Source organism: Candidatus Kryptonium sp. (assembly GCA_025060635.1).
Taxonomy (GTDB): Bacteria; Bacteroidota; Ignavibacteria; order Kryptoniales; family Kryptoniaceae; genus Kryptonium.
The window spans coordinates 115,343-161,742 of the sequence record JANXBN010000005.1 but is presented as its reverse complement, the minus strand read 5'-3'; the positions used below and the strand labels follow the sequence as shown (position 1 = coordinate 161,742).

Here is a 46,400-nt window from a genome sequence, read left to right as displayed (position 1 = left end):
TGTGAAATTAACCCACTCCGAACTCCGCGAAAACAAAATACCTGAAACTAAAATCAAGGCAAAAAATAACTTTGTTGACTTTTTATATCTTTTTTGCGTTTTTACAAATTACCCTTTAATTCAAACACTCATCACAAAACAAATCAAAAAACACATTACCCAAATTTCCCAATGAACGAAATCCAGCAAGCAGCACAGATAAAATCGTCCTTGTCAAGTAATTGCCACATTTCAAATAATTAAAAATTTCACTTCACCAGCATCATCCTCTTCACATCAACAACTTCCCTATCCTCATAACACAATAATAAACTTCACTTGACAATCCTACGCCAACTGAATATAATCAGAAAAATCATCTTTGTCAAGTGTTCTTATCTAACTTTCAAACCAAAATTAAAAACCTCACTTCACCAACATCACCTTTTTCACATTCACGAACCTTCCAGCCCTCATAACACAATAATAAACACCACTTGACAACCCTACTTAACACATCGTAAACCTCTATGTTAACCTTTGTCCTCTCTGCAACCTCAAAACTCAATGGTTGTAATCCAGTTGAACGGATTCAGATAGTTCTGATGCAATGCAAACTCTCTCGGTATCGTATCTTGTTTCTTTTGAACATTAATTATCACCTCACCCCTCACATTCCCAACTTTGAGATATCACCAAATCAAAAAGAAATAACAACAGAAAAACTAAAAAACTTAAAATTTTAAACCTGCGCATGCTCGCAAATCATCAATTTGTTTTTGATAAAAATTTTTAATCCAGAATTAAAAATCATCTCTTTACATCTTAATCCTCAAACTCACAACTGGAACAACCCCAACATCCTTGTATAATCTAAAACCAACCGCAACCTCATCATCTTCTAATTCTTCGTAAATCTCGTCAAAACTTACTTTTCTTAACATATTGTAAACAGTTAACCCCGCAAATACTGCACTAACCCCAATCGCTATATTCCTTTGAGTTATAACTTTCTTATAATCATTTCTATACTTTCTTATCTTCTCAATTTCAGTTGCGCTTTGATACTTGCTGTAAATGTCTTCGGATTTTATATGAAGTGCAAGCGCAATTCCAACAGAAGCTATAGTAAAACCTACCCCAGCATATGTCAAATTGTTTTTAGTATTCAACCTTGACCTATAAATTCTCAATGCCTTTGTCTCTCTCGTTTCCTCAAGTTTTATCTTTTTACTTATCACCTCACTTCTCTTAACATCAACTTTCACGCTTTGGCTTTTATACCCAGACTTAAGCAATTGAATCTCGTAACTTCCATAAGGCAACTCAAAACTAACTGGTGTAACTCCAACCTTGTTCCCACCAACAAGAACAATCGCTTCTGATGGCTCCGTCTCTATTTTAATTATTGATTTAATCGGCTTCAAATTAAACTCAAAACTTAACCCGTCTCTATCAACGACAGCCTCCCTTTCCAATATCTCATAACCTTCCCTATCCACCATAAAATTAACTTTACCTGCTTGAATTTCAGTTGTAAATGAACCTACACCGATTAATTTTCCGTTCGCGTAAACTTTTGCATCAGATGGCGTTGTTTTTATGTTAACTGGAAAAACTACCTTCACAAGGTCAAATGTAAGAGTTTTTATATCACCGGCTGAAATGTTAACCTCTTGAGATTTAGAAGCATACTTCTCATGCCTCACTTCAATAGTATACTTCCCAACTTTTAAATCAACCGAAAACTTTTTCTCTTTAATTTTCCCAGCAAATCTCCCATTAATGTAAACATCCGCAGTATCAACATTTGACAAGATTGTTAATTTACCCGGAAGCAAAGAAACATCTACAAAGACAGAATATTCTTTCAGCTCTGGAATATCAACGATTGTTTCTCCTTGCTCCTCTTGGCCTTCAATTTTTATAACTTTCCTACCAGGTTTAACTACAACATTCAACTTGCCATCCTTAAGCTGACCAACTTTTTGATTATCAATATAAACAATTCCACTTTTAGATTGGGATACGATGTTAAGATTGACAAGAAGTTCATTTAACTTAAAGTTAAACCTATTTTCACCGATTGATCCGACATTTATGCTCGCACTTCTTTTTTCAAATCCAGATTTTGAAATTTCAACTGAATAAACTCCCGGTTTTAATTTCAAAGCAATAGGTGTATTTCCAACTATGTTTCCTCCGATTTTCACTTCAGCACCTTCTGGTTCAGAAGTTATCATAACTGGCACTTCAACTATAGCTTCAACCGGTATAAAAACAAAGTCGCCACCCATATCACCAGCGAGAATCCCGTACTCAGGAGTTTGAGTTCTATTTGATTCAGCTGTAACTCTCGGGGCGATGTATTCGCTTAACTCGTAAGTTGATACCATCCCATCCCTATTTAAATCTGCACTCATATTTTTAATTGCATCAATGAAATAAAATGTGAAAACGCTATGTCCTCCAGGTCCGGTGTCAAGAACTGTTTGATCTCTTCCCCCAGCTGTTAAAGCTTTTCTTGCTCTCCTCGTTGTTATCACCTTCACATACTCAACTGCCTCCGGACTTAAAGGTTGAGCCCTTGCAAAAATTAACCCACCATAACAAGCATCCATGACAAAAAACAAATGCTTCGCTCTTATCAACTGACTTATCTCATTCAGTTGATCGGTTGATATAGCGGTCGTTATTAATTCACTTTGCGAACCATCGTAAGGTAATATGTATCCTTTCTCCCTTCCATCTGGAAGTTGAACCGTTATCCCGTGTCCAGCGAAGAAAATAAAAACTCTGTCATCCTGCATTGCGGATCGCACTATTCTATCAAATGCTCTCGTTATTCCCTCCTTTGTCGCTTGCTCGTTGTAAAGCTGAATCACATTTTCACTTTTAAACCCAAATTTCTCAATCAGAACTTTTGCAACTTCACTTGCATCTTTAACAGCGTATCTCAACTTCGGCGCTTTCAGATAATTATCAATACCAATTATAACCGCCCACGATTCGCGATAAAAACTTTGCAAATCTGTTCTCCCAACCTCCCTCAAACCTATTCCCCTTTCTTGAGCGAAGAGAAAAGAAAAAACAAAAAGGAAAGCGCAAACTATTACGATTTCCCTTCTCATCTTTCTTCACCTTTTTGATTCTACTCAAACTAAATTTATAGAAGAGCCACAATTTTATCAAGTTCTTAGATGCGTTTACCATAAATTTTGGGAATCCCTACGCTGAAAGCCCCTTGCTTAGCAGATAGTCATCAGAACAAGACCCGCAGTGAATCTTTTTGTATTATAATTTGATTTTCAAAAACTCTGATTTTATATTTTTCAAAAAATACCAAACCCTCATATGAAAACATTGGGCAAAGACAGAAATTTTCTCTCAATTCCAGAGGATTTCTCAAACCTTGAAAATTCAAAAATTGTAATTCTACCTGCGCCATACGAGCACACAACAAGTTATATAAAAGGGACTATCCTCGGACCTGAAAAGCTTCTTGAAGCGTCTCATCAAGTTGAACTTTATGACGAAGAATTCAACCTTGAGCTCTTCCGCGAAGTAGGAATAGCAACGCTTGAACCACTTGATTTCACAGATTTAAAAGACGAGAAAGCAATTGAGATTGTTTACAATACTGTTCTTGAACTCTTGAAAAAGGATAAATTCGTCGTTACGATTGGTGGTGAACATACGATTGCGATCGGAGCTATGAAAGCTTACTCGGAATTTTACCCAAATTTAACAATTCTTCACTTTGATGCGCACTCCGACTTAAGAGATGAATACGAAGGCAATAGATACAGCCATGCTTGCGCCCTCGCTCGTGTTTATGAGTTTAATAAAAACCTTGTCCAAGTTGGGATAAGAGCCCAAGATGTTGAGGAAGCAAAATTTATAAAAGAAAACGGAATAAAAACCTTCTACGCTTGGGAAATAAAATCAGGTAAGTATAACAAAAATGGAAATGATTGGAAAGATGCTATCGTCTCTGAACTTGGCGAAAATGTCTACATAACATTTGATCTTGATTATTTTGATCCGAGCGTCATCCCTGCTGTTGGAACCCCGGTCCCAAATGGCTTATACTGGGACGAAACCATTGAACTTCTCAAAAAAGTTTGCTCACAAAAAAATGTTGTCGGATTTGATATTGTAGAGCTATGTCCATTGGCAGGGCTTGAATATCCAAACTTCACAGCTGCATTTTTCACGAACAAACTTCTCAACATTATCTTCTTCAACAAAATCAAATCCAAAAGTTGACAAGGAAAACCTACATAATTGACGGTTATAATTTAATACACAAATCCCCTGATCTACGAAAATTATTTATTGAGAATCCGCAATTGGCAAGGGAAAATCTCGTCTCTATTCTCTCTGATTTCTTCTCAAAGCGTAAGGATGAATGTATCGTCGTCTTTGATGGAAATTTAAATCTACCTTCTTCTCTATCTACCCCAAAAGTAAGAGTTATATTTTCAAAACCGCCCGATAAAGCCGATGATGAGATAAAGAAGATCATAATGAGCGCTAATTTGAAAGATAGATTGAAATTTATCGTCGTTTCATCAGATAATGAAATAATTAACTGTGCAAAAGCTTGTGGCTCCGGCAGGATCTCGTCGGAGGAATTTTGGAAAATTTTAAATTCCGATAAAATCAAAAATAAAACACAAAATGATGAAAAACCCTTCGTTAAACTCACACAAGAAGAAATTAAAAAAATGTTTCGGGAATGAACATACTTGTTGTTGACGACAATGCTGAAGCAAGGAAATTATTATCCGAACTTTTAATCAAATCGGGATTCAATGTATTTGAAGCGGAAAACGGCAAACAAGCAATTGAGATCTTACAGCAAAGGAAGGATTTCGCTTTGATTATATCAGACATTTTAATGCCGGTAATGGATGGTTTCAAGTTTTGTCATGAGGTTAAATCTAACCCTGAATTAAGCCATATTCCATTCATTTTCTACACCGGAAGCTATGTTTCCGACGAAGATAGAATCTTTGGATTAAAACTCGGTGCAGAAGATTACATTGTAAAACCGATAAAATTTAACGAATTACTCAAAAGGATAAATAACGCAATTCGTAAAGAAGCCACCTCAAAAAGATTGTATAGCGAAGTAAAAATTGATGAATCAGCTTACCTTGCGGAATACAATGCACGACTTGTCCATAAACTTGAAGACAAATTATTTGAGCTAAATCAAGCATATGAGGAGATAAGACAAAAAAACGAAGAACTTGAAACGATAAATGCCATACTCATAGAACTAAACTCGTCAAAAAATTTAAACCTGCTTTTTAAACAGATCTCAAAATACCTTTCTAAACTATTTAAAGCCGACGCAATTAATTTCTTCATCTACGACGCCAAAGAAAACTCTTTAAATCTCCACTATTCGTTTTTAAGGACTGGGGACGAAAATCCATTTGAAAAGTTCAAGGTTTTAAAATTCGGGGAGGATTTTGCGACCGAAATAATAACTAATCCAAAACTCACGATTTATCAAAATCCAACGAAAGCAAGCACCAAGTTAAGAAGTGAAATTTTTAACCACGATTTCAGGATCTTCGTTGAAGTTGCGCTACATATCAGAGATAAACTTATCGGTTTAATTGAGCTCGTTTATAAATCAGATGAAATACCTTTTGACGAAGGGAAAATCTCTACGCTGAATATACTTGCCCAACAGATTGCCTTTGGTGTTGAAAACCTACTTTTAATTTCTGAGTTAAAAGAATCGGAAGAAAAATACAAAAAATTTGTTCATTTAACACCAGCGGGGCTTCTCGTACTGGATGAGCAGCTTAATATATTGTTTGCAAGCGAAACAGCATCTGAAATTTTTGAAACAGAAATTGAGGGGAAAAACTTAAAAAATTTTATAAACTCTTCAATCATTGAAGAAATATGCAGACGAGACATTTCAATTGGATCTGGAATGCCAACATATTCGGATAGAACTTTTGAAGCGGAATACAAAGGGAAAAAACTTTTAATCTCGGTAACCCAAAAATTAAACGATCCTAAGCTTGGAAAGTGTATCGCCGTTATAAACGATGTGAGCGATTTGAAGAAACTACAAGATGAAAAAAGAAAAATTGAACTAAAGCTTTGGCAGGAATATAGGCTCGCTTCAATTGGACGACTCGCAGGCGGAATAGCTCACAACTTGAAAAATCCACTTGCCGTCTTAAATCTTGGCCTACAATCGCTGAAAAGGAAAGGGATTGAATCTGAACATATTGAAAGGTTAATGAAACAAATTGAAAGGATCAACCAAATTATTGAAAATCTGTCAATTAAAACAAAAGAGGAAGTTGATAAAAACAAAAAGAGATTTGATCTGAACGACTTGATAAGAAAAGAGCTTGACACACTTGAATTTGATCCATTTTATAAGCATCAGGTTGAAAAAGATATCAATTTATGTGAAAAACCACTTGTGATAGAAGCAGTTTATTCTGATTTTTCAAACTCAATTTCGCACATTTTGAGAAATGCGGTTGACGCTATGATTGAATCTGAGAAAAAAATTTTAGGAGTGAGAACTTGGGAAGACGAAACGAACATCTATATTGAAATCGCGGACACGGGATGTGGAATACCAGACGAGATCAAAGACAAGATTTTTGAACCTTTCTTCACGACAAAGGCAGGAAACAACCTAAATGAATTGAGAGGAGTTGGGCTTGGATTGACGATAACATATCACAGCTTGAAAATTTATGGCGTTGAATTTGATATTGACTCAAAAGTCGGAGTTGGGACAAAGTTTAAAATTATAATTCCCAAGAAAAATGTCGGTGCAAGTTAAATTAAGATTGAATGCATTGCCTAATACCTTAAACAAAATTAAACACCACAAAAAATTCGCAAGCAAAGTATGATTTTATATCTTTACATACTTCGTGCTCATATTGGTCCTTTCTTTTTTTCAATGTTCACGCTGATACTTATTTTCCTTCTTCAATTTTTGATGAAATATATTGATCAACTGATCGGGAAAGGGCTTGGTTTTTGGGTCATAGCGGAGTTAATAGTTTTGAATCTCGCGTGGATCGTTGTTTTAGCTGTGCCTATGTCTGTCCTTGTTGCGGTTTTGATGGCTTTTGGTAATCTATCCGCGAATAACGAAGTAACAGTGATGAAATCAAGTGGTGTAAGTTTATATAAAATGATGTTTCCAGTTTTGCTTGTCTCGCTCGTTTTAACTGGTTTGCTTATAATTTTCAACAACAAAGTTCTGCCCGACGCAAATCACAGATTGAAAGTTTTAATGATAGACATACACAGGAAAAAACCAACGCTTACATTGAACCCTGGGATATTTTCAACGGATATAACTGGCTATGCGATAATTGTCAGGAAAACATATGAACATTCAAATGAATTTGAAGATGCAACAATTTACAACTATTCTGACCCAACAAGACAAGTAATCATAACAGCAAGGCGCGGGAAAATTTCTTTCACCCCAGATTACAAAAAGCTCATTATGGACCTTGAAAATGGCGAAATACATGAACAAGACGCGGAAAATAAAAATCTTTACAGGATAGTAAAATACCAAAAATATAGAGTCGTCATGGAGGTTGAAGGCTTCGGATTTGAACGTTCAGCTGACAATGCCTTTCAAAGGGGCGACCGCGAGCTAAGCGCCGAAGATATGCTAAGGATCGTTGATAGCTTAAAAAACATTCAAAAGAAAATTTATGAAAGTTTAAATTCAATTGCCCTCACAAATCTAAAAGAACCATTTTCAGGGAAAACAATAATGTCGTCATCGTTTTATCAAACACCTGTTCAAGGTCCAGTTAGCGATTACGACGCCCTTGTCTCAAGCACGCAAAAATTAATAAGCTTAAATGCAATCTTGAAAAACTACATAACGCAGATTGAATATTACAATCGCTCAATAGATACATATATGGTTGAGGTTCATAAAAAATACGCTATTCCATTTGCTTGCGTTGTGTTTGTAATCGTTGGGGCTCCTCTTGGAATGATGGCAAGAAGAGGAAACTTCGGGGTTGCTGCAAGTTTAAGTTTATTCTTCTTTCTATTCTATTGGGCTTGTTTAATCGGTGGAGAAAAGCTTGCGGATAGGGACTTGCTTTCTCCGTTTTTAAGCATGTGGATCGCTAATTTCGTTGTCGGAGCACTTGGAGTTTATCTAACCATAAGAATGGGAAAAGAAGCAATGATAATTGACTGGTATCGTATAAAAGAAATCATGCCCAAAAAGCTCAAAACATGGCTCGGGATACCAGAAGAAGAAGAAATTTTAACTGATAGATATGCGAGATAAGCTGAAAATAATTGACATCTACATCACGAAAGAGTTCATTCAAATGCTAATTTTCGGACTTGTTGCCTTCATACTCATCTTTATCCTTGTTGATTTAATGGAGAACCTTGACGATTTCATTGACCAGAAAGTTTCGTTTTCAATAATCTTAAAGTATTATCTATATTACTCGCCAGAAATCATAAAGCTTACATTGCCGGTTGCTGTTTTGCTTTCGTGTCTTTTCACAACTGGACGAATGTCAAATTTAAATGAACTTACAGCAATCAAAGTTTCTGGAGTAAGCTTATACAGATTGATGCTTCCCTTTTTGATCATATCGCTTATATTAAGCTTTCTGTCGGTTTATTTCAACAGCTGGATCGTTCCAAAGACAAATAAAAAGAAGTTAAATCTTGAAAGAGTTTACATGCGCAAGCATCTTGAATCTTGGGGAAAATACAACATTTATATTCAAGATTCATACACGAGATTATTATCAATTGGATACTTTGATGACGAGCTAAATGTAGCCCATAGAGTTGACATCCAAGATTTTGACCCAAATGATCTAACTAAAGTCGTCGCAAGATATACAGCTCCTGCAATGAAATGGGATAGCTTGAGCGAAAACTGGTTGCTTATTAATTGTGTATATCGTAAATTTCACTCAGAAGGTGAAATAGTTGAAAAGATAGATACCTTTAACATCGGAAAGTTAAATTTTAAACCCATAGATATAAAGCGAAAACAGATGAAACCGGACGAAATGAATCTTAGCGAAATGGGAGAGTTTATTCAAGATCAAATACGAAGTGGGAACAACCCATCAAGGTGGTTAACAGATTATCATTCAAAAATTTCATTTCCATTTTCAAACTTCATAGTTGTTCTTTTTGGAGTTGCGCTTGCGTCGCAGAAAAAAAGAGCAGGGCTTGCGATGGAATTCGGCTTGAGTTTGCTTATCGCATTTTTATATTTCATTTTTATGAAAATAAGCACATCATTTGGTTATGCCGGTATCCTACATCCACTAATAGCAGCTTGGCTTGCGAACCTTGTCTTTTTGCTTGGGGGAATAATTGTAATCTTGAAGGTGAGAAAATAAAAAGGAGATTCAAAAAATGGGACAACAACAGCTGTTACTCTTGGTCCTTGGAGCAATTATAGTAACAATAGCAATTGCAGTTGCAATCAATATCTTCATTTCAAGATCGGGGGCAATTGCAGAACAATATCTAAATGACACGATAAATGATTGTCTTAACATAGGTCAAAAGGCTCAAGCATGGGCAAGGAAACCAGCAGAACTCGGAGGCGGTGGATGGTCTTTCCAAAATTTCAGCCTTTCATATATAAACTTTCCTGAGTCAACAAGCTATGCAAAATATAAAATCGCTATAAGAACAACGGACAGCATAGTCATAGTTGCTCAAACTATTACAGGACAAATAGTTGAGGTTTCCGTCACGCATCACAATATAAGCAAACCACGAGTTACAAGATAATCAAAAATTAGGATCTCTATAAATTATCTTCCCACCGAGAACGGTCATTAAAACTTTTACATCTTTTATTCTTTCGGGAGAAATCCCGAAAATATTTTCAGATAACACAACTAAATCAGCGAATTTACCAACAGTTATGCTTCCCTTTTCATTTTCAGCGAACTCAGCATATGCGTTGTTAATAGTGTAACATTCAACAGCTTCCTCAACCGAGATTTTCTGCTCTGGGAACCACCCTTGTGGATTTTTACCATCAAGAGTTTGCCTCGCAACAGCTGCGTAAATTCCAAGTATCGGGCTTAATGGAGCTACATTCCAATCGCTCCCAAAACAAACCTTAACCCCATTATCAAGAAAAGTTCTAAAAGCATAACTTGTTTTGCATCTCTCCTTACCGATTCTTTTCTCAGCCCATCTTCCATCATCAATTGCGTGATAAGGTTGCATAGAAGCGATCACATTTAAATCTCTAAACCTGACGAAATCCTTAGGATGGATGTGTTGCGCATGTTCTATTCTAAATCTTCTATCCCACGCTGGATTCTCTTTAACTATTTTCTCAAACAAAGATAGGACTAAACTATTTGCGCTATCACCAATTGCGTGAATTGAAAGTTGAAGTTTTGCCTTGTCAGCTTCCTTTGCCCACTTTTCAAGCCGTCCATCAATTACAATATCCGTTGCAAGCCCTCGTGTATTTGGATTTTCATCATAAGGATCAAAGAAAAGCGCAGTCATTGACCCAAGTGAGCCATCAGCAAATGCTTTGAGGGATCCAATTCTTATATATTCATTTCCAAATGGAACTTGAACTCCGACCTTTGCAAGATCCGCCCATTGTGAGATAGGCAAGCGCAAAAAAACTCTAATTGTTAATTCACCTCTTTTATAAAGTTCCTGATATGCCTTAAAATCCTCAACCGTCCCGATATCGTGAATACCAGTAAGTCCAAGTTTCTTTGTCTCTTCAAGCGCAAGCTTTATTGCTTTTATTCTCTCTTCCTGTGTTGGTTCAGGAATTATCTTAGTAACGAGAGACATCGCTTCATCCTTCAAAATTCCTGTTGGTTCCCCGTTTTCATCTCTAACTATCAAACCGCCTGGTGGGTCAGGTGTTTCTCTTGTTATTCCCGCAAGTTTTAAAGCTAAGCTATTTGCAAGTCCCATATGTCCATCGTAACGAGTTACAAAAACAGGGACATTTTGAGTGTATTTATCTATCCACTCTTTTCTTGGCAGTTCACCACCCCAAAGCTCATGATCCCAATCACCACCAGTAATCCAACGACCAGGATTTTTCTCGGCATATTCTTTTATTCTTTGCGCAAATTCCTCCGGCGTTTTAGCTGTTCTTAAGTCAACGCTCATCAATTGTAATCCACCGTAAACAAAATGCGTATGACCATCAATAAATCCAGGGAGCATCAATCGCCCTTTCAAGTCAATTACTTGCGTGTTTTTACCTGAATATTTTTTGATCTCGGAGTTTGAGCCAACTGCTATAATTTTATCTCCGAGAACCGCCACAGCTTGAGCAATTGGTCTTGCTTTGTCAACTGTCCAAATTTTGCCGTTGATGAAAATTAAATCTGCTTTTGGCATTTGAGCTAAAAGAATTTGTTGTAAAAGTAGGAAGACCAAAATTTTTAACCTCATTTGCTCAACCCAAATAATTTATTAATTCACTTTTAATTTGTTCCAAAACAATTTTAGCCACATCCAAACTTGCAATCCGAGTTTGATTTCAGCTTGGTTACAAAATTTAATTTATTCTAAACTAAACAAGTTTATTTCAATGTTTCTCAATCTGTCGCGGATGAATTCACAGTATTGAGGCACAAGCTCAAAGCCAAGGAATCTGCGATTTAAAGCCTTAGCAACCACAACGACTTGACCAGAACCAAGAAATGGATCAAACACAAGATCACCTTCATCAGAGGCATAAAGGATAATCTTTCTAACCAAAGATGTCGGCAACTTCGTCGGCGTTTTAATCTTACCGGTCCAGTATTCCCTGTTGATTATCCAAACATCTTCAGGATAATGCTCAATTTTGTTAAACTTGTATTTTTCTTCATCCTTTACGACAAAAAGAATATGATAATGACTTGTTACAAACTTTCGTTGAGTGAAAACGCCAAATTGATATTTCCAAATTATATGATTAATCGTAATAAAGCCAGCGTCATCAATTGCATTTAGAATATCTTTCAAGTTCGTCCAACCAGAAAAGACAAACATTGAACCAGTGGGCTTGAGAATCCTGTACGCCTGGCTTATCCAGTTAACAGAAAATTCGTAATACTTCTCTTTAGGAATCTCGTTATAACCTTCAAGAACCTTATCAGGATCCCTGTTGTAATTATTTCTTTTCGCCTTAAAATCAATCGCAAACGGCGGATCTGTTATGATTAAATCAATTGAATCATTAGGTATGTCCTTCATAAGGACTAACGAATCTCCACAATAGATATTATCAACTTCAAAGATTCCAATCTTCATCCAAGAGAAAGAAAATGTTTTGTTTAAGATCCACTGACTAATCTAAAGCACTTATACAACATTCACAAATTACTCATATCTTAACGCTTCTACGGGATCAAGGTTTGCTGCTTTCTTTGCGGGATAAAAACCGAAGAAGATTCCAACAGCTGCTGAAAAGCTAAAGGCAAGAAGTATTGCTCCAACGGATATAAAAACTGGCCATCCTGCAAAGCCAGAGATTATCCTTGACAATAAAACTCCAAAAATTATCCCAAAAACACCACCAGTAACAGTTAAAACAACCGCCTCAAGGAGAAATTGAAACAATATATCTCTTTTACGAGCACCTACTGATATGCGAATTCCTATTTCCCTTGTTCTCTCTGTTACTGAAACAAGCATTATGTTCATTACTCCAATTCCACCGACAATTAAAGATACAGAGGCTATACTTCCGAGCAAAATTGTCATTATCCTTGATGTCTCTTGCGCTGTTGTAGCTATATCAGTTTGAGTTCTTACAGTGAAATCGTCTTCTTGCCACGGTTGAATTTTATGTTTTTCTCTTAAAACTTGAGTTATTTGCTGTTGAGCTGTAGGGATTAAGTTCTGGTTAACCGCAGAGACGAGAATTGAACCGATGAAAAAGAACCTTGAAAGTCGGCTCATTACAGTTGTATATGGTGCGACGATTATATCATCTTGATCTTGCCCCATAACATTTTGCCCTTTTGGCTCAAGAACCCCAACAACTTTTACAGGGACATCTCGGATTCTTATTATTTTCCCTATCGGATCTTCGTCACCAAAAAGAGCATTTTTAACAGTTTGACCTATTACACAAACTTTTGCTCCTGCTTTCACATCTTGCTCAGTGAAATAACTTCCTGCGGATAATCCCCAAGCTCTTATCTGGAAATAATCAGTATTGACGCCATAAACCCCCGTTCTCCAGTTATTATTTCCGTAGATAACTTGAGACATAGTTCGCACTACTGGAGTAGCATAAGCAACCGCGTCGCATTGCGTTTTGATTGCTTCAACATCCTCAATTGTCAATCTACTTGTAAATCCAGCTTCCATTCTCACTCTTCCAGTTTGAGTAGGGGCTCCTGGGAAAACTACAAGGACATTTGTTCCGAGAGATTCAATCTGCTTTTGGACGGAATATTGTGCCCCTTGTCCAACTGCAATCATCGCAATGACTGCTGCAACGCCAATTATTATCCCAAGTATAGTTAAAAATGAACGCAGTGGATTGCTTCTTATTGAATGATATGCCGAGAGGATTGTATCTTCAAGATTCATAATCTCATTCTGATCTCTTTTTTTGATTCTTTTACAAATTTAGATGAAGTAAAAGAAAAAAAGTTTCACAGATTTGACCAGTATATTTTACCTTTGTTCACAATTCCGAGCGGTTTCCCTTTAAGCTTCCACCCAATAAATGGAGAATTCTTTGATTTTGATTTAAATTTCCCTGTGTCCACAACCCATTCAAAGCTGGAATCAATTATCGTTAAATTTGCAATTTCACCCTCAGTTATCTTTACCTGTGGTAAACCAAGGATCTTTCGCGGATTAATTGAAAATAACTCCACCATTCTTTGAATTGAGATAATCCCTTTATTGACGAATTCACTCAAAATTAAGCCAACAGCAGTTTCAAGCCCAATAATTCCAAAAGGCGCGGATGCGAAATCTGATTCTTTTTCCTCAGGCGCATGAGGAGCATGGTCGGTTGCAATTACATCTATCGTCCCATCTTTCAATGCTGAAATAAGCGCTTCAATATCTTCTTCACCCTTCAACGGCGGATTTACCTTTAAGTTAGTGTCATAACCAGAACTCCATATATCTTTATCCCTCAAAAGCAAGTGGTGTGGTGTGACCTCGGCAGTTATGTTTAAATCGTTTTTAAATTTCTTTAATAGCTCAACCGAACCTTTACTGCTGATATGAGCAATGTGATACTTAACATTTTTAATTTTAGGTTTCAAATACTGAATCAACTTCAAATCACGATACAAAATTATTTCCTCGCTAATTGCTGGATATGGAGGCAATCCAAGCAAAGTTGACCAATAACCTTCATTCATCATCCCGTTTTGACTTAATGTTCTATCTTCGCAATGTTGAATTATCACTTTATCAAACATGCTAATGTACTCAAACGCTTTTCGCATTACTCCCGAATCTTGAACTGAATTACCATCGTCCGAAAACGCAATTACGCCAGATTCAATTAGTTCAGCAATTGGGGCAAGCTCTTTACCTTCTCTTTTCTTAGTTATTGCACCAATGGGATAAACATCAACGATTCCACCTAAAGATTCATTAGCTCTTTTCTTGACATATTCAACAACCCCGGGTTCATCAATTGCTGGTTCGGTGTTTGGCATACAACAAATTGCTGTAAAACCGCCGTTTGCTGCGGCTTCAATTCCAGAATCAATCGTTTCTTTATGCTCAAAACCCGGCTCTCTCAAATGAACATGCATATCAACGAAACCAGGAACGATTATCTTACCAGTTAAATCATAAACCTCAAAAGTTTCTGTTTCTTCAATTTTGCCGATTTTTTCTATTTTCCCATCAATTATAAGTAAGTCAAGGACTTCATCAAGGTTTTGATTTGGATTTATAACTCTTGCGTTCTTGAAGAGAACTTTCATAAAATTAACTGCGATTTATTTTTTCAATTTGACATTGTTCCAAGAAGGTAAAGGACGGCCATTCTTATTGCGACTCCATTTGTTACTTGTTCAAGTATAACGGAATGTTCGCTATCAGCGACATCTGAAGAAAGCTCAACGCCACGATTTATCGGCCCAGGATGCATTATCAAAATTGGTTTGCTTGCTTTTTCAAGACGCTTTCTTGTTATCCCAAAGAATTTATGATATTCTTGAAGCGATGGGATAAAAGCCGAATTTTGCCTTTCAAGTTGTAACCTTAGCACATTAAGAACATCAACTTTCGGTATAACATCATCAATGTTATGATAAATTTCAACTCCAAGTTTTTCAATATCTCTTGGTATGAGCGTTTCAGGACCACAAACAAAAACATTAGCACCAAGCGTTTTCAAACCAAATATATTTGATCTTGCCACTCTACTGTGAAGTATATCCCCGACTATACAGACATTTAAACCTTGAATATAACCAAATTTCTCACGCATTGTAAAAATATCAAGCAAAGCTTGAGTTGGATGTTCGTGTGTCCCATCACCAGCGTTTATGACATTTGCATCAATTATTTTAGCAAGAAAATGTGGCGCCCCTGACGAAGAATGTCTTATCACAACCATATCAATTTTCATCGCTTCAATGTTTTTGACCGTATCTTTAAATGTCTCTCCTTTTGCGATGCTACTTCCAGCAGTTGTAAAATTAACGACATCAGCTGACAATCGTCGCTCCGCCAATTCAAACGATATTCTTGTTCTTGTTGAACTTTCAAAAAACAAATTAACTATCGTTTTCCCCTGAAGCGTTGGAACTTTCTTGACAGGTCTTTCAAGAACCTCTTTAAACGAAACAGCTGTATTTAGAATCAATTCAATATCTTCCTTCGGTACTCCCTCAAGTCCCAAGAGATGACGACTTTTTAATGCCATTATTTTAACTCCCTTTATTTATAATAAAAAAGCCGAAACCAATTGGTTTCGGCTTTAATCATGCTCAATCAAAAGGACCGAATCTTCTCCATCAACCTCTTTTAGATTAACTTTTATCTCTTCATTTAAACTTGTCTTTACCTTTTTCCCAACGAAGTCAGCCTGAATTGGAAGTTCCCTGTTCCCACGGTCTATTAACACAACAAGTTGGACTGTTTTAGGTCTTCCGAAGTCAATAAGTTCATCAAGCGCAGATCTGACTGTTCTCCCTGTGAAAAGAACATCATCAACAAGAATTATATCTTTATCATCAACAGGAAAACTGATCTCGGTTGTTTTAACTTCTGGTTGTCTTAGTTTTAATCTCACATCATCCCGATAGAAGGTTATATCAAGAATTCCAACGGGGATTTCGGTATTTTCAAGTTTTGAAATTTTTTCTGCCAATCTTCTTGCGAGAAATTCACCTCTTGTTCTTATTCCAACTATAGCAAGATTTTTTGATCCTTTGTTTCGCTCAATTATTTCATATGCTAATCTGTTAAGAGTTCGCTCGATGTCCTCAGCGTCCATTATTTTCTCTTTCACCCTCATTTCTATCAGACATTAAAATTTTTGTAAAGATAAAAAGTTGAAGTAAAAAAATCAAACTTTGAAAATATAACAATGCCAGCAGGTTCAAAATTTGATGTCATTGCCTTTAATGCAGAGCCCCTTCACGATCAGTAGGTTAACTCTTGACTTTTGCCTTTGAATTTATTATAATAGTAGTGTGGTAAAAAATAAACAACTAAATTTTAAAACAAAAGGAGGTTAAACATGCGCGTACTATTTTTATTTTTAGTTTTAACATTAGTTGCAAGCAGTGTTGCTTTATCTCGCGATATTGGGGCTACATTGACACTCGGTTATCGCAGTGAAAAACCAACAGTTGGATACGGTGCTGTTGCTTATTACCGTTATGATATTCCTGAAAGCTTCCTTCGCGTAAAGGGGTTCGCTGGGCAACTTTCAGTTGGATATCTCACTTTCCCAAAGGAGGATCGCTCGGCCGAGTATTCGTTTATTCCTGTTAGATATGGATTAAGTTATGTTGTTTTCACACAAAATAATGTGGAACTTGGTGTCCTCGGAGATGTTGGATTATCTTTTGTTAGCAAGCCAAAGAGTGAAACGAAAATTACCGGCGGGGCAGGAGCATTCGTTGCTTACAAATCTACACCAGAGGTTAAGTTTGTAGGAACAGTTAAGTATTCAGCTATTTTGGAAACAATTCATTATCTCGGTGTTGAAATAGGCATCCTTTACACATTGCCAACAGGTAGATAGCTTAAAAATTAATTAATTTAGAAAGCCCAACCTCTACGGTTGGGCTTTTGTTTTATTAAAAAATAAAAATGGTGGGGAAAATGAAGATAAATTATAGAAGATATACTGGCGTTGCTTTAATTTTAATGGTTGGATTTTTAATCGGATTAATATCGGGTTGTAGCCAGCCATTTGAGCAAGAAGGTATAAATACGCCACAACAACAAGGGCTTGCTCCTGTTATAAAATCCGCAGAAAATACAATTCCTGGTAGATATATAGTCGTTTTCAGAGAAAATGTGCTTCCAAAAGGCGATTTCAAGAATGTTGCTGAAGCTGTCACTAAAATAGCCAGCGAAATTGCTTCAGCTTACGATTTAGACCTTGAGCATGTTTATCGCTATACAATCAAAGGATTTTCTGCCGAAATATCCGAAGATAAACTAATTGCCTTGCGAAGTGATCCGAGAATAGAATATATTGAAGAAGACGGAATTGTTTATGCCTTTGCTCAGACATTACCTTGGGGAATTGATAGAATTGATGCTGATATAAGTTCAACAAGAGCGGGTGATGGGACCGGGAGCGTAACTGGTGTTAGAGTTTATGTAATTGATACTGGAATTCAACTTAATCATCCTGATTTAAATGTTGTCGGTGGTGTTGATTTCACAGGCAAGGGAACAGCAAACGATGGAAACGGACATGGAACACATGTCGCAGGAACTATAGGTGCGAAGGATGATAATAACTATGTCGTTGGTGTTGCACCCGGGGTTGAGCTTTTCGCTGTCAAAGTCCTCGGTGACGATGGTTCAGGCTCGTTTTCAAATGTAATTGCAGGTGTTGACTTCGTGACACAACAAAAACTTAATAATCCAAGCCTTCCTATCGTTGCAAACATGAGCCTCGGTGCAAGAACTGGAACAAGCTACAATTCGCTTGATTATGCTGTTTTGAACTCAATAAATGCTGGTGTTGTCTACATAATAGCAGCTGGAAACGACGGAGCAGATGCAAAAAATTATAGCCCCGCTCATGTTAAAGAAGCTATCACCGTTGGAGCTTACGATGAAACAAATAGATTTGCGACATTTTCAAACTGGGGTTCTTTGCTTGATATAAACGCTCCGGGAGTGAGAATACTATCAACTTATATTGGTAGCTCAACCGCAACTTTAAGTGGGACATCAATGGCTGCACCCCATGTAGCCGGAGCAGCTGCGCTTTACTTATCAAGAAATCCTAACGCAACACCCCAACAAGTTAGAGATCGCCTCGTCGCAGATGGAAAAGCCTGGGTTAGCGTAAATAGATCCAGAACAACTAACTTGTCCGTTTACGCTGGAAATTACTAAATTAGTTAAGGTAGCCATCGTTTGATGGCTACCTTTTTCAATAAAATTTTTCTCCACAGGTCAAAACACCATGTTCAAACTGCCTTTTACAACCTTCATCGCTTGGAGATACCTTCGCACCAAAAGGAAAATGACTTTTGTTTCAATCATAAGTTTAATCTCGCTCATTGGAGTTACAATCGGCGTTTCAGCTCTTATAATTGTTTTATCTATTTTCAACGGATTCAACGGACTTGTTACGAAAATACTCGTTGAATTTGATCCCCATATAAGGATTGAGAAAAAACTTAATCTAAGTGAAGATGATTTACCGCAAATAGAAAAAGCAATTGCAGATATAAAGCAAATTAAAGGATACGCAAGCTTCGTTATAAGCAAAGCAATGTTGATTTCCGATAGAAACAACAGAGTTTTATATATAAAGGGAATTGAACCCGATAAAGCCAATATCGTTTCAGGGCTTCCTGATAAAATTGTCCTCGGAAGTTTTGATCTCTCCGAAAATGAAAATTTACCCAAAATTATCCTTGGACTAACAATTGCAGACAGAGTAAATGCACTCATAGGAGATACAATAACTCTCATAAGTCCAAGTTTCTCCACTATGTTTGGACTCATTCAACCTAAAGTGAAAAAATTTATCGTCTCAGGAATCTTTGAATCAAACAACAAAGACTACGATGGATATTACGCTTTCATTTCACTTAAGTCAGCACAAGAACTTTTTGAACTTGATGGAAAAATCAACGGAGTTGAAATTCGGTTATACGATATGGGTCAGTCCGAAAATGTAAAGAAAATAATCCAATCTCGTCTTGGTGAAAATTTTCAAGTAAAAACTTGGTACGATCTTCACAGAGATTTATATTCTGTAATGCAAATTGAAAGATGGGCTGCATATGTTATCCTTTCGCTCATAATTTTCGTTGCAACATTTAACATCCTTGGTTCGCTTACGATGTCAGTGATTGAGAAGGTAAGAGATATTGGTATTTTAAAAGCAATGGGCGCAAAAGACTCAGATATAATCAAAATTTTTATGTTTGAAGGTATAATTATCGGCATAATTGGGACAGTTATTGGAAGTTTAATTGGCTTTACCGTTTGCTATATTCAAATCAAATATCACATCTTCCCTCTTGATCCAACAGTTTATATAGTTCCTTCGCTTCCCGTTGAAATGAAGGTAACAGATTTCATTGCGGTCGGACTTGCTGCGATTCTTCTTTGTTCAATTGCCTCCTTTTATCCCGCAAAAAGAGCTGCAAGCATACTTCCTTCAGAAGCAGTGAGGTGGGAGTAAATCTGGAACAATTTTATTTTGAGCAAAGTTAAGGTTTTTAAAGAAATTCCCGGAGGTGCTATGCGTCTTGCTTTTATTTTTCTACTCTTTTCGTCTTTCCAAGTCTTAAATGCTCAATCCAATGATACTACTTCATTTGATTTATTACCTCAAAAATTAAGTTTAATTGAAAAGCCTCTATGGGGAAAACAAGGTTTTTTCAGGATCATCGGTTTAGCTCCACTTACACCTGAAGCGAGGGAGAAAGAATTAAAACTTAGACGAACAATGCTTTCACTTCACCAGCTCGGTGGTTTTATAACTCTTGGATTAACTGCAACCTCTGTTTATTATGGTCAGCAGGTTTTCAATGGGAAATATGAATTCTTCAACGCACACAGGAGCTTTGTCAGAGCGACGGTTGTGTCTTACTATCTAACTGCTTCACTTGCTTTATTTTCTCCACCACCTCTCGTTAGACATGATAAAGAAACAAGTTCAATCACAATTCATAAAGCACTTGCTTGGATTCATTTCGCTGGTATGATTTCAACACCGATCCTCGGTTTATCAATAAAAGAAAGTTCAGATCCCATTAAAACAAAACAAATTCATCAAATTTCTGGATATATAACGCTTGCATCTTTAGCAGCTGGAATGCTCGTTGTAACATTTTTCAGGTAAAAATTAAATGAGAGTTTAAAAATGACCGTTTTATTTTTGCTTTTTCTTGCGATATTTTTCTCTCCGATAACACTGTTTTCTCAAACTATTTTAGTAGAAGCAGAAATGGGAACATCTTACGCCCAATATTTTCTTAGACATCCTCTTCACTCGGTCAAGGCGGTAAATAACGAAGTTAAATTTTTAATTGAATATGCTCCAGAACAAAAAAAGATAATAAGAGCGGAAGCGATCGCTGAGGTAAGAAAATTTAACAGCGGAAACTCAAATCGCGATTCACATGCCATGGAGGTTATTGAAGCATTAAAATATCCAACCGTGAGCTTCAAAAGTTCAGAAATAAAAATAATCAACGATGATATAGAAGTCACAGGTCTACTCAATTTTCACGGACAAACAAGGGGGATAACAATGAAAGGAAAGATCAAAAGAGAAGGAGATTTTCTTCTGGTTAATGGTGAATTTCAAATAAGCTTAACCGAGTTCAAAGTGAAAAGACCAACACTTCTATTTATCCCCACCGATGATATTCTAAAACTGTACATCTTCGCAAAATTTAAAATACCAGAATAAACCATTTTATCCTTGTTCAAGTTTTTCTTTCTTATCCGCAAGTTTCAAAGCTTCAATCAAAGCATCAAGATCACCATCAAGTATCTCTTGAAGGTTATAAAGGGTGAAGTTGATCCTGTGGTCGGTTACCCGATTTTGTGGGAAGTTATATGTTCTTATTTTTTCACTTCTATCCCCTGTTTTAACCAGGCTTCTTCTATGAGCTGTGATCTCCGCTTCTTTTTCCATGATCATTTTGTCATACAATCTTGATCTCAAAATTTTCATTGCCTTCTCGCGGTTTTTAAATTGTGAGCGTTCATCTTGACACTGGACGACGATTCCCGTAGGGATATGCGTAATTCTAACCGCCGTTTCAACTTTGTTAACATTTTGCCCACCATGACCACCTGCACGATAAAATTCAATTTTCAAGTCATCTGGATTTATCTCAATTTCAACATCTTCAATTTCAGGCAAAACTACGACACTTGCAGCTGAGGTGTGAATTCTCCCGCTTGACTCAGTTATTGGAACTCTTTGAACCCTGTGAACCCCACTTTCATATTTCAATGTCCCATAAACATTATTTCCAGTGACATAGAAAATTATCTCTTTAAATCCACCGAGCCCTGTTTCATTGAAGTCCATAACTTCAACCTTCCACCCTTTCTTTTCCGCATATCTTGAATACATTCTAAAAAGATCAGCAGCGAAAAGAGCAGCTTCTTCCCCACCTGTTCCCGCTCTGATTTCAACGATGGCGTTTTTTGAATCATTTGGATCTTTAGGTATTAAAGCATCTTTAATCTGCTCCTCAAGTTTTTTTAGTCTCTCTTGAAGTAAATTTATTTCCTCTTGCACTAATTCTTTAAATTCTGGATCAGTTGTTGCTTTGTACAGTTCCCTTGTCTCGTTTAAGTTTTTTTCAGTAGCAAGATATTGATTGTAAAGTTCAACGATCTCGGAAAGCTCGTGATGCTCCTTTGAGAGAGTTTTATATGTGTTAACATCCGAAACGATTTCAGGTTGAGTCAAAAGATTTGTGAGTTCTTCGTATCTCTTTTTTATTTTTTCAAGTTTCTCAAACACCTCAAATGCACCTTTCTTTTTGACGCAAATAAATATAAATGATTTAGAAAAATTATCAAAAATGAAAAACTTGCTTACGGCTCGTCTCGTTAAAAATTTCCTCCAGAACGAAAAATTCACAACCGAAAGCAAATGACCTACAGGGTTTCATCCCATTTTTAAGCAGGTATCTGTTGCTAATAAAATCAAAATTTGTTATAATTAGACAAGGCAAAATTAATTTTGAGTTTTATGAAACTCAACGACAAATTAAAAAGCTTGATCAAGCAGAAAAAGCGGGACAAAAAATTAAGCGACGATGAATTACTGAAAAAGCAGAAGGAATTTGAGAAAGAAGCGATTCCACACATGCAATTCCTTTACAATTTTGCGTATCGCATGACAGGAAACGAGGAAGACGCTAAAGATTTGATTCAAGAAACATATCTTAAAGCATTCAGATTTTGGGATCAATACGAACCTGGAACAAACATAAGAGCGTGGTTGTTTAAGATAATGAAAAATTCATACATCAATAAATATCGTAAGGCTACAAAAGAACCTGGCAAAGTTGATTACGATGAGGTTCAGAATTTCTATGAGACCGTCCGAGATGAATCGTTTGAAACATCAGATTTACAAGAACATATCTTTGAAAACATATTTGAAGATGAAATTATAGAAGCTTTAGGTAAATTACCAGATGAGTTCAGGACGGTTGTTATACTTGCAGATATTGAAGGACAAACCTACGAAGAAATAGCGAAGTTCCTTGACATACCAATTGGAACTGTGCGTTCAAGGTTGCATAGAGGAAGGAAAATGTTGAGAAGAGAACTTTTTGAGTTTGCAAAGAAAAAGGGATATATAAAAGGTAAACCAGAAGATTATGATATAGATGATCCAGAAAAAGATTAAAATCAAAACCTGGTGATAGCCATGGATTGCAGACAAACAAGGGAATTTATGAGCGCCCTTGTTGATAATGAAGAAATTGACTCACAAACAAAACAAAAACTTGAAGAACATATCTGGCGATGCGCTACTTGTAAAATTGAACTTGAACTGGAGAAAAAGACAAAAGAAACAATTCAATCAAAAGTCAAAATAATTCCCGTCCCGAACGAACTCATCACATCAGTCCTCAACCAGATAAGGTCAATCCAAGATGGTTATCCTTCATCTTTACAAAAGTTTCAGTCTAAAAATCCAGCGCCTAAACCTTGGCTTGAGGTCGCTTTCGCTCTTGGAGTTGTGATCGTGACGCTTTCAGTTGCAGTTTTATTCACCTCAATCTATGAGAATAAACTAAAGCAAAAGGATCTCGTCATAAGAGAGGTTTCTCCGCTTGTCAAACAGTTTGATTCAATAGCCAAGGGCTTTACGAAGCCAGAAATTTTATCCGACAACCCTGAACATGTTTGGAATGAAGCTGTCTCAAGAGCTGGTTTCACACCTAAATTGATCAGAATCCCACAATTTAAAATGGTTGGTGCATCCGTCAAAGATATACATTCAAACTCAAATAATATAAAATGTGTCAATCTTATCTATCGTAAGGGGGACACATTGATCTTATTCCATCAAGCACCGCTTAAAACAACTAATCTTCACGAAGATGTAAAGAAGCGAATTCTTAAAGGTGAATGGATTTACGATGAAATTGATAACAATTCATTTGCCATTTGGGGCACCGAAGACCTCGCTTGCTGTGCGATCTCAAACTTAAGAAAAGAAGATCTTGAGAAAATTTTAAAACAAAGATGGTAAATTATGAATAGATTTCTACTTTTTTCTTTACTTTTGCTTTTCATATCCTGTTCACAGCAAGAAAAACAACAACCGCAAGTTAAAAATCAGGTCTCCCCTGAAGTTTTCACAATTGTAAAAATTGAAAAACCAACACACCCTGACAAAGCTCCAAACTTCTCTTGGAAAACACCGGATGGAGAAGCTAACTTATATGAAATTTTAAAAAACAAAGTTATACTTGTAAACTTTTGGGCAACTTGGTGCGGTCCATGCATTAAGGAAATCCCCGACTTGATAAAAATTCAAGAAGAAATAGGACACAATAATTTTGAAATAATTGGTGTCTCAATTGATAGATCATTTTCAGCGGTTGTTGAATTTGCGAAAAACGCTGGTATAAATTACATGCTTGTTCATGATCCAGAATCCAAACTACTTGAAGCATTTGGGGGAAGCATTGGAATACCCACAACTTATCTTATTGACAAAGATGGTAAAATCGTTAACAAATATGTTGGCGCAAGGACGAAAGAAGTTTTCGTGAGCGATATCAATAAAATCCTCAAATAAAAAGCGGAGTAAATATGCGAATTAAAAAAATCCTCCTCCCCACTGACTTATCCCCAGCCTCAATATCCGCTTTCAAATATGCTAAATCACTTGCTGAAAAATATGGTGCTTCAATCTATGTCCTCTACATACTTGAAAATATACCAATTCTTGCAATTCACGGACTTGACCTCACCCTTGAAAGAGTTGAGAAAAATATGGAAGAAAACGCAAAACAGCAACTTGAAAAAATTGTTAAAGAAAATCTAAAAACGAAAAGCAAAGTTCAAATTTTTATACGAAAAGGGGTTGTAGATGATGAAATTTTAAAATTTGCCGATGAGAAAAAAGTTGATCTCATCGTGATGGGAACTCACGGAAGAACAGGAATTGAATACACTCTTCTCGGAAGCATAACTGAAAAAATTGTGCGCAAAGCAAAGTGTCCCGTCCTGACGATAAAACCTGAAAAACAAAAATAAAGCTCCGTATGCCTTTAAAAAACTTGCTCTTCCTTATTATCTTCGCAATTTCAATCTCCGTTTTTTTCTTCAACGCAAGAAGATTATATACATATCTAAAAATCGGGAAACCTGAAAACAGATTTGACAAACCAATTGAGAGGATAAAGAGAGTTTTATCAATAGCATTTGGTCAAAAAAAGCTCTTAAGAGAGTTCGTTGCTGGGTGGATGCACTTTTTTATTTTCTGGGGATTTGTAATACTTTTAACTGCAATAACTGACGCAATTCTTGAGGGGCTCTTCAATTTCAATCTTTCAATCATTGGAAGACCTTATCGTTATATTGCCTTTCTTCAAGATCTGATGGGGACTGCTGTTGTGATCTCGGTTCTTATCGCACTTTACAGAAGATATATTCAGAGACCAAAGCGACTTCAAGTTGAAAAATCCTCTCAAATTGATGCGACAATTATACTTGTTCTTATATTTATGGTGATGCTTACTATGTTCGGGACTTATGCCACGCAAATTAACATCGGGAATGCAGATTACTATGATCTAAGATTTGCCTCATTATGGTTCGCTGGTATCCTTGATAAATTCGGATACACAGCACAAGAAATTTTACATCAAATTTTTTGGTGGTTGCATATTTTGCTTGTATTTGGGTTCCTAAACTATCTTCCCTTCTCAAAACACTTGCATATTATAACATCAATACCAAATGTTTACTTTAGTTCCCTTAAACCCAAAGGTGCTTTAAATCCCATAAGTTTTGAGAACATTGAAAATGTTGAAAAGTTTGGCGTTCTTGATGTTGAAGATCTTTCATGGAAACAAATTCTTGATGGATATACCTGCACCGAATGTGGCAGATGTACATCTGCTTGCCCCGCTAATTTAACTGGGAAACCACTTTCACCAAGAGAAATAATTGTAAGTGTAAGAAAAAGGACAATGGAAAAAGCACCTGCTTTACTTAATTTGAAACCACAAGATGACATAACATCAAATAAAACCCTTGTATATAACTATATAACCGAAGAGGAGCTTTGGGCTTGCACAACCTGCATGGCCTGTGTTCAGGAATGTCCTGTAATGATTGAGCATGTTCAAACGATAATTGATATGCGAAGATATCTCGTTTTGACGGAATCAAAATTTCCAACCGAACTTTCAAATACATTTAGAAACCTTGAAAACAACTTCACACCCTGGGCATTTAGTCATTCATCCCGTGGTGAATGGGCAAATGGTCTTGATATAAGAACCCTTGCTGAAGACTCAAATGTGGAATATCTATTATGGGTTGGTTGTGCCGGTTCATATGACTCAAGATATAGAAAAGTTGCTATTGCCGTGGCAAAACTTTTGAAACTTGCAAATATAAGCTTTGGCATCCTTGGTAATGAAGAAAAATGCACTGGGGATCCAGCGAGAAGAGCTGGAAATGAATACCTTGCCCAGATGCTTATTCAGGAAAACATTCAAACATTTTCAAAATACAATGTTAAGAAAATCATAACAATCTGTCCACACTGCTTCAACACACTAAAAAATGAATATCCAGATTTCGGTGGGAATTACGAGGTTTACCACCATGTTGAATTCCTTGAAAAACTTTTAATTGAAGGCAGATTGAAACTTGCGAAGCCAATTGAAAAGAAAATAACTTATCACGACTCTTGTTATCTTGGCAGATATAACGACATTTATGATGCCCCGAGAGACATTCTTGCATCAATTAAAGGCGTAAAATTTGAAGAAATGAAGAGAACAAGGGATAAAGGTTTATGTTGCGGTGCAGGTGGCGCAAGGATGTTTATGGAAGAAAAGATCGGAAAGAGAATCAACATTGAAAGAACAGAAGAAGCGCTGAGCTTAAATCCAGATATTATCGCTTCCGCCTGCCCATTCTGCATGACGATGTTAACAGATGGACTCAAAGCAAAAGATGCAGCTGATAAAGTTGAAGTTAAAGATATAGCTGAAATTCTTCTTGAAGCAATTGAAGCATAAAAAAAAGCGGGGCAAAAGCCCCGCTTTTTACTATTTAGGGGTGACTTGACCCTGTAGCCACACAGTCGCAAACAATCTCTTTCCTACCTCCGGCTCTCCTTCAAGATCCGATGGATTTATCAAAACCTCAAGTTTAAATGGACTTGTATCAACATAAAGCCAATAAACTTCTTCTCCAGTCCATTCATTCTTTATCTTTTTAAAATCAATTATATCTCCAAGCAATCCATAGACTACCGGCGGTATATTTTCCATTGCTTGAATTTGCGCTGTTTGAACGAAAAAGTTAGCCATCGTTGAACCTTCTTCCAAAACATCGCTTTGAATTAATCTTCTGGGCGGAAGGATTTCACCATTATATGCAAGTCCAACTGGTATAACTTCATATTTTTCAGCCATTGGAGGAAGATACGAAGCACACTGAACAAAATTAGAAATGTAAAGTTCAACTGGCGTTCCCGTTTTCTCATCAACCCCATAAAGATAAAATTTCCATTCGTCTTCAACATCTTGATAAAGTTCACAATCTTTTAAAACAACTGAATGTTCTTTATCTCCATAAAAACATGGTGATACATCCACAATTTCCCATCCTTCGCCCATATGGGCTAAATTTACATTAAAAACGATCCCATGTCCTGCATTCAAGGTATAACCTGCAAGCTGAACCTTCTGAAAGACACCAAAAGAATCGCTGAACTCTTTATCTCCTATTGTGCTCTCAACGAGATCAACAAGATCCTTTTGTGTTTCAACTTTAAAGCCAACAGAAGAAAAAATTGAACCCATAGCAATAAACCAAATTAAATTTTAAATACATTCTTTAAAGCTTCGGAAGGAAATGCCCCTGTGCAAATGACACAAAAAAGCATAACCTTCCTTATGCTTAAATATAACAAAAAATCTTACAAAAACAACTAAGTTTAAAAACCTACTCATCGTGCTTAGTTACTTCGCTTGCGACTTCAAACATAAACTTTGCACCCTCAGTAGCCAATGCACTCTTTTAAAAGCTCGTTTACGATATTTTGATAGACTTCTTTCAGCATCCGATGAGAATTTAAATTTTTTGAAAATATAAAACTTTCCCGCTTGCTATGCGAAAATTTCGTTTTTAAAGTTTAAAGTGCTAATTTTAGTTAAACCAAAACAAAGAGAACTTTGAAAATGATAGAGTTCCTTGATGGAAACGAAGCAATCGTTAAAGGTGCAATTGACGCGGGATGTAAATTTTTTGCTGGTTATCCGATAACTCCTGCGACCCCAATTCTGCTTGGAATGATGGAAGAACTCCCCAAAGTTGGAGGCTTCGCAATTCAAGCCGAAGACGAAATTGCCTCAATTGGCTTTTGTATTGGTGCATCAATGGCAGGGAAAAAAGCAATGACAGCGACAAGTGGTCCAGGGATCTCGCTTTACAGTGAAAACATTGGACTTGCCATCATGGGGGAAACTCCACTTGTAATTGTTGATGTCCAACGCCAAGGTCCAGCAACTGGTTCAGCAACCAAAGATGGACAAGGAGATATTCAGTTTATAAGATGGGGTACATCGGGCGGTTATCCAATCATAGCAATTTCTCCAACAACGGTTGAAGAGTGTTACACTTTTACAATTTATGCTTTTAATCTCGCTGAAATTTTCCGTGTCCCCGTTTTCCTTGTTTCAAGCAAAGAGCTTTCAATGACAAGGCAAAGGATTGATTGGTCAAAAGTTGAAAAACCAGAAGTCATTGATAGAAAGTATTTACCTGAAGAGGCTGAAGAATATAAACCATATTATTTTGAAAAAATTGATGATATTCCTCTTTTCCATCCGTTTGGTGGGAAGCATATCGTCAGATATACTACATCAACTCACGACGAATATGGTAATCTTTTAACATCGCCAGAGAAAATTCAAATAATGATGGAACATCTTGACAAAAAAATTAGCGAAGAAAAAATTAAACAATACTTCCCTCACATCGCGAAATTTGATAAACAAGATGGCGCCGAAACACTTGTTATATCTTATGGAATAACAGCGAGAAGCGCAATTGAAGCTGTTGAACTCGCAAGAGAAATGGGAAACAAAGTTTCACATTTAATCATAAATCTTTTATGGCCAGTTCCAGAAAATGAAATTAAAAATGCACTTGACGGGATCAAGACGATAATCTTTCCTGAAATGAACAATGGGCAATATGTTCTTGAAATTGAAAGGATAATTGAAAAATCAAAAGTTAACATCGTGCGAATAAACCAAATGGATACGACACTTATAAATCCTCGCAAAATTTTGAACGAAATTTTAAAAAGCAATAGAAGTTAAGAATGGCGACTACACTTGAAAACCTTGAACAGAGAGTTTTAAGATTAGAAACATTCGTTTATGAAACTATTCGTGAAAAGTTTAATGATATTGACAAAAAGTTTGACGAGATTGATAAAAGATTGATCGCTCTGTATGAGAAAACCGAAAGAGATAAAACTGAAATGATTGAGAGAATTGAATCAGCTAAAACCGAAATGATTGAAAGGATTGAGTTAGCTAAAACCGAATTGAGCGAGAAGATCGGAGCGGTCAGAAATGAGATGACAGAGAGAATAGAATCGGTTAAAACTGAATTGAATGATAGAATTGACGCGGTAAGAGTTAATTTAATTAAGTGGATGGTTGGTTTATTTATTGGATTTGCGACTTTAGTTATAACTGCCATATGGGCAATTTTGAGTTTCGCAATAAAGTAAAAACAAAATTTTTTAGCAAGATGGCTGTTGTAAAAAATGTTGTATATATGAAAGAAGTTGAACTTCCTTTCTGTCCCGGTTGTGGACATTCGCAAATTTTGCCCCAGCTTGACAAGGCAATGGCAAAATTAAATCTTGACCCAAAGAAAACCGTTCTTGTAACAGATATAGGTTGCGTTGGATTATCCGATCAGTATTTCAATGTTAGTGCTTTTCATGGTCTACACGGTCGCTCAATCACATATGCTTGCGGCTTAAAGATGGCAAATCCAGAACTTACTGTAATTGTCCTAATGGGCGATGGTGGACTTGGAATTGGTGGAACACACTTCATAAATGCAGCGAGAAGAAACATTGATATAACAGTTATCATCTTCAACAATTTCAATTTTGGAATGACAGGTGGTGAACATTCAGTTACAACTCCGTTTGGCGGGAAAACAGCAACAACATACCTTGGAAACATTGAATATCCACTTGATGCTTGTTCCCTTGTTCAAGCGGTAAATGGGGGATTCGCTGCAAGAATGACAGTTTTTGATAAAAATTTATCTGATGTAATTGCAGAAGCAATAGCATTTAAAGGTTTCTCTGTCGTTGATATCTGGGAATACTGCACCGCTTACTATGTCCCACGAAATGATCTTAACAAAGAAAAAATGCTTAAACTCCTTGAAACATACGGATTTAAAACTGGCATCGTTCATAAAGTTGAACGGAAGGAATACATAGAAACATATTACGAAACATATGTAAACCAACCGGTTAAGCAAGAAACCCAAGTTTCGCTTGATACGGAATTTGAAAACAACTTAAATAAAAAAACTGGAATAATCATCGCTGGCGCAGCAGGTCAAAAAGTTAAATCAAGCGCAACTGTTTTTGGTTCATCCGCAATTTTATCAGGATTATATGCTACCCAAAAAGATGATTATCCAATCACAATAATGACAGGGCATTCCGTTTCAGAAATTATACTTGATAAAAAGGAAATAAATTACACCGGCATAGACACTCCCGATTATTTAATAATCATCGCTCCAGAAGGTCTTGCAAAAGTGAAAAAGATGATTCCAAGCATGTCGGAAAACTCAACGATTTTGGTTGATGAACAACTTGCCTCGCTTCTACCAGAAACGAAAGCAAAGATTGAAACATATCCATTCAGAAGAACAGCCAACGCTATTGATAGATTTTCAATAACTATTCTCTCACTTGCAACTTTCTTAGCAAGGACAAATTTATTCCCTGTTGAAGCATTGAAAAGAGCAGTAATCTTAACACAGAAAAAAGCGATCGCTGAAATAAATTTGAAAGCAATTAATGCAGGCGTTGACTTAGCTTTTGAAAGTGTCCCAGCAAAGTAAATAACTGAAAAGTTTTTAAAAAATGATTTTGATCGGCACATCGGGTTATAGCTTTCAAGATTGGCGCGGAAGTTTTTATCCGGAAGGCATTGAAGATGGTAAAATGCTTGATTATTACAAAAACTTCTTCAAAGCGGTTGAAATAAATTCAACATATTATAGAATCCCATCTCCGACTGTTTTCTATCACCTTGATAAAAAAACGCCACCAGATTTTCATTTCATCGTTAAAGTTCATAAACAAACCACCCACGAAAGAGAAGGAAATCGCGAAGCAATGGAAGCTCTTTTAAGGGCAACTGAACCACTCATAAAAACAGAAAAATTGAAAGGCTTTCTCGCACAATTTCCATACTCATTCAAAGATACTCCAGAAAATAGAGAGTATATTCTTGAAACCAAAAAATTTGCCGATGGAATTCCCCTAATTGTGGAATTCAGGCATATAAGTTGGGTAAATGATTCAACTTATAAATTTTTATCTGAAAACGACATTCCTTATGTTTGTGTTGATGAACCGAGATTGAAAGGTTTGATTCCTCCGCAGAGCATAGCAACAAGCTCAAAAATTGGATACATTAGATTTCATGGCCGTAACGCCGAAAATTGGTGGGAGGGAGGCGTCGGTGAAAGATATGATTATCTTTATAACGAAAGCGAGCTTCGCGAATGGATTCCGAGAATAAAAGAACTCAACGAAAAAGTTGAGACACTTTATATTTTCTTCAACAACTGTCATCGCGGAAGCGCACCTAAAAATGCACAGATGTTGCAAGAAATCCTTGAAAAAGAAGGGATAAAATGAAAAAGAATCAAAAAAGAATTCTTATCATCAGACCAGATAGAGTTGGGGATGTGGTTCTCGCAACTCCATTGGTAAGAGAATTAAGAAAAACATTTCCCAATTCCTTCATTGCCGTCATGGTTCGCCCCCAAACAAAAGATGTTTTTATCAACAATCCCAACATTGATAAAATAATCGTTGACGATTTTGAAGGTGAAGACAAAGGATGGAAAGGTTTTTGGAAACAGGTTCTAAATCTAAGAAAACATAAATTTAACATCGCCCTTCATCTTCTACCGACACAGAGGCATGCGTGGATGACTTTCTTCGCAGGGATAAGGACGAGAATAAATGTCGGAATTAAACTTTACGGCATTTTAACTTTTATGAAATATGTTAGCAGAAATAAATACATTCCATTAAGACACGAAGCAGATTACTCGCTTGACCTCGGTAGAAAAATCGGAGTAAATAGCGATAACATTGAGCCAGAAATTTTTTTGACAAATGAAGAAATTGAAAAAGCTCAAAAACTTGTCCCTAAAACCGAAAGTGAAATTATAATTGGAATAAATCCATTTAGTGGCAACTCAGCTCCAAATTGGAAAATTGAAAAATATATTCAACTTATCAAGGAAATTCTAACCGAAATTCCAAAAGCAAAGATTTATGTTAATCTTCACAACAAAACGCAAACTATTGACAAATTTAGCCAGTTCAACCCAAACAAAGTTAATTTAATTTACAACCTCTCACTTCGCGAGTTAATTCTTTACATATCAAGATTTGATGTTTTGATCTCGTCAAGCACTGGTTCAATGCATATTGCATCTGCTTTGAAGGTTCCAACAATATCAATGTTTTGCCCTCTTCCCGCTTGCTCTCCAAAGTTATGGGGCCCGCTTGGAAATAAACACGAGATAATCTTACCTTCTGAAGATTATTGCAAAAACCATTGTCCCCAAGATCCACACATTTGCACATTTGGCGATGGAATTGAAGTTAAAGATGTTTTAAAATCAATCTTCAAAATTTTAAATCTAAATCAATTAAAACAAGATGAAAATTCGTCAAGCGAAATCAGTTGACATTGACGATATTGCAAGCATAATTTCAACTTCTTTTCTAATTTCCAACTATCAGGGTTTACGCGAGAGCATAATAGACAATCCGAGATACTCTTATAAAGATATAATTGTCGTTGAAGATAACAACGAGATAATCGCCTGCACGAAAATAATGCCTCTAAAAGCTTCATTCAAAGGTAAAACTATTAATGTTGCTGGAATCTCAGCTGTCGCTGTCTTGCCTGAATACAGAAAGCGCGGGGTTGCAGATATGATGCTAAAGGATGCATTAAAAAGAATGTATGAGGCAAATTATCCATTCTCTCTTCTATATCCATTTCAGCATAGATTTTATAAGAAATATGGTTGGGAATATGTTGGCTCCGCCATGCTTTATGAAGTTGAACCATCAAACATAGTTTTGTTTGACGAAAGGTTAAATGTGAGAAAAATGAAAATTTCTGAACGAGAAAAGATCAAAAAAGTTTATGCCGAAAAAATCAAATCAATAAACTTTGCCCTATTACGAAACGATTCCTTCTGGACTAGGGTTATTTTTCCAAATTTTCCCAATCCATATGTTTACGACAATCGCGAAATTGAGGGTTATGTGTCATTTGAAATGAAGAAAAACGAAAATTCACAAATTGAAATTTACATAAAAGAATTAATTGCTCTCACCCCAGAAGCATATCGTGGATTATGGGGATTTCTCGCTTCACTTTCAGAGCAAGTTTCAAAGATTAAATATCTTGCGCCTTCGGATGAACCATTCTACAACATCTTGATTGAACCAAGGGAAAAAGATTATAAACAACCATTCTTTGAATATAAATCATACGCTTCAATTTGCTCTGGTTTCATGGCAAGGATCATAAATCTGACCGAAGCACTTAAGCTAATAACAACGGCAAACGCCCCCAATGGCGAGGCAACGATAGAGATAAGCGATTCATTCTTGCCGGATAATAACTTAACCTTCAAAATCTTCGTTGAAAACTTTAATATCTATTTCCAAAAAACGCATCAACCTGCAGATATAAAATCTGACATTGGAAGTTTTACTCAAATAATTTCAGGTTTTTCAAAACCGACTTCTCTTTACCGCGTAGGAAGGATAAACGGAAATGATAAAATTTTAAGGTTTCTTGACTCTGTTTTCGCAGATTCCTTGCCTTTTATGTTTCAGTTTGATATATTTTGAAAAGTTCAAAACTAAAAAGGTGAAAAAGTGAGAATTTTGGCAATTTTACTTATCGCGATTTTTTTCACAGGGCTTACGCTCAACATTCAAGAGGAGAAGGAACTCAAATGGTATTCTTTCTCGGATGGCTTGAAAATTGCAAAATCACAAAATAAGAAGGTTTTGATAGGTGTTTACACTGATTGGTGCGAATGGTGTAAAAAAATGGATAACGAGGTTTATACAAACTCATCCGTGAAAAATTATCTTGCCTCAAAATTTATTTTGATAAAATTAAATGCTGAATCGGAAAAAAAGCATGTTTTTGAAGGTCGCGAATATAGTGAGATGGAGCTTGCTTATGTATTTGGAGTTGAGGCTTTCCCGACAACGATTTTTATTCGTGAAGATATGCAACCGATAACGGCTGTCCCAGGTTACTTTCCCGCTGAAGTATTTATGAAAATCATAACTTTTATAGGCGATGATTACTACTTGAAGATGAGTTTTGATGACTATCTTGATAAAACAGGGGGCTTGCCGAAGAATTAATCTGAGTCCATCATTTTTTCAAAAATTATGTTCAGCCCCTTTTGGCTATAGCGATCAAGATTTTTCTCAAGAAGCTTGAGCAGATCTTCACGATTAAGGTTAACTTTTTCAACTTTAGGATTTTCAAGAACGCCTGTAAATTCTATATAAAAATAACTTTCACCTTTGTTTCCGAAAATCACAAGCCGATTGTCTTTCGTTTCACCGATGAAAGTCATTCTTTAACTTTTTTGTTTTTGAGCTCTCTTTACGAGATAGATTTTAATTATTTTAACAAAAGCGGGAAAATTTAAGATTCCCGAGATGCGGAAACTTACAGCTTTTGAAATTGAAAAGAAAAGACACACACTTGAAGAACTTAAAACGATTGAGAGACATCCAATTTATGTTTTGCTTGATAACATAAGAAGCGTTTACAATGTCGGTTCAATTTTCAGAACAAGCGATGCTGCTTTGATAAAGAAACTATATTTGACAGGTTACACTCCACATCCACCGAGGAAAGATATTGAAAAAACTGCACTTGGTGCGATTGAAAGCGTTCCTTGGGAGTATCATAAAAATCCGACAGATGTGATAAGAACATTAAAACAAGAAAATGTTAAAATTGTCGCGCTTGAAATAACCGAAGAAAGCATACCATACTGGGACATCAAAGCTGATTACTTTCCTCTTTGTCTTGTAATTGGTAATGAAATAACAGGTATATCTGAAGAAGTTTTATCAATGTGCGATTTAGCGATTGAAATACCCCAATTCGGCATAAAACATTCGCTTAATGTCGCAGTTGCATATGGAATCGCAATTTATGAACTCATCAGAATTTACAGGACGACTTATTCAAGTGTGAAGTAATCCCCCGTTTCGCTTATATTTATTTTCAAAATCCCCGCTCTAACGAGATTCACAAGTATATCTGAAGCTTCTTCCTCGCTTATTTTAACAAGCTTGCTGAATTCTTTAACCGTTATCTTTCCAAAATTATCAAGATAGTTCAAAAGTCTTCTTTCCTTCTCGCCGATTGATATCCTCAAGGGTTTTTCTTCGCTTTCACTTTTCAAAAGTTTAATCATTTCATCACTTGCTATAACATTTTGAGAGCCGAGGCGGATGAAAACTTTCCCAGCATCACCATTTGAGCTTATAAGATAATGAGGTTTTTCCTCGCTTTTTTCAATTGTAACGACGATTACATCTTTTCCTTCAAGTTCAAAAATCTCTATTTTCGGTTCTATTGGTGGATAACAATGTTCCCGTGCAGCGGTAAAAATCAAATCAATCTCCTCTTTCTCGCTATTAACTCCAATGACGCTTCCGTCATCATCAATCCCAAAGATCAAAACTCCGCCGTGGGTGTTCGCAAAAGCTATCATTGCCCTTGCAATTTTCTCTGGAGATGAAACTTTTCTTTTAAACTCAACTGTCAATCCCTCGCCTTCAAACAAGATATTATTCAATTGTTCCAGATTCATTGGTTGCTCCTTCTCTTATTTTTGCCCTTGCAAGCATTCTATTTAAAATTAATTTCGTCCGCCAATTGACGAATTTCTTGTTTGAGTTTGGAGTATACTTCAGTGGGCTTGGAATTATTGAAGCAAGGCGCGCAGATTCTTCCATAGTTAAGTCGGATGCGGATTTGCCAAAATACACTCTTGAAGCATATTCAACTCCGAAAATTCCATTGCCAAGTTCAATGATGTTAAGATAAATTTCAAGAATTCTTCGCTTGGATAACTTTTGCTCCATTCTTAACGCAATCACCACTTCGGTTAATTTTCTAAATGGATTCCTTGATGTTGAAAGAAACAAATTTTTTGCGACCTGCATTGTAATTGTGCTTGCGCCCCTTGCGATCCTTCCCTGCTGAAAGTTCTTCTTGATTGACTCTTTCACTTCATACCAATCAATTCCTTGATGATCAAAGAAACTTGCATCTTCCGAAACGATCACAGCTTCAATTAAGTAAGGGGAAACTTTTGAGATAGGTATCCAAATTTGATTTATTTTATACGCTTTATTTTTTCTCTTCGCCTCGTCCATTCGTTGTTTCATAAGCGCCGTCATCTTCGGGTTCTTGTATCTCAACATATCAATCTCTCTATCAATTCTGACAAATTCGTAAATCAAATAGCCAAAGAAAAACAAAACCACACCAACAATTAGCAGCTTGATCTTCATCCCTTTTCAAGCATCTTCTCTTTGTTTTTCAAGAAATCCAAATAACCTTGCAAAATTAATGTTGAAGCGATAAGGTCATCAACTTTTTTCTCGCGTCTTTTGCTTTTTTTCATGTTCATTTCAATTTTCGTCCTTTGCGCAATTTTCGTCGTGAATCTCTCGTCCCATTTGATAACCTCAATTTTCAACCTTGACTTAAGCTTGTCAATAAATTCCAAAACTTCCCTTGTCTTATTTGAATATTTTCCATTTAAACTTACAGGGAAACCAACAACAATCAAACCAACACCATATTCAAGGCAAATTTTTTCTATTTTATCAAAAACATCAGAATTATTTTCAAAAACGAACAATCCCTGCGCAATCGTCAAAGTAGGATCGCTTATTGAGATTCCAATTCTTTTGCTCCCAAAGTCAATCCCCATTATTCTCCCGCCAACGAAATTATCTTTCTTGATACCTTGAGACACTGTAAACTCCCTGAATTCTTCTTAATTTCTCAATTAAAACATTCAAATGCTCAAGATTCTTAACCTCAACTGTTATGATCCCACGAAAGATGGAATTTTGGGTTTCCATATTCACACTTTTGATGTTAGTATTATGATACCCCGAAATCACTGTCGTGATATCTTTAAGCACACCTGGTTTATCTTCACCTTCAATTGAAATTCCAGCTGCAAAAAACATTCCTTCAATCATAGTAGACCAAACGACATCCACAAATCTATCTTCATCTATTGCTTTTAATTTTTCTACATTCACACAATTTTTGCAGTGTATTTTTATTCCTTCACCTCTCGTCACGAAGCCAATGATATCATCCCCTGGCACAGGATGGCAACACTTTGCAAATGTGTAAAGTAGATTTGAACCTGTCTCGTCAATCACTATCGCTTTTTGTGGTTTCAAAATCTCACTAATAGCAGTTTCAATTGCTTCATCTTCATGCCTTGTTGCTTCCTTGGATTTTTGTCGTTCCTCAATTTTTTTTATGATATCATTTACCTCAATTTCACCTTCTGCGATAGCGATATAAAACTTTTGGAGATTATCAAATTTAAGCTCTTTAACGATTTTTAAAAGTTCGTCTTCACTTATTCTGATTTTTCTCTTTCTAACCTTCTTTTCCCACAAATCTTTACCAACATCCGCAAGTCGTCTTTTTTCCTCATTTATCCACTTTCTTATCTGCGCTTTTGCTTTTGAGGTGACAACAAAATTCAACCAATCCATACTTAAAGCGCGATGCTTTCCAGTTATTATCTCCACTTGATCACCAGTTTTAAGCTTATAATCAAGTGGTACAATTCTTCCGTTTACCTTCGCACCAATACAGCGTAAACCAATTTCCGTATGTATTTCAAAGGCAAAATCAACGGGCGTTGCTCCTCTTGGCAAAACTTTAAGATCACCCTTTGGAGTGAAAACATAAATTTCGTCCTGATACAAGTTAAGTTTCAAATCTTCAACGAATTCTGTCACATCAGATGGATTCTCAAGAATATCGCGAACCCATTTTATCCATTGCTCAAATTGTTTATCTGTTTCAGTGATGTTTTCTTTATATTTCCAATGTGCAGCGAGACCCTTCTCGGCAATTTCATGCATAGCCCTCGTTCTTATCTGAACCTCAACCATTTTTCCACCTGGACCTATCACAGTTGTATGTATTGAGCGATACCCATTTGATTTAGGAGTAGTGATATAATCTTTGAACCTTTCAGGTATCGGCCTATAGATATTCGTTACAATCCCATAAGCAGTCCAGCAATCTGTGGTATTTTCCGTGTCAAGTATAATTCTTACAGCGAACAAATCGTAAATTTCCTCAAAAGCTATTTTTCTTCTTATCATTTTATTATAAATGCTGTAAAGATGCTTAGGGCGACCGCTTATCTCAAATTTAAAACCATGTTCAGCAAGAGCTTTCTCAATTGGTTTTGCAAATTCTTTAATATACTCTTCCCGCTGCTTTCTTGTTTGAGCTACTCGCCTTGCAATATCCTCATAAGCTTCTGGATTTAAATATTTAAATGCGAGATCCTCAAGTTCCCACTTTATTTGTGCAAGCCCAAATCTATGCGCAAGAGGAGCATATATTTCAAGTGTCTCTTTTGCAATTCTTTTCCGCTTGTGTTCGGGGAGATATTCAAGAGTTCTCATATTGTGAAGACGATCAGCAAACTTAACAAGTATCACTCTAATATCAGTTGAAAGAGCAATCAAAAGTTTACGATAGTTCTCTGCTTGAACTACATTTTTGTCCCCGCTTTCAAAAATTCCGGTAATTTTAGTAAGACCATCAACAATTTTAGCGATTTTATCTCCAAATTCTGCTTGTATATCTTCAATCGTAAAATTTGTATCCTCAACTATATCGTGAAGCAAAGCACTTGCAACAGATATATCATCAAGCGGTATCTCGCTTGCAACTATCATCGCAACTTCATAAGGATGGTTAAAATACGGTTCTCCGGAGGCGCGATAATTATCTTTGTGCGCGTTATAGCTGAACCAAAATGCGTTGGTTATAAGCTCAGTGTTGCAATTTTTAAGGTTTTTCTTACAGATCTCCAAAAGATTTTTCAACTTAACCTGATATTTATCTTGAAGGACGAGCATTTTCGTGAGCATATTTTCGTTTGCTTCAAAATTATTTAACAAAAATACATTTAAAAAGTTCACTTTTCAGATCTCAATTTAAGATATGCACTAATTCCCAAAATTGCAACTGTAAAACGCCCTTCTTAAATTTAAGCAAAACTAAATAACTCTGTATACCTGCTAAAATGAAGATTGGGATCACATGTTATCCAACTTATGGCGGTAGCGGCGTTGTTGCTACAGAACTCGGGAAAAACTTAGCAAGCAGGGGATATGAAATCCATTTCATTTGTTACGCTATACCTATAAAGTTAAACCAGTTCCTTGATAATATCTATTTTCACGAAGTTGAGCTTTATCAATACCCGCTCTTTGAATTCCCAATTTATACTGATGCGCTCGCAAGCAAAATGATTGATGTCGCAAGGTTTAACAAACTTGATATAATTCATGTCCATTACGCAATCCCACATGCAACAAGCGCAATTCTTGCAAAGATGATCTTGAACAACGAAATCAAAGTAATCACAACGCTTCACGGAACCGACATAACACTTGTAGGACTTGAACCAAGTTTTACTCCTATTGTAAAATTTGGGATTGAATCAAGCGATGGAGTAACTGCGGTTTCAAACTACCTTCGTGAAACCACCATATCAATATATAACATAAAGCGTGAGATTGAAGTCATACCAAATTTTGTTGATACGGAGATATTTAAACCGGAAAAAAATTTGCAACTCCGCAAGAAGATTGCACCAAGAGATGAAAAGATTTTAATTCATGTATCAAATTTTAGAAAAGTTAAAAGAGTTCAAGATGTTGTGAGAGTTTTTGACATAGTGCGGAAGAAAATTCCAAGCAAACTTATCTTTGTTGGAGATGGACCTGAAAGAGGTGATGTTGAAAACCTTTGCAGGCAACTGAAACTTTATGATGATGTCATATTCTTCGGTAAACAAGAAGTTCTACATGAAATTTTAAATTCAGCCGACATATTTTTACTTACGAGCCAAACGGAAAGTTTCGGGCTTTCTGCACTTGAAGCAATGAGCTGTGGTCTTCCAGTCATAGCAACAAATGTTGGTGGACTCCCAGAAGTTGTTATCCATGGTGAAACTGGATATTTGACTGAAGTCGGAGATGTAACAAAGATGGCTTTATATGCAATTGAGCTTCTTGATGACAAGAATAAATACGAGAAGTTTTCTGAGAAGGCGAGGGAAAGAGCAGTAACTCTTTTTGATAAAAATTTGATAATTCCAAAATATGAAATTTTCTACGAGAAAATCCTGAATCAATAAAAATTAAAATCTCCGCCGCATCCTTTCTCTTTGCATCTCACGCACTGCATCCATAAACTCACGCCTGAAATTCCTCTCAAAGACAATAACCTGTGCAATTTGCTGGTCGCTCAAAACTTCTTTCAGCTCCTTATAAAAATTTGATCTCATCTCATATTCTTTCTTTTCAAGTTCAATCAACTCCTGAATTGATTTATCGTATCCCTCCTTATCTCCCTTTCTCAACTTGATTTCAATATCGTTCACAATTCTTTCCCTTTCAAGTTCAATTGCTTCAATATCCTTTGAAAACTTCGTGTATCTATTCAAAAACTTAACAGATTTATGTTCATCAAGTTTTAAAATCTCAAGAAGACGCACCTTTTTAAATTCAAGCACCCTTTCCCTCCACCTCGGACCAATAAAATCCTGCGGGGAAAGCGAAGACGCAAAAAAAATTACCAAACCCAAAATAAAAGTTATCTTTCTCATCTTGAAAAGTTAAAATTTGTTTGAAATTCTCTTCAAAATCTCCTCAACATCAATATCCATATGATCATATTCTCCGTTATCAATGCTTGGAATTTGATATTTATCGTAAAGATATAGAACCGCTTGCTCTATTGTTTCAGTGTTAACATCTTTAAACTCCGATGGCTCTATCAAAACACCAGTTAATCCAAAATCTGGGATATGTGTAGAATAAAATTCATCCGAGCTAACAAACAAATTTGAAATCCCAAGCCCAAACAAAAATCCAATTATCACGATCGCAAGCGCTGGGGCAACGAAAGCTGGTTTCAGAGCGAATAATTTTGTTTCAGTTTGGCGTTGAGCAATTTTTTGTTTCACTCGGGGAAGAAACCCAGCCCAATAAAATTCAGATGGTTCCTCAATCTTATATTCGCTTAAAACAGAAACAACTTTTTTAATTTCCTCAAATTCAACTCGGCAATTTTTACATATTTGAATATGACTTGTTATCTCTTCGGATTTCAAAGATCCGACCGCATAATCAACGAGGTTATTTTTAACTTCACTGCATTTCATCTTTTATGAATTTTTGAATTTTTTTTACTGCGTGAAAATAGTTCGCTTTCAAAGTTCCAACTGGCTTTTTAAGTATCTTGGAGATTTCTTCATAATCAAGATTTTCAAAGAAACGCATCACGAAAACAGCTCTTTGCTTTGGCGGAAGTTTTTCAATCGCTTTTTCAATCAACTTTTTCTCTTCCTTATTAAGAAACTCTTGTTCAGGTGTTTCATTCAACTTTAAAAGATTAGCGATTTCGTCAATCGGGATAAATTCTCTTATTCTTCTTTTTCTTAAAATTGTGTTGCATTCATTGACGGTGATTCTATAAATCCAGGTAAACAAATTTGATTCACCTTTGAATTCGTTGAGCGAATAAAAGAGCTTGATGAAAACTTCCTGCGCAACATCATCGGCGTCTTCGTGATTAGAGAGAATCCTTCGGGCAAGAAGATAAACTTTTCTCTGATATCTTCGGACAATTTCGTCAAATGCGGATATATTTCCATTTTTAAAGTCATTTACAAGTTCTATATCAGTTTTGTTTACCATCCACGATCTCGGAATTTTTATAATAAAAAACGGGGCGGGCAAATCCCACCCCGCACTATTTTAGAACACAACATAAGGAACGCCCCAGACGGAAACTGAAATAGGCGCTGAATCATCATAAAGTGATTCTCTTGAGATCGCATGAATCATGGCATTGAATGAACCTCTGTGCATATGAACTCTCATCTCTGCTTCGTAAACTTCCTCATTCCCACTTCTTGAAACCATTGTGAAAAGCTTCCTTGCTCTATGGAAGCCAAATCTGTCAACTCCATATGTCATTGAAACCAAATCAGTATCTGGCGCTGCGCTTTGAACAGTTACGCTGATCTTAACGGTCTGAGCCGGATTGAATGATGGAACCCCGCGATGCCCAAGGAATCCGGGACGATAAAATTGATTCAATGGATCAGTGACTTCAACCACATTGTTGTTTGGCAATGTCAAAGTGATCTTTTTAATAGTTATGTTTGAGGTTTCGGTTCCACCCTGAACAAGCGAAACAGCCCAAATTCTCCATTTCCTTGCTCTTGATGTATCAGATGTTTCCTTTTTCACAACCTGAACTTTTCTCTTGAAAACTTCTTTCAGAGGTTTAGTTATAATCGTATCAGGAGTCCTGTTTCCTTGAGTGTATGTGGCTGCAATCTTCAAATCAGAATCAACCTTCCTTATGACCGTCACCACAACGAGAGTATCATTTACCTGTTCGTATTCATATTCTTTTGTCACCTTTTTAACAACGCGGCCCCACTTCAATGGATAGATCGCTCTTGGAATTGAGCCAAAATCAAAGTTCGGCGGTAAATATGTCCCATCATTCAATGCGACATCAACAGAGGCAATTAAATCGTCGTTTTCAATGATTTGCTTAATGACTTCCTTGTCCGCGTTTGAAAGCGGTGAAAGGATTTCGGAATCTCTTGTACACCCAGCAATTAAGAAAATAACTGTAAAGACAAGGGTAAGAAGTGAAAATTTTGTTTTAAGCATGGCTCTTCACCAGATTTTGTTTTACTTGCTTCACTTATTTTGATGCAAAGAATGAAACCTTGGTTTAATCAGATATTCTTGAAAGGGCATCCTTAAGTTTTTTGTAGGTATCTGTAATTAATTCCGAGATAATTTTTGTCTCGGAAATAACAGGCATAAAATTTGTATCCCCATTCCATCTTGGAACTATATGAAAATGGATGTGATCGGCAATCCCAGCACCACTTACTCTTCCCAAGTTTACTCCGACATTAAATCCGTGCGGTTTAAGAGCCAACTCAAGCGCGGAAATTCCTTTTTTAATTATCTTCATAACTTCAAGCATCTCCTCGTCTTCAAGATCGGAAAAATTCGGTGTGTGTTTATATGGAACAACCATTATATGACCAGAGTTATATGGAAACAGATTCATGATTATATAACAATGCTTGCCCCGATATAAGATAAGATTTTTTTCGTCGTCATTTTGTTTTACTTTCTCACAAAAAAGACATTCTTTTTTACTTTCGCTGTTTTCAGTTGAGAAACTCTCAATATACTTTGCTCTCCACGGAGCCCAAAGACGGTCCATATAAAACCAATTTTAATTTTAACCACGAATAAAAATAAATAAAAAAATGGAAAAACGAAATTTCCCCAAAATGTATTTAATCCCGTCACCCCTCACCTCGCCAAAAGCAAAAACTTCAAATGTTTCAGACAAGCCCGCCGTATCAATTTTGTAATAAACATGCTTATAAAAATTTTCACCAACTGCAGGAATTTTGATTTTAGCATTTTCACATAAGTTTGAAAACTTAAAACAAATCGTTCAGATGGTATCGGGAAAAACACTCATCCATTGTTAATTTTTATCCTCCCTATAATTTCAATTTCAATGTCTGTTGGAAGCTCGGTATATGAAATCACGCTTACATCCGGAAATGTTGAATGAATCAAACGATAAAAATAAAGTCGCACTGTTGCAGAACAAATCACGATAGGCTGATAACCGAGAGATTTAGCTTTTTTAACATTTTCATCCAAGCTTAAACTAATCGCTCTCATAAGCTCCGGAGGCAAAGCGAGGGTCGGGTTTGCTTGAGAAGATAGTTGCTGAAGCGACTGGGTTATAATTTCCTCTATTCTCGGATCAAGTTGAATTACATGTATAACGCCATCTTCATCTTGATAAAGTCTGGCGATTGTCTCCGAAAGAGAATGACGAACATATTCAGTGAGCACATCTATATTTTTCGTGACCCTTGAATAATCAAGCAATGCTTCAAGAATTGTCACCATATCCCGAATTGGGATGCCTTCATTTAGAAGGTTTTGCAAAACTTTTTGTATAGTTCCAATTGGGAGAACATCTGGTGTTATTTCCTCAACAAGCGCTGGATAATCATCTCGCAAACTATCAATTAATGCTTTAGTATCTTGCCTACTTAAAATTTTTCCCGCATTTTTTCTTAGAACTTCTTTCAAATGAGTCACAATCACAGAGACAGGTTCAACAACTGTATAACCCATAACTTCTGCTTCTTCTTTTCTATGCGCCGGTATCCAATAAGCTTCAAACCCATAAGTTGGTTCTTTAACTTTTATAGAGTCAACCAATTCTTCTTGCGCTGTTCCTGGATTCATAGCCAGATAATATCCAGGTTTAACTTCACCAGATGCGATTTTATTTCCACGGATTTTTATGATATATTCATTTGGTTCAAGATTAACATTATCCCTCACTCGTATTGGTGGGACGATTATCCCAAGTTCAAGAGCGAGCTGTTTTCGCATGCCTATTATTCTTTTGAACAGTGTTCCGCCTTGTTCTTCATCAGCTAACGGAATTAAACCATAGCCAATTTCAATTTCAATCGGATCAACTTGGACAAGTTTTTCAACTCTTTCTTCAGGTTGAGGTGCTTGTTTTGGTTTTATCTCTGGAGTTTTTTGTTTCTCTTTTTCAATTTTTGTTCCCCAATACCCTGCAACACCACTTATTACAGAAAGCGCCAAGAAAGGCAACATTGGAAGCCCTGGAACGATAGCAAAAAACGCAAGAACACCAGAAGCAATAAGTAAAGCTTTAGGATGGCTGAAAATTTGTCCTTTTACTTCAATGTCAAACTGATTTCCCGAAGCATTTCTTGTCACGACCATACCAGCGGAAACAGAAATTATCAAAGCTGGTATTTGCGAAACTAACCCATCTCCGATCGTAAGAAGAGTATAAGTTTGCAATGCCTCAGTAAAGCTCATTCCACGCTGTAAAACTCCAATTATCAAACCACCAATGATGTTTATCACTGTTATAATTAACCCCGCTATAGCATCTCCACGAACAAATTTGCTTGCTCCATCCATTGCGCCGTAAAATTCAGCTTCCCTTTGAATTAATTCCCTTCTCCTGCGAGCTTCTTCCTCGGTTATGAGTCCAGCGTTTAAATCCGCATCAATGCTCATTTGTTTACCAGGCATCGCATCAAGCGTAAACCTTGCTGCAACTTCCGCAATTCTCCCAGCACCTTTTGTTATCACGACGAACTGAATTACAACAAGTATTATGAAAACTATAAATCCCACAATGTAATTCCCTTTCACCACGAAAGAGCCAAAGGCGAAAATAATTTTACCAGCATATCCATCCCCCAAAATTAATCTTGTAGAAGCAACATTTAAACTCAATCTGAAAAGTGTTAAAATTAGAAGCAAACCTGGAAATACGGAAAGCTCAAGCGGGCTTGTAATATACATTGAAATAAGCAAAACAATAATTGAAAAAGTAATGTTAAATGCAATCAAAATATCAAGGAGAAATGGAGGTAGCGGAAGAATCATAAACACAAGTATTGAGATAACCGCAATTGCGAGAACTATATCTGTATTTCTACCTATAACTCTCAAAAATTCATTCTCTTTCATTGTAGCACACTACTACTTTTCTTTTTCAATTGATAGACATAAGCAAGGACCTTCGCAACGGCTTTATAAAGCTGTGGCGGAATTTCTTCATCTATATCAACCATTTTGTAGAGTGCTTGAGCAAGCGGTTTATCTTCAACTATTGGAACCCCATGGGCTCTAGCTATCTCTTTAATTTTCTCTGCGATTAAATTCATACCTTTAGCAACGACCTTCGGGGCATTCA

Annotated in this window: 46 protein-coding genes (1 of these 46 cut by a window edge); 25 read left to right on the top strand and 21 right to left on the bottom strand. The window is 36.4% G+C overall.

From position 1 onward, the window contains the following. Nucleotides 1-797 precede the first annotated feature (797 nt). Nucleotides 798-3,110 carry a PEGA domain-containing protein gene (locus NZ923_08090; protein ID MCS7229975.1) on the bottom strand — a complete coding sequence of 771 codons (2,313 nt, stop codon included), beginning with the start codon at nucleotides 3,108-3,110 and terminating at the stop codon, nucleotides 798-800. Between the two features lie 223 nt (nucleotides 3,111-3,333). Between NZ923_08090 and speB the strand changes: the two genes are divergently transcribed. The 6 genes from speB (at nucleotide 3,334) to NZ923_08060 (ending at nucleotide 9,795) form a co-directional block, all read left to right on the top strand. Continuing rightward, complete coding sequence (speB, locus tag NZ923_08085) at nucleotides 3,334-4,248, top strand: agmatinase (GenBank protein ID MCS7229974.1); 915 nt, start codon at nucleotides 3,334-3,336, stop codon at nucleotides 4,246-4,248. After that, on the top strand, nucleotides 4,245-4,724 hold the full coding sequence (locus NZ923_08080) for an NYN domain-containing protein (GenBank protein ID MCS7229973.1): 480 nt from the start codon (nucleotides 4,245-4,247) through the stop codon (nucleotides 4,722-4,724). The genes speB and NZ923_08080 overlap by 4 nt, the downstream gene beginning before the upstream one ends. Continuing rightward, on the top strand, nucleotides 4,721-6,814 hold the full coding sequence (locus NZ923_08075; protein MCS7229972.1) for a response regulator: 2,094 nt from the start codon (nucleotides 4,721-4,723) through the stop codon (nucleotides 6,812-6,814). Before NZ923_08080 ends, NZ923_08075 begins: the two co-directional genes overlap by 4 nt. A gap of 69 nt (nucleotides 6,815-6,883) precedes the next feature. After that, nucleotides 6,884-8,308 carry an LptF/LptG family permease gene (locus tag NZ923_08070; protein MCS7229971.1) on the top strand — a complete coding sequence of 475 codons (1,425 nt, stop codon included), beginning with the start codon at nucleotides 6,884-6,886 and terminating at the stop codon, nucleotides 8,306-8,308. Then, nucleotides 8,298-9,395, top strand: coding sequence for an LptF/LptG family permease (locus NZ923_08065; GenBank protein ID MCS7229970.1), 1,098 nt, complete (start codon nucleotides 8,298-8,300; stop codon nucleotides 9,393-9,395). The genes NZ923_08070 and NZ923_08065 overlap by 11 nt, the downstream gene beginning before the upstream one ends. Before the next feature lie 16 nt (nucleotides 9,396-9,411). Further along, complete coding sequence (locus NZ923_08060) at nucleotides 9,412-9,795, top strand: hypothetical protein (protein MCS7229969.1); 384 nt, start codon at nucleotides 9,412-9,414, stop codon at nucleotides 9,793-9,795. Here NZ923_08060 and NZ923_08055 read toward each other — a convergent pair whose 3' ends face one another. From NZ923_08055 to pyrR, 6 genes are all read right to left on the bottom strand, one after another. Then, a complete protein-coding gene (locus NZ923_08055) occupies nucleotides 9,796-11,397 on the bottom strand; it encodes an amidohydrolase (protein ID MCS7229968.1) in 1,602 nt (533 codons plus the stop codon). A 165-nt stretch (nucleotides 11,398-11,562) separates the two neighbouring features. Then, complete coding sequence (locus tag NZ923_08050; protein MCS7229967.1) at nucleotides 11,563-12,297, bottom strand: site-specific DNA-methyltransferase; 735 nt, start codon at nucleotides 12,295-12,297, stop codon at nucleotides 11,563-11,565. Nucleotides 12,298-12,366: 69 nt separating this feature from the next. Next, nucleotides 12,367-13,587, bottom strand: a complete 1,221-nt coding sequence (locus NZ923_08045) for an ABC transporter permease (GenBank protein MCS7229966.1) — start codon at nucleotides 13,585-13,587, stop codon at nucleotides 12,367-12,369. 65 nt (nucleotides 13,588-13,652) lie between these two features. After that, nucleotides 13,653-14,954 (bottom strand): dihydroorotase, encoded by a 1,302-nt coding sequence (locus NZ923_08040; GenBank protein MCS7229965.1) that lies wholly within the window; start codon nucleotides 14,952-14,954, stop codon nucleotides 13,653-13,655. 23 nt (nucleotides 14,955-14,977) lie between these two features. Next, nucleotides 14,978-15,901, bottom strand: coding sequence for an aspartate carbamoyltransferase catalytic subunit (locus NZ923_08035; protein ID MCS7229964.1), 924 nt, complete (start codon nucleotides 15,899-15,901; stop codon nucleotides 14,978-14,980). Nucleotides 15,902-15,955: 54 nt separating this feature from the next. Next, a complete protein-coding gene (gene pyrR, locus NZ923_08030) occupies nucleotides 15,956-16,495 on the bottom strand; it encodes a bifunctional pyr operon transcriptional regulator/uracil phosphoribosyltransferase PyrR (protein MCS7229963.1) in 540 nt (179 codons plus the stop codon). Nucleotides 16,496-16,720: 225 nt separating this feature from the next. Between pyrR and NZ923_08025 the strand changes: the two genes are divergently transcribed. The 5 genes from NZ923_08025 to NZ923_08005 all read left to right on the top strand — a co-directional run bounded on the left by NZ923_08025 (nucleotide 16,721) and on the right by NZ923_08005 (nucleotide 21,106). Continuing rightward, complete coding sequence (locus NZ923_08025) at nucleotides 16,721-17,230, top strand: hypothetical protein (GenBank protein ID MCS7229962.1); 510 nt, start codon at nucleotides 16,721-16,723, stop codon at nucleotides 17,228-17,230. 80 nt (nucleotides 17,231-17,310) lie between these two features. Further along, nucleotides 17,311-18,567, top strand: a complete 1,257-nt coding sequence (locus tag NZ923_08020) for a S8 family peptidase (protein ID MCS7229961.1) — start codon at nucleotides 17,311-17,313, stop codon at nucleotides 18,565-18,567. A gap of 70 nt (nucleotides 18,568-18,637) precedes the next feature. Then, complete coding sequence (locus NZ923_08015; protein MCS7229960.1) at nucleotides 18,638-19,870, top strand: FtsX-like permease family protein; 1,233 nt, start codon at nucleotides 18,638-18,640, stop codon at nucleotides 19,868-19,870. Between the two features lie 18 nt (nucleotides 19,871-19,888). Next, nucleotides 19,889-20,533, top strand: a complete 645-nt coding sequence (locus NZ923_08010; protein ID MCS7229959.1) for a hypothetical protein — start codon at nucleotides 19,889-19,891, stop codon at nucleotides 20,531-20,533. 21 nt (nucleotides 20,534-20,554) lie between these two features. Beyond that, nucleotides 20,555-21,106, top strand: coding sequence for a YceI family protein (locus NZ923_08005; protein MCS7229958.1), 552 nt, complete (start codon nucleotides 20,555-20,557; stop codon nucleotides 21,104-21,106). 6 nt (nucleotides 21,107-21,112) lie between these two features. Here NZ923_08005 and prfA read toward each other — a convergent pair whose 3' ends face one another. After that, complete coding sequence (gene prfA, locus NZ923_08000) at nucleotides 21,113-22,177, bottom strand: peptide chain release factor 1 (protein ID MCS7229957.1); 1,065 nt, start codon at nucleotides 22,175-22,177, stop codon at nucleotides 21,113-21,115. 231 nt (nucleotides 22,178-22,408) lie between these two features. On the opposite strand from prfA, the gene NZ923_07995 reads away from it, so the two are divergent. From NZ923_07995 to NZ923_07975, 5 genes are read left to right on the top strand one after another with little or no spacing between them, the layout of a single operon-like run. After that, nucleotides 22,409-23,074 (top strand): sigma-70 family RNA polymerase sigma factor, encoded by a 666-nt coding sequence (locus NZ923_07995; GenBank protein MCS7229956.1) that lies wholly within the window; start codon nucleotides 22,409-22,411, stop codon nucleotides 23,072-23,074. Between the two features lie 21 nt (nucleotides 23,075-23,095). Further along, nucleotides 23,096-23,926, top strand: coding sequence for a zf-HC2 domain-containing protein (locus NZ923_07990; GenBank protein MCS7229955.1), 831 nt, complete (start codon nucleotides 23,096-23,098; stop codon nucleotides 23,924-23,926). 3 nt (nucleotides 23,927-23,929) lie between these two features. Then, nucleotides 23,930-24,478 (top strand): TlpA family protein disulfide reductase, encoded by a 549-nt coding sequence (locus NZ923_07985; protein MCS7229954.1) that lies wholly within the window; start codon nucleotides 23,930-23,932, stop codon nucleotides 24,476-24,478. Nucleotides 24,479-24,492: 14 nt separating this feature from the next. Next, a complete protein-coding gene (locus tag NZ923_07980) occupies nucleotides 24,493-24,939 on the top strand; it encodes a universal stress protein (protein MCS7229953.1) in 447 nt (148 codons plus the stop codon). Nucleotides 24,940-24,962: 23 nt separating this feature from the next. Then, on the top strand, nucleotides 24,963-26,939 hold the full coding sequence (locus NZ923_07975) for a heterodisulfide reductase-related iron-sulfur binding cluster (protein ID MCS7229952.1): 1,977 nt from the start codon (nucleotides 24,963-24,965) through the stop codon (nucleotides 26,937-26,939). A 30-nt stretch (nucleotides 26,940-26,969) separates the two neighbouring features. Here the strand turns inward: NZ923_07975 and NZ923_07970 are convergent, their stop codons facing one another. Then, nucleotides 26,970-27,728 (bottom strand): DUF3881 family protein, encoded by a 759-nt coding sequence (locus NZ923_07970; protein ID MCS7229951.1) that lies wholly within the window; start codon nucleotides 27,726-27,728, stop codon nucleotides 26,970-26,972. A gap of 378 nt (nucleotides 27,729-28,106) precedes the next feature. On the opposite strand from NZ923_07970, the gene NZ923_07965 reads away from it, so the two are divergent. The 7 genes from NZ923_07965 to NZ923_07935 are packed head-to-tail and all read left to right on the top strand — an operon-like array spanning nucleotide 28,107 to nucleotide 34,624. Then, nucleotides 28,107-29,252: a 2-oxoacid:acceptor oxidoreductase subunit alpha gene (locus tag NZ923_07965; GenBank protein ID MCS7229950.1), complete on the top strand. Its 1,146-nt coding sequence runs from the start codon at nucleotides 28,107-28,109 to the stop codon at nucleotides 29,250-29,252. 2 nt (nucleotides 29,253-29,254) lie between these two features. Beyond that, a complete protein-coding gene (locus NZ923_07960; protein MCS7229949.1) occupies nucleotides 29,255-29,671 on the top strand; it encodes a hypothetical protein in 417 nt (138 codons plus the stop codon). Between the two features lie 20 nt (nucleotides 29,672-29,691). Next, nucleotides 29,692-31,038 (top strand): thiamine pyrophosphate-dependent enzyme, encoded by a 1,347-nt coding sequence (locus NZ923_07955; protein MCS7229948.1) that lies wholly within the window; start codon nucleotides 29,692-29,694, stop codon nucleotides 31,036-31,038. Nucleotides 31,039-31,060: 22 nt separating this feature from the next. Then, nucleotides 31,061-31,843, top strand: a complete 783-nt coding sequence (locus NZ923_07950) for a DUF72 domain-containing protein (GenBank protein ID MCS7229947.1) — start codon at nucleotides 31,061-31,063, stop codon at nucleotides 31,841-31,843. Then, nucleotides 31,840-32,910, top strand: coding sequence for a glycosyltransferase family 9 protein (locus NZ923_07945; protein ID MCS7229946.1), 1,071 nt, complete (start codon nucleotides 31,840-31,842; stop codon nucleotides 32,908-32,910). The genes NZ923_07950 and NZ923_07945 overlap by 4 nt, the downstream gene beginning before the upstream one ends. After that, nucleotides 32,882-34,093 carry a GNAT family N-acetyltransferase gene (locus tag NZ923_07940; GenBank protein ID MCS7229945.1) on the top strand — a complete coding sequence of 404 codons (1,212 nt, stop codon included), beginning with the start codon at nucleotides 32,882-32,884 and terminating at the stop codon, nucleotides 34,091-34,093. The genes NZ923_07945 and NZ923_07940 overlap by 29 nt, the downstream gene beginning before the upstream one ends. Before the next feature lie 27 nt (nucleotides 34,094-34,120). Further along, entirely contained in the window at nucleotides 34,121-34,624 is a 504-nt protein-coding gene (locus NZ923_07935) for a DUF255 domain-containing protein (protein ID MCS7229944.1), read from the top strand. On the opposite strand, the gene NZ923_07930 is transcribed toward NZ923_07935, so the two are convergent. Beyond that, nucleotides 34,621-34,842, bottom strand: coding sequence for a hypothetical protein (locus NZ923_07930; GenBank protein ID MCS7229943.1), 222 nt, complete (start codon nucleotides 34,840-34,842; stop codon nucleotides 34,621-34,623). The genes NZ923_07935 and NZ923_07930 overlap by 4 nt on opposite strands. Nucleotides 34,843-34,927: 85 nt before the next feature. Here NZ923_07930 and NZ923_07925 point away from each other — a divergent pair, with 85 nt between their 5' ends. After that, the gene (locus tag NZ923_07925; protein ID MCS7229942.1) at nucleotides 34,928-35,479 is read left to right on the top strand and encodes an RNA methyltransferase; all 552 of its coding nucleotides are present in this window, start codon (nucleotides 34,928-34,930) and stop codon (nucleotides 35,477-35,479) included. Here the strand turns inward: NZ923_07925 and NZ923_07920 are convergent. From NZ923_07920 to NZ923_07905, 4 genes are read right to left on the bottom strand one after another with little or no spacing between them, the layout of a single operon-like run. Further along, nucleotides 35,461-36,096, bottom strand: a complete 636-nt coding sequence (locus tag NZ923_07920) for an ATP-binding protein (protein MCS7229941.1) — start codon at nucleotides 36,094-36,096, stop codon at nucleotides 35,461-35,463. The genes NZ923_07925 and NZ923_07920 overlap by 19 nt on opposite strands. Next, on the bottom strand, nucleotides 36,074-36,802 hold the full coding sequence (gene mtgA / locus NZ923_07915; GenBank protein MCS7229940.1) for a monofunctional biosynthetic peptidoglycan transglycosylase: 729 nt from the start codon (nucleotides 36,800-36,802) through the stop codon (nucleotides 36,074-36,076). The genes NZ923_07920 and mtgA overlap by 23 nt, the downstream gene beginning before the upstream one ends. Next, complete coding sequence (gene ruvX, locus NZ923_07910; protein ID MCS7229939.1) at nucleotides 36,799-37,272, bottom strand: Holliday junction resolvase RuvX; 474 nt, start codon at nucleotides 37,270-37,272, stop codon at nucleotides 36,799-36,801. Before ruvX ends, mtgA begins: the two co-directional genes overlap by 4 nt. After that, the gene (locus NZ923_07905) at nucleotides 37,247-39,439 is read right to left on the bottom strand and encodes a bifunctional (p)ppGpp synthetase/guanosine-3',5'-bis(diphosphate) 3'-pyrophosphohydrolase (GenBank protein MCS7229938.1); all 2,193 of its coding nucleotides are present in this window, start codon (nucleotides 39,437-39,439) and stop codon (nucleotides 37,247-37,249) included. The genes ruvX and NZ923_07905 overlap by 26 nt, the downstream gene beginning before the upstream one ends. A gap of 155 nt (nucleotides 39,440-39,594) precedes the next feature. Here NZ923_07905 and bshA point away from each other — a divergent pair, with 155 nt between their 5' ends. Further along, nucleotides 39,595-40,713: an N-acetyl-alpha-D-glucosaminyl L-malate synthase BshA gene (gene bshA / locus NZ923_07900; GenBank protein MCS7229937.1), complete on the top strand. Its 1,119-nt coding sequence runs from the start codon at nucleotides 39,595-39,597 to the stop codon at nucleotides 40,711-40,713. 3 nt (nucleotides 40,714-40,716) lie between these two features. On the opposite strand, the gene NZ923_07895 is transcribed toward bshA, so the two are convergent. The 7 genes from NZ923_07895 to flhB all read right to left on the bottom strand — a co-directional run. Beyond that, nucleotides 40,717-41,091 carry a hypothetical protein gene (locus tag NZ923_07895; protein ID MCS7229936.1) on the bottom strand — a complete coding sequence of 125 codons (375 nt, stop codon included), beginning with the start codon at nucleotides 41,089-41,091 and terminating at the stop codon, nucleotides 40,717-40,719. A 102-nt stretch (nucleotides 41,092-41,193) separates the two neighbouring features. Next, nucleotides 41,194-41,742, bottom strand: coding sequence for a hypothetical protein (locus NZ923_07890; GenBank protein ID MCS7229935.1), 549 nt, complete (start codon nucleotides 41,740-41,742; stop codon nucleotides 41,194-41,196). Beyond that, entirely contained in the window at nucleotides 41,729-42,277 is a 549-nt protein-coding gene (locus NZ923_07885; protein MCS7229934.1) for a sigma-70 family RNA polymerase sigma factor, read from the bottom strand. Before NZ923_07885 ends, NZ923_07890 begins: the two co-directional genes overlap by 14 nt. A 60-nt stretch (nucleotides 42,278-42,337) precedes the next feature. Next, nucleotides 42,338-43,270, bottom strand: coding sequence for a hypothetical protein (locus NZ923_07880; protein MCS7229933.1), 933 nt, complete (start codon nucleotides 43,268-43,270; stop codon nucleotides 42,338-42,340). A gap of 64 nt (nucleotides 43,271-43,334) precedes the next feature. Further along, nucleotides 43,335-43,841, bottom strand: coding sequence for an HIT domain-containing protein (locus tag NZ923_07875; protein MCS7229932.1), 507 nt, complete (start codon nucleotides 43,839-43,841; stop codon nucleotides 43,335-43,337). A gap of 263 nt (nucleotides 43,842-44,104) precedes the next feature. Further along, on the bottom strand, nucleotides 44,105-46,174 hold the full coding sequence (flhA, locus tag NZ923_07870; protein ID MCS7229931.1) for a flagellar biosynthesis protein FlhA: 2,070 nt from the start codon (nucleotides 46,172-46,174) through the stop codon (nucleotides 44,105-44,107). Continuing rightward, nucleotides 46,171-46,400, bottom strand: the end of a protein-coding gene (gene flhB / locus NZ923_07865) for a flagellar biosynthesis protein FlhB (GenBank protein MCS7229930.1). The gene runs 850 nt beyond the window's last position; only the last 230 of its 1,080 coding nucleotides appear in the window; its start codon lies off the right edge, out of view; it ends in the stop codon at nucleotides 46,171-46,173. The genes flhA and flhB overlap by 4 nt, the downstream gene beginning before the upstream one ends.

Excerpts from the sequence above, each read along its gene's own strand:
- NZ923_07985 (MCS7229954.1), top strand. The coding sequence starts at position 23,930 with ATGAATAGATTTCTACTTTTTTCTTTACTTTTGCTTTTCATATCCTGT.
- flhA (MCS7229931.1), bottom strand. The coding sequence starts at position 46,174 with ATGAAAGAGAATGAATTTTTGAGAGTTATAGGTAGAAATACAGATATA.
- NZ923_07990 (MCS7229955.1), top strand. The coding sequence starts at position 23,096 with ATGGATTGCAGACAAACAAGGGAATTTATGAGCGCCCTTGTTGATAAT.
- NZ923_08070 (MCS7229971.1), top strand. The coding sequence starts at position 6,884 with ATGATTTTATATCTTTACATACTTCGTGCTCATATTGGTCCTTTCTTT.
- NZ923_08060 (MCS7229969.1), top strand. The coding sequence starts at position 9,412 with ATGGGACAACAACAGCTGTTACTCTTGGTCCTTGGAGCAATTATAGTA.
- NZ923_07875 (MCS7229932.1), bottom strand. The coding sequence starts at position 43,841 with ATGGACCGTCTTTGGGCTCCGTGGAGAGCAAAGTATATTGAGAGTTTC.
- NZ923_08045 (MCS7229966.1), bottom strand. The coding sequence starts at position 13,587 with ATGAATCTTGAAGATACAATCCTCTCGGCATATCATTCAATAAGAAGC.
- NZ923_07980 (MCS7229953.1), top strand. The coding sequence starts at position 24,493 with ATGCGAATTAAAAAAATCCTCCTCCCCACTGACTTATCCCCAGCCTCA.
- NZ923_08015 (MCS7229960.1), top strand. The coding sequence starts at position 18,638 with ATGTTCAAACTGCCTTTTACAACCTTCATCGCTTGGAGATACCTTCGC.
- NZ923_07905 (MCS7229938.1), bottom strand. The coding sequence starts at position 39,439 with ATGCTCACGAAAATGCTCGTCCTTCAAGATAAATATCAGGTTAAGTTG.
- NZ923_07995 (MCS7229956.1), top strand. The coding sequence starts at position 22,409 with ATGAAACTCAACGACAAATTAAAAAGCTTGATCAAGCAGAAAAAGCGG.
- NZ923_07960 (MCS7229949.1), top strand. The coding sequence starts at position 29,255 with ATGGCGACTACACTTGAAAACCTTGAACAGAGAGTTTTAAGATTAGAA.
- NZ923_07890 (MCS7229935.1), bottom strand. The coding sequence starts at position 41,742 with ATGAAATGCAGTGAAGTTAAAAATAACCTCGTTGATTATGCGGTCGGA.
- mtgA (MCS7229940.1), bottom strand. The coding sequence starts at position 36,802 with ATGAAGATCAAGCTGCTAATTGTTGGTGTGGTTTTGTTTTTCTTTGGC.
- NZ923_07920 (MCS7229941.1), bottom strand. The coding sequence starts at position 36,096 with ATGAATCTGGAACAATTGAATAATATCTTGTTTGAAGGCGAGGGATTG.
- bshA (MCS7229937.1), top strand. The coding sequence starts at position 39,595 with ATGAAGATTGGGATCACATGTTATCCAACTTATGGCGGTAGCGGCGTT.
- NZ923_07945 (MCS7229946.1), top strand. The coding sequence starts at position 31,840 with ATGAAAAAGAATCAAAAAAGAATTCTTATCATCAGACCAGATAGAGTT.
- NZ923_08025 (MCS7229962.1), top strand. The coding sequence starts at position 16,721 with ATGCGCGTACTATTTTTATTTTTAGTTTTAACATTAGTTGCAAGCAGT.
- NZ923_08065 (MCS7229970.1), top strand. The coding sequence starts at position 8,298 with ATGCGAGATAAGCTGAAAATAATTGACATCTACATCACGAAAGAGTTC.
- NZ923_07970 (MCS7229951.1), bottom strand. The coding sequence starts at position 27,728 with ATGGGTTCAATTTTTTCTTCTGTTGGCTTTAAAGTTGAAACACAAAAG.
- NZ923_07940 (MCS7229945.1), top strand. The coding sequence starts at position 32,882 with ATGAAAATTCGTCAAGCGAAATCAGTTGACATTGACGATATTGCAAGC.
- NZ923_08005 (MCS7229958.1), top strand. The coding sequence starts at position 20,555 with ATGACCGTTTTATTTTTGCTTTTTCTTGCGATATTTTTCTCTCCGATA.
- NZ923_08055 (MCS7229968.1), bottom strand. The coding sequence starts at position 11,397 with ATGCCAAAAGCAGATTTAATTTTCATCAACGGCAAAATTTGGACAGTT.
- NZ923_07885 (MCS7229934.1), bottom strand. The coding sequence starts at position 42,277 with ATGGTAAACAAAACTGATATAGAACTTGTAAATGACTTTAAAAATGGA.
- NZ923_07925 (MCS7229942.1), top strand. The coding sequence starts at position 34,928 with ATGCGGAAACTTACAGCTTTTGAAATTGAAAAGAAAAGACACACACTT.
- NZ923_08050 (MCS7229967.1), bottom strand. The coding sequence starts at position 12,297 with ATGAAGATTGGAATCTTTGAAGTTGATAATATCTATTGTGGAGATTCG.
- NZ923_07930 (MCS7229943.1), bottom strand. The coding sequence starts at position 34,842 with ATGACTTTCATCGGTGAAACGAAAGACAATCGGCTTGTGATTTTCGGA.
- pyrR (MCS7229963.1), bottom strand. The coding sequence starts at position 16,495 with ATGAGGGTGAAAGAGAAAATAATGGACGCTGAGGACATCGAGCGAACT.
- speB (MCS7229974.1), top strand. The coding sequence starts at position 3,334 with ATGAAAACATTGGGCAAAGACAGAAATTTTCTCTCAATTCCAGAGGAT.
- NZ923_07880 (MCS7229933.1), bottom strand. The coding sequence starts at position 43,270 with ATGCTTAAAACAAAATTTTCACTTCTTACCCTTGTCTTTACAGTTATT.
- NZ923_08090 (MCS7229975.1), bottom strand. The coding sequence starts at position 3,110 with ATGAGAAGGGAAATCGTAATAGTTTGCGCTTTCCTTTTTGTTTTTTCT.
- NZ923_08035 (MCS7229964.1), bottom strand. The coding sequence starts at position 15,901 with ATGGCATTAAAAAGTCGTCATCTCTTGGGACTTGAGGGAGTACCGAAG.
- NZ923_08040 (MCS7229965.1), bottom strand. The coding sequence starts at position 14,954 with ATGAAAGTTCTCTTCAAGAACGCAAGAGTTATAAATCCAAATCAAAAC.
- NZ923_07955 (MCS7229948.1), top strand. The coding sequence starts at position 29,692 with ATGGCTGTTGTAAAAAATGTTGTATATATGAAAGAAGTTGAACTTCCT.
- NZ923_08020 (MCS7229961.1), top strand. The coding sequence starts at position 17,311 with ATGAAGATAAATTATAGAAGATATACTGGCGTTGCTTTAATTTTAATG.
- NZ923_07965 (MCS7229950.1), top strand. The coding sequence starts at position 28,107 with ATGATAGAGTTCCTTGATGGAAACGAAGCAATCGTTAAAGGTGCAATT.
- NZ923_08075 (MCS7229972.1), top strand. The coding sequence starts at position 4,721 with ATGAACATACTTGTTGTTGACGACAATGCTGAAGCAAGGAAATTATTA.
- NZ923_07950 (MCS7229947.1), top strand. The coding sequence starts at position 31,061 with ATGATTTTGATCGGCACATCGGGTTATAGCTTTCAAGATTGGCGCGGA.